This is a genomic window from Stenotrophomonas sp. SMYL11 (assembly GCF_036320005.1).
Lineage (GTDB): Bacteria > Pseudomonadota > Gammaproteobacteria > Xanthomonadales > Xanthomonadaceae > Stenotrophomonas > Stenotrophomonas maltophilia_A.
In genome coordinates, this window is the sequence record NZ_JAWIRS010000002.1 from 458,891 (window position 1) to 516,561 (window position 57,671).

The following is a 57,671-nucleotide window of genomic DNA, read 5'->3' on the forward strand; positions in this document are numbered from 1 at the left end:
TGGATCATGTGCCGGGTGCCGCCGAAGGCCTTCTTGATTCGCGCGGCCACATCCTTCTCGACGATGTTCAACGGGATCGGCGGCAGGAACTCGCCGTCCGGCAACACGTCCAGTCCTTCGCGCGTGCCGGCGATGCCGGCGAATCGTTCCACATGGTCATACCAGGGCGCGATGTCCGCGTAGCGGATCGGCCAGTCAGCGGCGATACCATCCTTGAGGTTCGCCTCGAAATCCAGGTCGGAGAAGCGATAGCTCTGCCGCCCCCACAGCAGCGAGCGGCCGCCGACGTGGTAGCCACGGAACCAGTCGAAGCGTTTGGTCTCGATGTAGGGTGAGTCCTGTTCGTTGGCCCACATTCCTTCCAGATTCTCCGCCAGCCCGTAGTCGCGCATCAGCACCGGGAAGTCGGACTTCATCGCCTGCGTTGGCCGGTTGCGGTGCGGGAAGTCCCACGCTTCCTTCATCGCATTGACGTAGTCCTTGACGTGTTCGATGTTGCGTCCGCGTTCCAGCATCAGGACCTTCAAGCCCTTTTCGGTCAGCTCCTTCGCCGCCCAACCGCCACTGATTCCCGAGCCAACAACAATGGCGTCGTAGTGATTATCTGCCATGGGTTTCTCACCTGGGTGGATATCGTTTCAGACGTCGCAGAGGCGGATCGCCTCGCGCAATGAGGCAACGGGATCAGGCGCTACAGGCGTGAACTCCTGCGCCAGGTATCCCTTGAAACCGGTGTCGCGGATCGCGCGACAGATGGCCGGATAGTGGAGCTCCTGCTGGTCTCCGATCTCGTTCCGGCCGGGCACGCCTGCGGTGTGGTAATGCTTGAAGCAGGCGTGATGCTTGCCGATGGTGGCGATGATGTCGCCCTCCATGATCTGCATGTGGTAGATGTCGTAGAGCAGGCCGAAGTTGTCCGAGCCGAGCCGCTGGCACAGCTCCACACCCCATGCGGAGTGGTCGCACAGATAGTCACGATGATCGACCTTGGAATTCAGCAGTTCCATCACCAGCACCACACCGCGCCTCTCGGCGTGCCCAAGGATGCGCTTGAGGCCGGCCTCGGCATTGGCCAGACCTTCCTTCGGGTCCATGCCGTTGCGATTGCCGGAGAAGCAGATCAGGTTGCGATAGCCGGCATCGGCCACCAGGTCGATGTGCCGCGTGTAGCGCTCCACCAGCTGGTCGTGGAATTCGCGGCCGGCAAAGCCCTTGGTCAGGCCCAGCTCTGCGCCGTTGCACATCGAGCTGTACACGCCATGGGCCTTCAGCGTCGGCCAGTCCTCCGGACCGACCAGATCGATGGCGGCAAAGCCGATGTCCTTCACCGTCGCGCAGAGCGCGGCGACCGACAGCTGCGGGAAGGTCCAGCGGGCCACGGAGTGCTTCAGGTTGCCCTTGAGCGCTGCGGTGGCGGCGAATGCAGGCAACGCTCCCGCAGTACCCAGAGCTACGCCTCCAGCAACCGCCATGCGCAACGCATCGCGCCGCGTGAGGCCCGCCGCCGGGGCCGGTCTGATCGAATGGATGGACATCCACCTGCCGGCCTCCCAACCGGTATCAAAAGCAACGATTCACAGCAATGCAATCGATTGCACCATAGGGGAGGAAATTGTCTGTTTGCAAGTCGCGGTGCACGAAAACCGATGCTGCGGGGCACAACTCCGAAGGGATTCCAGATAAAGAAAAGCCCCGCATGAGCGGGGCTTTCTTTTCTGCTGCGAACGAGCGTTCGATCAGAACGGAATATCGTCGTCAGCGAAGTCATCCATCGGCGGCGCCTGCTGCGGCTGCGGACGCTGGTTGCCACCCTGGTTGCCGTAACCGCCGCCCTGATTGCCGCCCTGGTTGCCATAGCCACCGCCCTGGCCACCACGCTGACCGCCGCCACCGCCGCCGCCGTACTCCTGGCGCGGAGCCTGCTGGCGCTGCGGACGGTCGCCGCCGTAGCTGCCACCGCCGCCGCCACCGCCGCCTTCACCACGGCCGCCCAGCATCTGCATTTCATCGGCAACGATGTCGGTGGAGTACTTCTCCACGCCGTCCTGGCCGGTGTACTTGTCGTAGCGCAGGCTGCCTTCGACGTAGACCGAGCTGCCCTTGCGCAGGTACTCGCCGGCGATCTCGCCGAGCTTGCCGAAGAACACCACGCGGTGCCATTCGGTACGTTCCTGCTGGTTGCCATCCTTGTCCTTGCGGACGCTGGTGGTGGCCAGGCTGATGCGGGTGATCGCCATGCCGCTCTGGGTGTACTTCACGTCCGGGTCGTTGCCGAGGTTGCCGACCAGGATGACTTTGTTGATGCCGCGCGCCATAGGTAAGTGATTCCATTGTCCGGGGGCTGGTGCCTGTCATAGCACACAGCCGGAGTTGCCGATACCCGGCCGCCCATGGGTGGGCACTGCCAGAAACCCGGCATTCTATCATCGAGCCCCGGCCCACCGGGCTTGCCTCTACTCCCCCGACCGCCAGCGTGGCGACCGGGGCGGACGTTCACCTCTCCCGGATCAGGCCGCCTGCGACGGCACGCCGCCCAGGGTCACCTTGTCACGCCGGCCGGTGGCCGGATCGGTCCGGTGCATGGACAAGCTGCGCCCCGCAAACGGCCCGGTCAGCAGATCGCCCAGCATGGCCTCGGCCAGGCCGTTGCCGGGCTGGGCGAAGGGGGTGATGAACTCGATCAGCCACAGGCGATCGCCGCTGTTCCAGTCGTCCAGTTCCAGCCGCTCGCCGGCTTCCAGCTTGCGCTCGGCCTCCTCTGACAAATTGGCCCAGATTGCAACTCCAAGCGGCAACTGTTCCAGCGCCTGCTGGGTCACCCCGGCGAAGGCCGCACCGGCCTCCTGCATGCCCGGCAACGGCGGCAGGGTGCCGAAACGGAACACCCGGAACTGCTCCTTCAGCAGCGGCGGCATGAATGACCATTCGAGGTCCTTCAACTGCATCTCACGGTGCAGCGGCGACTGTGAAAGCAGCCAGACGATCTGGCCGAGGGCCTCGGCAACGGTACGCGGCGCCCCGTCGGTGGTGGTGGTGGCGGTGGCGGTCGTGGACGTGATCATGAACGGGAAATCCTGTAGTCGGGAATGGCGGTCAACAGTTCCATGGTGGCCGGATCGCGCGCCGCTGTGCTGATGCCCTGGGCATAGGGCTGGGCGTCGAACGTGGACATCGCTTCGATCATCTGGAACCGCTTCTTCTGTGCCAGCGCCAGATTGTCATGCAAGGCTGAGCGCTGTGATGCCGGGCCGGAGGGAATGCTTTCGTCGATGGGAGCACGATGTTCCGAACGAGCCGATTGCTGCATCCGCTCGGCGGCTGTGGGCTCAACGCCACCGAAACGATCCCCCGGTTCCGTCACTGCTTGCGCCACCGGGGCCTGCGGCAGGTCAGCTGCAGGCGCGAAGCGTGGATCGCCGCCTCGACGGTTGACCCGGCCGGAGGCGGCATCACCGCTGCCCAGGTCGCGTCCGCCCTTGCCGGCGCCAGCATTCAGGTTCAGGCCGTCACCGTTGCCCTCCTCATCGCGCTCGCCGAAAGCAAAGAACATGTCCGACAGGGCCGCCTGTGTGCCATCGGTACGGGTGTACTGACCGTTGGCATAGGTGGCGTTGTCCACCGATGTACCCGGCATCTGCCCGGTACGGCGCGCATCGAGGTTGATCGACGCCACGCCGGCCTGCTGCAACGTCAACAGCTCACCCGCCTGGCTGATGCCATCGCGGTTGGCGTCACGCCAGACCTGGAACTCTCCGAAGCGGACGTCATTGGCATCCAGACGCCGATCACCATTGCTGTCATAGGCAGCCAGACCTTCGAGGTCGGAATGCGCCCCCTCCAGATCCATCGTGAACGAGATTTCGGCGCCGGAATCGATCGTGCCGTTGCGGTTGCGGTCGAGCACCAGTAGACCGTCGTGCGGCCCGACCCAACCGGTCAGATCACGCACGCCATCACCGTCCATGTCAAAGCGCGTGGCGCTCTGCGCCCAGCCCACGGTCTCCACGCCGTCGCCATCCAGGTCAAGTACGACCGGACCGAGGCGTGCGCCCCACTCGTTGACGACGAATTTCAGCGGATCACTCCACAGGCCAGTGCTATCCACCGACTGGACGACGATCTCATACCAGGTGTCGTAGTAGGTCTCCTGGAAGTATCCCGCCCCACTTCCACGTGGATCGCCCCAGTCACCGGAAGTTTCCGTTCTGCGCCCACCACGCGCAACAATGCGCGAGTCGAAGATGTTGCCCCCGTACTGAGTCAGGAACCCGCTCCCCGATATACCGCGCGTCGTGGTTCCGTTGTCATAGGTGTAGGTGTCACCCGAGTAGGTATCCCAGTACTGGCCGGTAACGCTAACAATCTCCACTGCACTGGTGACGTGAATGATGGCGTAGAAGTCCTCTTGGTCACTCGCTGAGAGCACCTGATAGAAATTCCCATCCTGCCACGTCACGAGCGTCGGCCGTTCGTTGACGTTCTGCACGTTGATCGTCACCCAGGTGCTGCTGGACAGGCCGCCACGATCGGTGACCGTCACCTGGATCTGGTGGCTCTGCGCGGTCTCATAATCCAGCTGCCCGTGCAGCGCAATCTGACCCGTGGTGGCATTGATGCCGAACAGGTTGCTGGCACCACCGGTGATGGCAAACCGGTGGTCGCGGTTGTACCACTGGCTGTCCGGGTCGGACCAATTGGTGAACTGGAATACGGTCTGACCCGCACCCGGCGCCGATTCGGCCAGCGTCAGGCTCTGGCCCCAGGTTGTCGGCGCTTCGTTGACGTCTTCGATGCGCACCGTGATTTCGCGATTGCCCGACACCAGCGCTCCATCCGTCGCACGAACGGTGACGTTGTAGTACGCCTCCAGCTGGCCATCTCCATCGCCGTCGATCAACTGCAGGTACGGTGCAACCGCTTCGAAATCGAAGCTGCTGACGTTGTACTTGAGCTGGTTGCCGGAAATGACGAACCAGGCAAACGGATCGTTGATGATCTGGTACGAGGGCGCGGTGCCGTCCGGATCGGACGAAGACAAGGTCGCCACCACCTGCCCCGACACGCCGGTGTTCTCGGCGGTGAGCGCCACGTGCTGCACGACATCGGGCGTGCGCGGTGCTTCGTTGACGTTGGACACCCCCACCTGGAACACCTGGTCGCGGGTCGCGCCGTGGCTGTCGGTCACCCGCACCGTGATTGCATGCGACGTGGTGGCCTCGTAGTCCAGCAGCCCGCCATTGGCGACGCTCAGCACACCGGCAGCGGTGATGGCAAAGCGGCCCCCGGCATTGTTGACCAGGGTGAAGGTCAGGCCGTCGGTCGCATCCTGGTCCTGGCCACTGAACTTGCCGACCTCGGTACCGTTGCCCGAGTTCTCGGCGATGCTGAGCGTGCGGTCGGCAGTGATGCCATGGGGCGCGTCGTTGACGTCCTCCAGGCGCACGGTGATGGTGCGCGCGCCGGCCGAGGTCAACCCACCTGATACGGCCTTCACCGACACCGAGTACACCACCTCCTGTCGGCCATCGCTGTCGGCATCGCTCAGGGTCATGCCGGCGGCCTTCAGCGCCTCGAAGTCCAGCACCAGGCCATCGCGGAATTTCAGCTGGTTGCCGACCAGGATGAACCAGCCGCGCGAGTCTCCCTCCAGCACATAGCTGTAGCTGCCATTGCCGCCGCTGGAGGACAGGTTGGCAATCACCACGCCGCCCAACGCGGCATTCTCGGCAGCGATGGCCACCGGCTGGCTGGACACGGTCGGTATCGCCGGAGCTTCATCGACGTTGGTCACCGCCACGGTGAAGGTCTTGTCGCGGGTGAGTCCACCGGCGTCGGTCACGCGTACCACGATCTGATGCGACGTGTTGGTCTCGTAGTCGAGCAGGCTGGCATTGGCCACCGTCAGCACGCCCGCCGCGGAAATCGCAAAGCGACCACCGGCATTGTCGGTCAGGCTGAAGGTGAAGCCATCGTTGTCCGCGTCGACGCGGGCGAAGTTGCCCAGCACCGTGCCATTGGCCAGCGGCGCATCCGCCGTGGATTCGACCGTGCTCAACGCGCGGTCGACCGTGATGTCGGTCGGACGCGCGTTGATGGTGACCGACAGGGTCTGCGTCTTGCTGCTGGTCAGGCCGGTGGCGGTCTCCTTGGCGATGGCGGTCACGGTCAGCGCCGCAGTGCCGGTCAGGTCGGCCGACCACGTGGCCGGGCCGACCAGCGCCAGGCCGGCCAGCTGCGCCGGCGTCAGCGACCACACGCCGTTGCCCAGGTTCGTTCCCTTGTTCAGGGTCAGCCCGGTCGGAAGGTTGGAGATGCGGATCTCCAGGGTCTCCGAACCATCGGTATCGGACAACGCAGCCTGCACATCCAGGGCCAGCGTGCCACCATCGAGGGTCGTACCGACCTGCACCGCGCGGCTGATCACCGGCGCATCGACCACCGGTTTCACGTCGAGGAAGAACACCCGCTCGGTCACCAGGCCACCCGCATCGGTGGCGACCAGCTTGATCGCCACCCGTCCGCTGGCATTGCCCTTCGGCACCAGGGTCACCGTCCGCTCGCCGTTGGCACCGGCGGTGATGGTCGGCGCGTTCATCCAGGCCACAGTGGAACTGAGGTCGGTAGCGTCCAGTACGAACGCCTGTACGGTCACACCGGATGCGGGGGTCAGGTCATCGCCCACGGTGAACTGCACGGCAACCTGTCCCTCTTCGTTGATCGACTGGTCCGCCACGACGCTGACCGAGGGCAGACCGTTGCCATCCCAGTGGTGCCGCCATTGGTTCTCGAAGGACGCGTCAGCATGCAGGGCCTGGTAAGCGGCTACGGTGGCGGGCTTGGTCCGGCCGGCCATCAGCGTGACCAGCGCCTCGGCATTGATGGTACTGCTGGCATGCTCGCCGGCCAGGATGAAATCGATCTTGTAGTTGGCGCGATCATTGGCGCTGGTCGTGGTGTACCAGCCCTTGATCGTGGTCACCACGCTGGTACCGATCACCGAGATCACCAGATCATCGCCGGTGCGGCTGAACCACAGATCATTCCGACTGATGTCGCGGTAGCCGATGACGTCGATGTCGTCGCCACTGGAATCGTAATTGCGGATCTCATCCGCACCCGAATCGCGATCGATCAGATAGACGTCACTGTCATCACCACCGATCAGGATGTCGCTGCCGGCGCCACCATACAGCGTATCGTTGCCGGCCTGCGCATCCAGCAGATCATCACCGTCACCACCATAGAGCGTGTCATTGCCGGCCCCACCGTAGAGCGTGTCATTGCCGGCACCGCCCTCGATGTAGTCATCACCCGCGCTACCGGTGATGGTGTCGTTGAATGCACTGCCGATGATCCGCTCGAACGCATCCTCAAGCACGTCACCGGCTGCTGCACCGCCATGGGTTCCCGTCGCCAGGTTCAGCACCACGCCGGCGGTTACCGATGCGTAGGTCAGTGTATCGACACCGCCACCACCGGACAGTGTGTCGGCACCGGCGCCACCATCAAGTACGTCATCGCCATCACCACCGCGCAGGATGTCGTTGCCGAGGCCGCCCTTCAGCGTGTCATTGCCGATGCCACCTTCCAGCAGATCGTTGCCGGCACCGCCATCGAGAATGTCGTTGCCGGCATCGCCATACAGACGGTCATCGCCGTCTTCGCCGAACAGGGTGTCATCGCCGTCACCGCCACGCAGTTCGTCGATGCCGGCGCCACCGTACAGGGTATCGCGACCGAGCTCGCCCCACAGTTTGTCGTCGCCGGCGTCACCGCGCAGGGTGTCATCGCCATCGCCACCGTACAGATCGTCATTGCCACCGCCACCGTTGATGGTGTCGTTGCCGCCCAACCCCTGGATCACGTCGCGGTTGGCCTGGCCGACCAGCGTTTCGCCGGCTGCGGTGCCATACAGATAGTCGTCACGGTTGACGACCGTGAACACCAGCTGCTTGCTGACACTCAGTCCAGCGCCGCCACGATCGGTTGCCGTGACGGTCACCGTCACCGTACTTCCCGCTTCATAGTCGACGATCGCGCCCGCCTTCAGGCGCAGCTGGTTGCCGTTGACGATCTCGAAACGGCTGTCCGAAACGCTGTAGGCCATGGTGGCAAAGTCGCTGCCCGCCACGGTGTCCGGATCGGTGGCCGACAGCGTGCCCAGCAGGATCGCGGGCAGCGCTGTGCCAGTGGCCACCCGATCGGTTTCGTTGAAGCTGGTGGTTGTGGCCGCGAATGCCACCGCGGTCGGTGCTTCGTTTTCGTCTTCGATGGCATAGGTGAAGCTGAGGGTCCCGGCCGAGGCCAGCTCGCCGTCGAATGCCCTGACACTGGCGGTCAGCAGCACTTCCTTGATGCCATCGCCATCCAGGTCGACCAGCGTCGCGCCCTGCGCTGTGGCCAACGCCTCGAAGTCGATCACAACGCCCGAACGCACGCGCACCTGGTTGCCCACCACCTCCAACAGGCCGCCCGGGTTGGTCACCAGCTGCAGGGTCGGCGTCGTGGTGTCGGGATCGCCGATCACGAAGGTGCCCACCACCGCGCCGGCCCCGGTCTTCTCGCCGGCCAGAACCGGTGCGGTGTTCGGCGGGCGAGTCGGCGTGAACGGTGCTTCGTTGATGTTGCGCACGTCGATCGTGAAGTCCTTTTCGAACCACGCGCCGGCGCCGTCGGTCACGCGTACGCGGATGGTGTGCGCGCTGCCGGTCTCATAGTCCAGCTTGGTGCCATCGCGGACGCTGAGCGTGCCATCGGCCGCCATCTTGAAACGGCCACCGCCGTCATTGATCAGGGTGAAGGTGGCGGTGTCCTCTGCGCCGTCCCGGTCGACATGGCCGAAACGGCCCAGCGACAGGTTGTTGGCGGCGTTCTCGTCCACCGCCAGCGGACCCGGGGCGAGGATGTCGCTGGGCACGTCATTGACCGAACGCACCACCAGGTCCACCACCTGGTCGGCGGTATTGCCGTCGGCATCGGTGACCCTGACCACGAAGCGGTCGGTGCCGTGGCGATCGGCTGCGGGGGTGTAGACCCAGGCACCGGTGGCCGCGTCGAGTGCAACGCTGCCCATCGTCGGCCCCTGCAGCACGGCGTAGCCGGAGATGTTGTCGTCATGGTCGACGGCATTGACGTTGCCCACCAGTACCACGTCTTCGTCAGTCGACAGCGACTGGTTGGCCAGCTGCGGGCCGGCCTTGCCGGTGGGATGCCAGTAGCGCGTCAGCTGCGCCGCGATGGCGGCCGGCAGGACGGCCGGCACCTCCGTGGAGAGCTGCGCCATGGCCTGGATCAGCGGTTCGGCATGGGCCAGGAACAGCGAGCCCGCCGTTGTTGCGATCTCCCGCAGGCGTCCTGCCCCGGTGTAGTAGCCGGCGATCGTAACGCTCGATCCACCGCCCAGCACGCTCACCACCAGGTCGTCGCCACTGCGCTGCAACCAGACCGATTCCGGACCGGCGTCCTGCAACACCAGCCGGTTGCGACCGAGCGAATCTTCGATCCGATCCGCTCCGTCATGACCGGCGACAACATAGGTGTCGTCGCCCGCACCACCGCGCATCAGGTCGTCACCACCGTCGCCGGACAACGTGTCGTTGCCGTCTCCGCCTTCCAGCAGGTCGTCGCCTGCGCCGCCGGACAGGGCATCATCGCCGGCCTCGCCGTACAACTGATCCGCGCCCTCCTGCCCGCCCAGCGTGTCGTCACCGTCTCCGCCCCAGGCCTTGTCGTCGCCCGCGTCACCGCTGATCTGATCGTTGCCCAGGCCGCCATACAGCTCATCGGCGCCGGTGCCGCCGGCCAGTATGTCCTTGCCGGCACCGCCATCCAGACGATCATCACCGTCATCGCCGGACAGCGCATCGTCGCCGTCGCCTCCCATCAGCGTATCGTTGCCGTCTCCGCCAACGAGCACGTCGTCGCCCGCCCGGCCGTCCAGCCAGTCGTTGCCGCCCAACCCGAGCAGCCGGTTGGCACGCGCGTCGCCACTGATCGTGTCACCAAAGTCAGCGGTTCCCACCACGTTCTCGACCGAGCTGACACCCCCATTCAGCACGATGCTGTCACCGGTGGCGTGCCCGCCGAACAACGAACCGGTGGCAAGATCGGCAACCAGCGCCGCGCTGGATGAGGCGTAGCGGATCGTGTCTCCGTAGGCCTGCCCAGGCTGGATCGCCTGCCCCAGGCTCACGCGGTCACTGCCGCCGTCCAGCACGTCCGCGCCAGCACCGCCCTCCAGCGTGTCATCGCCATCGCCACCGCTCAGCGTGTCGTTGCCGTCGCTTCCGGAAAGGACATCCTCACCCGCCCCTCCGTTGATGACGTCGGCCGCCGTACCGCCCAGGATCAGATCGTCATCGGCCGTGCCCCCCTGCGCGAGCTGGCGGAGATTGCGCAGTTCAACGGTGAGGCCATCGTTGAGCTGCATGCGCTCCACGCTGATCTGCGGGTTGCCGTCACTGCCGATCTTCACCGATCCATTCTGGGCCGCGACCACGTCCAACTGGTTCTCGCCGCCGACAATGCGCAGGCGCAGATTGGACAGGCTGATGCCCTTTCCGAACGACAACAGGTCGTCGCCCGACGCGTCCTGGCGCGGCGCCTCACGCAGCAGCTGCATGCCGTTGGCGGTGTTGCGCCAGGTCGTTCCCTGCAGGCGCCCCACCCCGTAGTTCCAGGCCGAAGCCGGCGGGATCGTGGCCTGCTGCTGCGAGAACAGGAAATCGACCTGATCGAAACTGCGGTAGGCCACCTCTCCGCTGATGCGGTTGGTCAGGGTCAGCCGGTACGCATGCCGCCCCGCGCTCTCGCCCAGGTAATCCCACGATGCCAGGTACGCGCCGGATACCTGGCCGTCCGCGCCGACCACTTCCTCCAGATCGAACGCCGCGTCCATGATCTGGTCGTCACCGTCGCCGACGTTGTACTCATACACGTCGTCGCCCGCTCCACCACGCAGCAGATCGTTGCCGCCGCCACCGCGCAGGATGTTGTCGGAGGCATCACCGCCCAGGCGGTCGGCACCGCTTCCGCCGGCAAGGCCCTCAATGCCCTCATACACGTCGCCCTTGGCATGGCTGGTATTGCCGACGGTGTTGCCAAGATAGGCAACAACCGCGCTGCTGCCGGCATAGGATGCGATGTCGGTGCCCAACCCGCCAAACAGCAGATCGGCGTCGCTGCCCCCTTCCAGCGTGTCGTCGCCGCTCCCGCCGTAGAGGATGTCCGCACCGGCACCGCCCTTGAGCAGGTCCGATCCTTCATTGCCGTTGAGCAGATCATCGCCAGCCCCGCCGTCGATGACATCGTCACCACCGTTGCCGGTCAGCCAGTCCTTGCCGGACGTTCCACTGATGGTGTCGTTGCCATCACTGCCGCCCAGCAGCGTCATCGCGGCAACGCCCAGGCGACCGGTGGCGGCGAACACCATGTTCTCGATGGAGCCGCCCAGCGCGTACCAGTCCTTGATCGTCAGCGTGTCTGTGGACTGCGACAGACGGCCCGCGTCGCCATCACGGCCCACGGTCAGGCGCAGATCGTTGTCGATCTGCTGCAGCAGGATGTCCTGGACGTCGATGCCCGCACCGAACTCCAGTGAATCAACGCCGGCGTTGCGCGCGATCACGCCATCCAGCGCGCCCATGTGGCGGCGCAGTACCTGTGCCTCGTCGTTCCAGTCGTTGTGGCTGATCCAGCTGGCGCCATTGAAGTACACCACGCCGTCCTTGCTGACCGTGCCATCGGCGTTGCGCACGTAGCCGTTGACGTAGCTGCCCTTCTCCCACACCAGATCCCAGTTGTCGACGTAGTCATCAAGAAGAATGTCTTCGCCATCGCCACGCTGATAACGGAACACATCATCGCCTTCGCCGCCCACGACCTCGTCGTTGCCGCGTCCACCGACGACCAGATCCGAGCCGGAACCACCATATACACGGTCGTTGCCACCGTCGCCGAACACGGTGTCGTTGCCGTCGCCACCGAGCACCTGGTCGTTGCCGGAGCCGCCCATCACCCAGTCCTGGTCGCCGTCGCCGGCAACGAAATCGTCGCCGGCCCCGCCAATGCCGAAGTCATTGCCGGCCAGCCCACGGATCTCGTCATTGCCGTCACCGCCATAGATGAAGTCGGCGCCATAGGTACCGAGGATGACGTCCGATCCGGCGCTGCCGATGATGTAGGACGTCATGTCACCAATGCGGACCTCCTCACCATTGGCAAACCGCAGCCACTCCACCCGGTGGGTCGTCTCGAACCAGTCGCTGATCACCAGCTCGTCGCTGGTGGTTTTGGCACGGCCGGCCGAATCGATGAACACCAGCGAGATCACCAGGTTGTTGCCGTCCCTGCGCATGCGCAGGTTCTCGAACGCAACACCGGCGCTGAACACGATCGCATCCTCGCCGCCACGGACCGTACCGTCGGCAAGGTAGTCGCCGCCGCCTGCCCAGCCACGTGCCAGCAGCCCCTGCTCCATCTGGCGGATGCGCCAGGCCAGCGAGTCACCGCCCTTGTTGGCCACCGACGCGCCGTCCGCCTCGTCGAAGATCACATCGCGGCCATCGCCGAATCCGAACAGGTACTGGTCCGAGCCACCGCCGCCGAACAGCGCGGCGCCATTTCCGAAGCGGTCGTCACCGGCACCACCGCTGATGATGTCGGCGCCGTCGCCGCCCAGGATCCGGTCGACGCCGGCACCGCCTTCAAGCCAGTCCGCGCCACGGCCACCATAGAGGCGATCGTTGCCTGCGCCGCCGCGCAGCAGATTGCCGTTGCCGCCGTTGACGGCGATCGCCGCGGCCTCCGCTGCGGCATCGCCGGCCGCAAAGGTGATGTTGGAAACCGCGCCGGCGAACAGGACATCGTCACCGTCCTGCCCGAGCAGCCAGTCATCCAGGCGTCCGCCGACCAGCGTGTCATTGCCGGACCCGCCGAGCAGATCATTGCCAAGATCGCCGCCGCGGACGATATCGTCGCCGTCGCCTGCATCGATGATCGCGGCCACGTCCACCTTGTGGCTGCCATTCATCGCCGCGCCGTTGACCTTGAGCGCTGCCGAAGCGGCCAGCACATTGCCTTCCAGCGAGATCTGGTCCGCCCCGCTGCTGCCGGCGATTTCATCCTTCATCGAGGTTTCGATGCTGTCGCGTATCGTTCCGGCGCGCTCATCACCGGCCATCACCGTGAACGTGCGCTCCTTGCCGTCGAGTGCCATGTAGAGATTGGCTGGCCCGATACCGATGCCGTCCACGGTGCCATCGAGGATCTCATCCATCAGCACCGAGAAACCGCCCGTCCAGTCGCTGGCGGCGCGCCGGTGCAGTCCCAGCTCGCGGGCACGTGCGAAGGTAATGGCCCAGCCTGCGGCGAACCCATCGGCCGATCCGGTCGACAGCAGGGCGTTGACCACGCTGGGATCGGCCATGTAGCGGCCATAGTCCAGGGCCACGGACAGATCGCCCACCAGCTGCGTTGAATCGAAGTCCTGTGGACGGGTGGTCGCCAGGCCGTTGGACAGGGTCCGTTTGATGTAGATGTCACCGCCTGCCATCTGTGGCACCAGCGAACGCAGTGCCGCCAGGGAGCCGTAGCCGATCACCTCGGCGGCATCGCGCGTCTTGAAGACCACCGTCCCGTTGCGCCGATAGACGAAATCCTTGCCGTGGGTTCCGTATCCACCGGCCACCACCGACGCGGGATCGATCAGGCGTGAACCTGCCAGCTCCAGTACGTTGTTCAGCGTTCCGCTGACTGTCTGCGCGAAACTGATGGCCGCCATCGGGGTGGCACCCGAGCGCTGCCAGACGCCGCTGATGGCGAACTTGCCCGAGGCCTGGTCCCAGGTCACCTCGGCGCCGGAACGCGGTTTGCCCCCGAACATCGATCCGATCACGCCGCCGAAAATGTAGCCGACGAACGCACCGATGACCGCGCCGACCGGCCCGGCCATGGACCCGAACCGCATCCCCATCGCCGCACTGGAGCCCGCGCTGGCGGCGCCAATCATGGCACCGATGGACGCCCCCAGCGACGCGCCGATCTGCCCTGCGATGGTATCGAACTCCACCAGCTTGGAGGCCAGCTTGGTGCCCAGCCAGGTGGCCACCACCGTGCTGATGTTGAAGCTGCCCAGGTTGATGTTGCTCAGCGCCGGTACGCCGTTGGAAATGTTCTGGATGATCATCCCCAGCGCCTGCGCCGCCGCAGACTGGCCCAGCTCTCCGACCACCGTACCCTCCAGGCCGAGGGCATGGATGAGCTCACCGGCCAGATAGGACGAAACCACGCCGGTGGCGTTGGCGCCCAGATCCAGTTCGATATCCTGGAACGCGGCATCGAATGCCTGGAACGCCGATTCGGTCACCCTCAGCTGCGCCAGCGCTTCGGCCAGATTCTCGCCCAGTGCGGAAAACACGATTGAACCGATGCTGCTGACCAGGGCGTCGTCGAACAGTACCGAACTGAGCGAGCTGCCGAAGCTTGAACCGATTGAACCGATGTTCACACCCAGATACAGCACATCGTCGGTGGTGGTCACCGTGCCATCCGCAGCGATGACGGTATTGACCTCGATGCGGATGTTGCCGCGGGTGGTGACGTTGTCGATCTGGTCGACTTTTCCATCTCCGTTGCTGTCGATCCTCACCTGCGCGGTCTGGACATAGTCGTCCTCGTCGCTGACATCGCCGCCGGAGATCAGGAAGCGATTGTTGCCGAAGTTGCGACTGCCGCTGGTCTTCTCCTGCAGCACCCGCTCGATGCGGTCGTAATCCCCGTCACCATCAAGATCGGTGCGGACGATCTCGATGACGTCGCCATTGATCGTCTCGCCGACGATCCTCACGCCGTCGCCCTGCGGTTCGGCGATGGTCAGGATGTAGCCGGTGGGCAGATAGCTCTGGCTCTGCCCGATGAAGTCAGCCGATGGCAGGATGAGCTCCTTGTCCGCCTTGGGCAGGAATGCGAGCGTGCCGTCGGTGCGGATGACCGCAATGTAGTCCTGTGCGGTGACCTGATGTTCCTTGTAGGCCTCGATTGACAGGGTATAGGCGGGGCCATTGTGGGCCCCCACGCCTGTCACCATCACATACTTCCCACTCTCGGTCAGCACGTACAGGTCCGGCAGCACCACCACATTGCCCAGCCGTCCACCGGCGGTCCACGCACCACCCGGCACGAAGTCCGATTGGCGCACGTAGTGCGTGTAGTGATCCTGGATGAATGCCTGCGCAGCCGCGGTATTCACTCCCTGGCCGTGCACCATCGCCATGATCATGCCAAGGCTGTCGGATGGATTGCCCACGCCAAAGCCGGCTGAACCTTTGCCAATGCCACTCATCCGGTTGATATCGAAGCCCACCGGCAGGTTGTCGCGGGTCAGGTACAGATCCATCATCTGCGTCTGCGCGAGTGCGGTTCCCAACGAGAAGCCCGGGAAGTACAGATCGCCGAAGTTCAGCCCGATCCCCTTGGCATCGGCCAGCGCCTGTCGACCGAATGTGATGGCGTCCAACTGCTGCTGCGTTGGAATCCGCAGCGTGGCCAGGGCATCGGTAATGATGTCGCGCCAATCCACCGGGTTGGCCTGTGTTGGCCGGTTGGCCACAATGAAGGAGTTGCTCGCGTCGTGATAGAGCGCCATCCCGAAGTAACCGCTCTTCTCTTCGGCGGAGGCTGAGATCACCGACCAGCCGGTGCCATCGAGCGCGACACGGATCGACATCTCGTCAAACTGCATGAGCTCGGCAATGGACGCCATCAGCGCTGCGTTGTCGCCAATCGAGGCGCTCGCGCTGGCGGTCTTCATCCTTCTGACGATCGTGGTGATGGACCGCTTCGGAACCTGGGTGATGGTGCGACCGCTCATGTCAGTTCTCCACTCCATTGGGTTGAACAACAATTTCGGCACGTTGCCGGTTGGCAGAAACGTGGTTGGACTCAGGGCTGAGGTCTACGCCGGCTCATCGCTCCCTCCCCGCCTCCTGCACGCGCCGCGACAGCGGCGACAGCAGGTACTCGATGATCCTGCGATCACCGGTCTTGATTTCCGCCGTTGCGGCCAGGCCCGGCGCCAGCGCGCGGCGCCGGCCATCCACTTCGATCCAGGGCCGCAGCAGGCGCACGCGCGCCGGATAGCGCAACCCTTCCTTCTCGGTCTGCACCGCATCACGGCCCACAGTCTCGACCACGCCATCCACCACACCGTAGCGGGTGAACGGATAGGCCTCCAGCTTCACCTCCACCGGCTGCCCGTCGCGGACGAAGCCGGCATCGCGGTTGGGCAGCATCGCATCGACCACCAGCTCGCCGTCATGCGGCACCAGCACCATCAGCGCATCGGCCGGCTTCACCACACCGCCGATGGTGTGCACCTGCAGCTGCTGCACCACGCCGGTCACCGGTGCGCGCAGCACCGTGTGGCCGGCCTTGTCGTGGGCCTTCTTCAATTCTTCGCCACGCAGCGCGCGCGCCGCTTCGGCCTCGGTCAGGGCATCCAATGCTTCGCGTGCGAACTCGCTGCGGCTCTTGCTCATCTGCTGGCTGGCCGCCAGTTGCGCTGCGGTCGCTTTGCGCTGCTCTTCGCGACGGATCGCCAGGTCCTGGCGCATGCCGACAACACGCTCCTTCACTTCGGCCACCTGCAGTCGCGGCACATAGTTGTCGCGGCTCAGCTCCTCCAGCTTGTTCAGCTGGTCGGTGGCCAGCGGCAGCTGCTCTTCCAGCTTGGCGATCTCGGCAAGGATCATGCCGTGCTCGCCATCGCGCTGGCTGCGCTCCTGCTGCAAGCCGCCCACGGTGGAATCGAACTCGCGCTGTTTGGCGGCCACCAGTGCCTGCTGGATGGCAACGATGCTGTCAGGTGCTCCCTCCGGTGCGATGAAGCGACCGGCCCGGCCGGCGACGTGGTCAACCACGGCCTGCGCCCGTGCCACATCGATCTGCGCGGTCAGCAACGCCTGGCGCGCCTGCTCGACTTCGGCATGGCTGACCGTCGGGTCCAGTTCGAGCAGCGGCGTGCCGGCCTTCACCGACTGCCCTTCAACCACGTGGATCGCACGGACCACACCCTGGTCCGCAGCCTGGATCACCTTCACGTTGCCGCGCGGAATCACCTTGCCTTCGGCCACCGCGACCATGTCCAGGCGGCCAAGGCACGACCAGACCAATGCGATGGCGAGAAAGGCGATCAGCAGCCAGAGAACGGTGCGGCCGATCGGGTTCGGGGGCTTTTCCAGGATCTCCAGCGCCGCCGGCAGGAAGTCCGGCGCCGCCGAGTCGCGTTGGTCCGGCTGCGCACGCTCCGCGCGCAGGCTCTCGCGCAGGATGCCCAGGTGATGCCTCAGTCCCTTCAACATGCGTGCTGTCCTTGGCTGGGCCCGCGGTGGTCAGTTCAGCGGGGCCGCCACGGCGGGCAGGCCCATCTGTTTGGTGTAGAGCAGTGAGTAACGGCCTCCCGCGCGGAGCAGATCCTCGTGCGTGCCGGTCTCGGTGATGCGGCCACGTTCGAGGGTCACGATGCGGTTGGCCTGGCGTACCGCCGACAGACGATGCGCGATGATGATCACGGTGCGGCCGGCTGACATCCGCTTGAGGTTGTCCTGGATGACTTCCTCGCTCTCCGCATCCAGCGCCGAGGTCGCTTCATCGAAGATGAGGATCTTCGGATCGATGGCCAGCGCGCGGGCAATCGCCAAGCGCTGCCGTTGGCCGCCGGAGAGGTTACCGCCGCGCTCGTCGATGCGTGTGTCGTAGGCCTCGGGCAGCTCCAGGATGAAATCGTGCGCGCCAGCCAGCTTGGCCACTTCCACCACCCGGCTCATCGGCATGGCCGGGTCAGCCATGGCGATGTTCTCGCGCACGCTGCGGTTGAACAGCAGGTTCTCCTGCAGCACCACACCGACCTGCCGGCGCAGCCACGCCGGATCCACCATGGACAGATCGACGCCATCCACCAGCACACGGCCGCGCTCCGGGGTGTGCAGGCGCTGGATCAGCTTGGTCAGGGTCGACTTGCCGGATCCCGAGGGCCCGACCACGCCGAGGATCTCACCCGGAGCAATCTCCAGACTGACCGACGACAACACTTCCTGCCCCTCAGGCCGATAGCGGAACGACACATGCTCCAGCGCGATGCGGCCATCCACTGCCGGCAAGCTGGCACGCGAGGGTGAGCTGGCCGGTTCGGTAGGGGAGTTGAGGATGTCGCCCAGCCGCTCCACGGCAATGCGCGCCTGCTGGAAGTCCTGCGCCAACTGCGCCAGGCGCAGCACCGGCCCCGCAACCTGCCCGGCAAGCATGTTGAACGCCACCAGTTCGCCGACGGTCAGCTTGCCGTCAATCACCAGCCGCGCACCGAAGAACAGCAGTGCCACGGTGGCCAGCTTGTGGATCAGCTGCACCGCCTGCGAACCCCAGTTGGCCAGCATGCTGGCGCGGAAGCTGGCCTGGATGTAGCCCGCCAGCTGCTTGTCCCAGCGGTTCTGCGCCTGCGGCTCGACCGCCAGCGCCTTGATGGTCTCCACACCGGTCACTGCTTCGACCAGGAACGACTGGTTTTCGGCACCGCGCACGAACTTTTCATCCAGGCGACGCCGCAGCATCGGCCCGACCACCATGACCACCACCGCGTACAGCGGCAGCGTGATCAGCACGATCAGCAGCAATGCAGGGCTGTACAGCCACATCACGGCCAGGAACACGATGGCAAAGAACAGATCCAGCACCACCGTCTGCGCCGAGGAGGTGAGGAACTCGCGGATGGTCTCCAGTTCGCGTACGCGCGCCACCGAATCGCCCACCCGGCGCGCCTGGAAATAGGCCAATGGCAGATGTGTGAGGTGGGAGAAAAGTTTCGAGCCAAGTTCGGCATCAACGCGGCTGGTGGTGTGCGAGAACAGGTAGGTGCGCAGTCCGCCCATCAGCACTTCGAACACCGAAACCACCAGCAGGCCAAGGGCAAGCACTTCCAGCGTGGTGATGCCTTTGTGCACCAGTACCTTGTCGATCACCACCTGGAAGAACAGCGGCGTGATCAGTGCCATCAACTGCAGGAAGAACGAGGCTACCAACACGTCACGCAGCAGGCGGCGATACTTCACCAAGGCAGGAATGAACCAACCGACATCGAAGCGCCTCACGCCGCCGGCCACGCTTTCACGCGTGGTCATCAGCAACAGGCGGCCATCGAACTCCTGCGAGAACTCGCCAAGGGACAGCGTGACCGGGCGTCCGTCGGCCGCCGCGTCGAAGCACAACACGTTCTCGGCGTCGGCCTTGAGCACGAGCGTATAGCGCCCGTCGGCCAGGCAGGCGATGGCGGGCAGCGGATGGTCGCGCAGCGCGGTAACCCGCGCCTGTACCACGCGTGCCTTGACGTCCATCCGCTTGGCCAGGCGCAACAGATCCTGTGTATCGATACGGCCTTCGGGGTGCCCCAGCTGGTGCCGGAGCTGGTCGGGGTCGGCAGGCCGATCCAGAAACCCCAACAGGGCGACGAAGCACGCCAGCGCGCCTCCATCGTCCACGCACAGCGACTCCTGCAGATCGATCCCTGATCCGTTACTGCCCACGTCAACTGCCTTGTTGTCCCCTGGTGCGCGGACTCTAGGGCCATGCCATGGCAGCTGTCCATCTGCTGAATGCACTTTTGTGCAAATCAGATAAAAATGACAAATTGGTCACATTTTTTAACGTCAATCCCGTTCATTCAGGCAGGAGCGCGCCTGCAAGCGGAGGGCCAGCCTCATGGCATCATGATCGCTGCACGTTCCCTATCCGTTCCCATGACGATCAAAGGCAAAGCCACCTCCCTGGACATCGCCCACCTGGCCGGGGTCTCCCAGCCGACCGTGTCGCGGGCGCTCCGTGGCAGCCCGATGGTCAATGCCGAGACCCGCGAGCGCATCCTGCGCATCGCCCGCGAACTGAACTACAAGGTCGACAAGAACGCCTCCAGCCTGCGCCTGCGCAACGCCGGCACCCTGGCCCTGCTGTTCTTCGAAGACCCGACCAACGACGACTCGCTGATCAACCCGTTCTTCCACTCGATGCTGGGCTCGATCACCCGCGCCTGCGCCCTGCACGGGCAGGACCTGCTGGTCTCGTTCCAGCAGTTGTCCACCGACTGGCAGGCCGATTACGAGGACAGCAACAAGGCCGACGGCATCATCCTGCTCGGCTACGGCGACTACCACGAATCGCGCGACCGCCTGCAGCGGCTGGTCGAACAGGGCACGCACTTCGTGCGCTGGGGCGCCGCCCTGCCCGGCCAGCCCGGCGTGTCGATCGGCAGCGACAACTTCCAGGGCGGGCATGACATCACCACCCACCTGTTGCAGCAGGGCTGCCGCCGCATCGCCTTCCTCGGCCATGCCTCCAGCCATTACCCCGAATTCCAGGAACGCTACCGCGGCCATGTCGCGGCCCTGCAGGACCACGGCCTGGCCGCCGAACCGGCGCTGCAGCACGATGCGATCACCACCGAGGCTTCCGGCCAGGAGGCCTGCCAGGTGCTGCTGGCGCGCGGTGAACCGATCGATGCGATCTGCGCCGCCAGCGACCTGATCGCCATCGGTGCGATGCGCGCGCTCCGCGAGGCTGGCCTGCGGGTGCCACAGGACGTGGCGGTGACCGGCTTCGACGACATCCCACTGGCGGCCTCGGTATCCCCGGCGCTGACCACCGTGCAGCAGGACACCAAGCAGGCCGGACAGCTGCTGGTGGAGCGCCTGCTGGCACTGATCGGCCGGCAACCGGTGGAGAGCCAGAGCATCCCGGTGAAGCTGGTGGTGCGGGAATCGTCGCTGCGCGGGTAAGCGCTGCCAGGCCACCGCCCCACGCCCCAACGTGCGACGGCGGAATTCTCCCCCCATGACCAACGGCGGATGCGCACGGAGGCTGATGCGCGGATAACGCGCAGACATCGCCCATTGAAAGGTGTACGTCGCATGCTGAAGATCGATTCGCTGTCCAAGACGTACGCCAACGGCGTGCATGCCCTCAACAACGTCAACCTGGACATCCCGCGCGGCATGTTCGGCCTGCTCGGCCCGAACGGCGCCGGCAAGTCGTCGCTGATGCGCACGCTGTCCACCCTGCAGGAAGCCGACAGCGGCACGGCGACGCTCAGCATTCCGGGCGAGGCGTCGATCGACGTGCTGCGCGACAAGGACGCGGTGCGCCGCCGGCTGGGCTACCTGCCGCAGGATTTCGGCGTGTACCCGAAAGTCAGCGCGCTGGACCTGCTGGAGCATTTCGCGGTGCTCAAGGGCCTGACCCAGCGCGCGCAGCGCCGCGAGGTGGTCGATGGACTGCTGCAGCAGGTGAACCTGTGGGACGCCCGCAAGCGCAAGCTGGGCACCTACTCCGGCGGCATGCGCCAGCGCTTCGGTATTGCCCAGGCGTTGCTGGGTGACCCGCGGCTGGTGATCGTCGATGAACCCACCGCCGGCCTCGACCCGGAAGAACGCAACCGCTTCCTCAACCTGCTGGCCGCCATCGGCGAGAACGTGGCGGTGATCCTGTCCACCCACATCGTCGAGGACGTAACCGATCTGTGCCCGACGATGGCGATCATGAACAAGGGCCAGGTGCTGCTGACCGGCCGTCCTGCCGAAGCCATCGACGCCCTGCAGCACCAGGTCTGGCGCAAGCAGGTCGATTCTTCTGAACTGGCCGACCACGAAGCGCGCTACGTGGTGCTGTCGACCCGCCTGGTCGGTGGTCGCCCGGTGATCCACGTGCACAGCGCCAACGACCCCGGCGACGGCTTTGCGGCCGTAGCTCCCGACCTCGAGGACGTGTACTTCCAGCGCCTGCGCCTGCAGGCCCGTGCCCGCGCGGCAGCCTGAGCGGAGCACGCCATGATCCTCAACTTCTTCCGCTTCGAGCTGCGCGAGCAGCTGCGTTCCCCGCTGCTGTGGCTGCTGGCCGGGCTGTTCGCCCTGCTCGCCTTCGCCGCCGCCTCCAGCGACGCCGTGCAGATCGGTGGCGGCACTGGCAACGTGCACAGCAACGCGCCCACCGTGATCGCGCAGATGCTGGGCATCTTCACCCTGCTTGGCATGCTGGTCACCGCACTGTTCGTCAGCAACGCGCTGTTGCGTGACTTCGAACTCGGCACCGCCGAACTGATCTTCGCCAGTCCGGTGAAGCGCCGCGATTACCTGGCCGGGCGCATCGCTGCCGCCCTGGCGGCCGGGCTGCTGGTCTACGTCCTGATCGCGTTCGGCCTGTGGCTGGCGCCGTTCATGCCGTGGGTCGATCCCGAGCGCATGGGCCCGATCAGCTGGCAGGGCTATGCGTGGACGTTCGCGGTCATCGTCATCCCGAACCTGTTGTTCACCACCGCGCTGCTGTCGCTGCTGGCGGCGCTGACGCGCTCGATCCTGTGGGTCTACATCGGCCTGGTGGCCTACCTGGTGCTGTACGGCGCCAGCGCGGCCCTGCTGCGCGACATCGACAACACGTGGATCGCGGTGCTGAGCGAACCGTTGGGCATGCGCGCACTGGGCCGCACGATCCGCTACTGGTCCACCGCCGAACGCAACAACGGGATTCCCGAGCTGGCCGGTTACCTGCTGGCCAATCGCGCCCTGTGGTTGGGCGTGGCTGCCGCGCTGTTCGCCGCCACCTTCGCGCTGTTCCGCACCGAACGCAGCGGCAGTGGCCGCCGGCGCTGGGGCCGCAGGCAGGCGCAACCGGTTGCCGATGCCGATGCCGGCGCCGTCCGCCCCACCCGCGCAACGCTGCCGCGCGTGGTACCGGCGTTCACTACCACCACGGCGTGGCAGCAGTTCCTGCGCCAGGTCCGCTTCGATACACGTGGCGTCCTGCGCAGCGTGCCGTTCATCGTGCTGCTGGTGCTGGGCCTGGCCAACTTCCTGCCCAGCGCGCTGTTCCGGCAGACCCTGTACGGCACCTCGATCTGGCCGGTCACCTCGCAGATGATCATGGGCCTGCAGGGCGCCTTCAGCTGGCTGCTGGTGATCATCGTGCTGTTCTTCGCCGGTGAGCTGGTCTGGAAGGAACGCAGCGCGCGCATCAATGAAGTGACCGATGCCATGCCGGTGCCGAACTGGGTGCCGCTGCTGGCCAAGTTCACTGCACTGCTGGCGGTGATCGTCTGCTTCCAGGCCGCCGGCGCGCTGGCGGCGATGGGTGTGCAGCTGGCCAAGGGCTACACGCATCTTGAGCCGCTGCTGTACCTGCGCAGCCTGGCCCTGGATTCGGTGGTCTACATCCTGATGGGCGGCCTGGCGCTGGTGCTGCAGGTGCTCACCAACAACAAGTTCGTCGGCTACGCGCTGCTGATCGTGGTGATGATCGGCCAGGGTGTGCTCGGCCTGCTCGACTACACGCAGAACCTGTACAACTTCGGCAGCTGGCCCAACGCGCCCTATTCGGACATGAACGGCTACGGCCACTTTTTGACCGGGCAGCTGGCGTTCCAGGGCTACTGGGCCCTGTTCCTGCTGACGTTGATGTGCCTGGCATCAGCATTCTGGGTGCGTGGCGTCAGCCAAGGGCTGCGCCAGCGACTGGCCCTGGCCGGCCGCCGCCTGCGCGGTCCGACCGGCGTCTTCGCTGGAGTAGCGGCCTTGGCCTTCATCGGCGTGGGCGGCTGGCTCTACTGGAGCACCAACATCCGCAACGAGTTCATCTCGCCCGACCAGCAGCTGGATCTGCAGGCCCGCTACGAGCGCGAGCTGTCGAAGTACCGCACTTTGCCGCAGCCTCGCATCGTGGCGGTGGACAACCGCGTGGACCTGTTCCCGGAATCGCAGTCGATGGTGATCGATGCGTACTGGACGGTGCGCAACACGCATGCCGTGCCGATCCAGGACGTGCATGTCTCGATGGGCGACGACAAGCAGCTGGTCGCGGCTGACCTGGGTGGGCAGACCTTGTCGATGCACGACGCCGACCTTGGCTACCGCATCTACCGCCTGGCCGCGCCACTGCAACCGGGTGAAAGCCGCAACGTCCACTTCCGGGTGGTGCAGAAACCCAATGGCATCACCGCCGGCCAGGCGCCGAGCAACATCGTCGAGAACGGCACGTTCTTCAACAGCCGCGTACTGCCGTCGTTCGGCTACAACGAAGGCGCCGAGATCAGCGACCGCAACGAGCGGCGCAAGCGCGGCCTGGGTGAGCCGCGGCGCATGCCCAAGCTGGAAGACGAAGCCGCGCGCGCCAACACCTACATTTCCAACGACGCCGACTGGCTCGATTTCCGCACCACGGTCTGCACCGCACCGGACCAGGTGGCGCTGGCGCCGGGCTACCTGCAGAAGGAGACCGAGGTGAATGGCCGCCGCTGCTTCAGCTACGCCATGGATCGGCCGATGCTGAACTTCTACGCCTATCTGTCGGCACGCTGGGAGGTGCGCAAGGCGAAGTACAAGGACATCCCGATCGAGGTCTACTTCGACCCGGCGAACGGCTACAACGTGGACCGGATGATCGAAGCGGTGCAGAAGTCGCTGGCCTACTACGAAGCGAACTTCACGCCCTACCAGCACCGCCAGGTACGCATCATCGAGTTCCCGGGCTATGCGCGCTTCGCGCAGTCGTTCGCCAATACCATCCCCTACTCCGAGGCCATCGGCTTCATCGCCGACCTGCGCGATCCGGACAAGGTGGACTACGTGTTCTACGTGACCGCGCACGAGATCGCGCACCAGTGGTGGGCGCACCAGGTGATCGGTGCCAACGTGCAGGGCGCGACGGTGCTCTCCGAATCGTTGTCGCAGTACTCTGCGCTGATGGTGATGGAGCAGGAGTACGGCCGCCAGCACATGCGCCAGTTCCTCAAGCGCGAGCTGGACGGCTACCTTTCCGGGCGCGGCGGCGAAGCCATCGAAGAACAGCCGCTGGAGCGCGTGGAGAACCAGCAGTACATCCACTACCAGAAGGGTTCGCTGGTGTTCTACCGGCTGCGCGAGGAAATCGGCGAGCAGGCGCTGAACCGTGCTCTGAAGCGCTTCCTGCAGGACAAGGGTTACCAGCAGCCGCCGTACACCACCTCACGCGAGCTGCTGGGCTACATCCGGGCGGAGACCCCGGCCGACCGCCAGCAGCTGGTCACCGACCTGTTCGAGAAGATCAGCTTCTACGACAACCGGGTGATGGCCGCCAGCGCCCGCAAGCGTGCTGACGGTCGCTACGATGTAACCCTGGACCTGCACGCCGCCAAGCAGTACGCCGATGGCAAGGGCAAGGAGAGCGACGGCACGATGGATGACTGGGTCGAGATCGGCGTGTTCGCCAACGGGCCCTCCGGCAAGGAACGCGACCAGAAGGTGCTGTATCTGCAGCGCCACCACATCACCAGTGCCGCGCCGAAGATCACGGTAACCGTGGACGAAAAGCCGGACGAGGCCGGGTTCGATCCGTACAACAAGCTGATCGACCGCGTCAGCAACGACAACCGGAAGAAGGTCTCGATGTGATGCAGGCGGTGGTGCCGGTCAGATGGCTGGCATCACTACTGCGGACTGGAATGACTTGCTAAGTCCAAATACGTCATTTGGCGACCTGATTGGCCAGGGATACTCAAGCATCATCAGGATTTCTGTAAAACCGAGCGATACTCTCCCCAAAATTTTCTTGGGAAGCCTCGATGACGTCCAGCCATATCTACTTCAACGCACAGGGGATTTCCGCATCACTGAACTGGGCGGCCGAGGTATTGGCCGACTGTGGTTTTGAGCTCGAGTTGGAGCTGGGCGAGGACAGTGTCCTCATTACGGGCGATGAAGACGTTCGTCTGGAGCTCCACCTCAGCGACGCCCCTCATGTCCTCCAGGAAGCCGTCGAGCTAGCGCATGGCACCGAATTTGCACATGCCATGAGCCAGTGCACGGCCAGATTCGAGATCTCAATCACTGACCTAGAGGCGGTGTTGGATGAGATCAACACACTGATCGAGGTCCAGCAGACATTGCTCACCGCCGTGAATGGTGTCCTGTGGAACGAGTGGAACGAAGCACTCAGCCGGTGATTTCCGGCTGAGCCCCGCGCTTCGGCCCCAGCAACGCCAACAGCACATAGACCACGATCGAGGCGACGGTACCGAGCGCGGCCGGTAATCCGTAGGCCCACTCGGAACGGCCCTGCTGGCGTGCCCACTGGGCCAGATGCCAGGCCGCGCCCAGATTGATCAGCCAGGCAATGACGAACACCGGCCACAGCACCATGCCCACCGCGCGCAGCAGGGGCATGGAGACCAGTGCGGCAACGATGGCCGCGATCAGGAAGATCAGTGCAGAGCGGGAATGACGGGCCGTTGGGGCGCTCATGCGGCCAGCCTGCGCACCATCACCAGCACGCGGTGGCTGCGGTTGTCAGCTTCCTGCAGCGGCTTCCAGCCCAGCCGCGCATACAGCCCGCCGTCCAGGGCCTCGGTCTGCAGGTAGAGATCGGAAACCCCCATCCGAACCGCCTGCGCCGCCGCCTGCTCGACCAGGCCACTAGCCAGCCCGCAACCGCGATGGCTGGTGGCCACGAACACGCTGCCGAGCCAGTGCTCGTACTGCGGGAAGGCCTGCATCTCCCGGCGCTTGAGCTGCACGGCACCGACCAACTGGCCGCCATCGAAGGCGGCGATCAGGTGCGGAAAGCCTTCGGCGTCCTGCGGCGGATTGAGCCGCTGCAGTTCCTGTTCCAGTGTCAGGCCGGCGTCCTGGCCCCATTGCGCGTGGTACCACTGCGCCAGTTGCATTCGTTCCGGCGCGTCAGCCGGAAGCATCCTGAATTCCATGGCAGAGCCTCGTTCCCGATGTTATCCAGAGGGAACCACGTCGGGCGGCCGAAGAGAAGCTTGCTGTTGACTGATCTGGCAGATTGCAGGCGCAGCCGAGCATGGCTCGACGCTACAAGTGACGAGGCGGCGGCTCAGCCCTGGGCGAAGTCCTTCAGGATCTCGCCCACGCCGCTCGGCGAAATCTCAAAGCCCAGCGAAGTGCCCGGATTGATCACCACGCCATAGCCACCCGGCACGCGGCGCAGCACGTCCAGCATCAGCCAGCGGATCTGGTGTTCGGCCTGCTGGCTGTAGATGCCCACCCGCGACGGGTCGGTGAACACGGCAACGTGCAGGGTGCCCTGCTTGTCGAACAGCAGCGGGTCGAAGCCGCTGCCGTCGGGGGTGACCAGGCTGCCGGTCAGCAGCACCACTTCGGAGGCGACGAAGGCCTCCATGAAGGCGCGGATCGGCACCGCCCCGTCCATCGCCGCCTTCAGCAGGGTTTCGATCGGGGTCTGGGGGGCGAGGTCGGTCATGGCGGTACGGTGGGGCGTGAGGGGTGCCTATTGTGCCGGATGCAGCCAAGCCCGGTAGTGGGGGGGGGGGGGGGGGCGCGGGGGGGGGGGGGGCGGGGGGGTGGGGGGGGGCGGGGGCGGGCGCCCCCGGGTGGGGCCGGCCGCTGGCCGCAACTTGCCTGTCCCATTGACGTGGCGCGGCCGCCCCGCGCCCGGCACTACCGATGAGGGTCAACGCCCCAGCCGCTGGTCCCGCGCCTTCTGGTCGGCCATCGCCTTGTCCAGCTCGGCCTGCAGCGCCGGCTGCTGCACGGCGGCGTCCAGCACGTAGACCTTGACCCCGTGCGCCGGCACTTCCGTCTTCAGCGCGCCGTCCACCTTCAGCGAACCGCCCTCCAGCGCGTCGCGCCAGCGGCCGGCCTGCAGGTAGCGCCCGACCTCGAACGACTTCGCACTATCGCCCTTGTTCAGCAGCACCAGCGCGGTCTGCGCCACGTCGCCATGCTGCAGCACGCGGAAGAACACCGCCTCATCACCCTGCAGGCGCTCGTTCACCTGCAGGCCACGCTGCAGCGCCGGCATGGCTTCGCGCAATCGCGCGATACGCTGCAGCGGCGCGAAGATCGGACTCTCCGGTGCGGCATCCACACGCGGCTGGCCGAAGTAGGCACGATTGCCCGCATGCTCGGCGCGGCCGCGCATGAAGCCGGTTTCCGAGCCGTAATAGACCACCGGAATGCCGCGTGCGGTGAACAGCCAGTTGTGCGCATCGATGAAGCCGTTGTCACTGGCCTGCAGGCGCGGCATGTCGTGGTTGTCGTAGAAGCTCATCAGCTCGTACGGATTGGCGTACGGGCCGCCGGTCAGGTGCAGCGGCTCGCCCAGGATTTCAAAGCCCTTGCCGGCGGTGCCGAAGGTCTGTTCCAGTGCGCCGCGCAACGGGAAATCGAGCACGCTGACGTTTGCGTTGGCCGGCCAGGTGTGCTCGGCAATGCGCGCGGCATCGTAATCGAACGCTTCGCCGAACATGAACATGCCCGGGTGCTCGGCGCGGATGCGCTTGACGAAGGCATGCCACCACGGGTGCGGCAGCCAGCCGATGGTGTCGATGCGCAGCGCGTCCACGCCCTGCGCGGTCCACTGCAGGTAAGCCCCGACCAGGTAGTCCATCACCGCCGGATTGTCCTGGTTGAAGTCGGACAGCTCGGCCAGGTTGCCGTCGAAGATCGAGCCGTCCTTGCCGTCAACCGGACCGATGTTGTTGTAGAACGCGTGCAGCGGGTTGTGCTTCGGATCCAGTTTCTGCGGCGGCAGGTTCTGGTGATCGGCGATCAGCTTTCCGTCCTTGTCGAAGATCTGGCCGAACTGCGGCTGCCGCGTCGGCATGGTCCAGGCCGGCGAGCCGTGGTTGCCGACGATGTCCAGCACCACCTTCAGGCCTGCGCCATGCAGGCCCTTGGTCAGCCCGGCGAAGTCCAGGTCGCGGCTGGGCAGGTGCTCATCGAGTTTGTAGAAATTGATGCCCCAGTAGCCGTGGTAACCGGTCTTGCCACGATCGGTCAGCGTGCTGGTACAGGTGATCGGCTTGCTGCCGGTGAACGCCTCGTCCGGGTTGTCGACGATGGGCGTGATCCATACCGCGCCGAAGCCGAGGTTGCGGATGTACTGCGCATTGTCGAGCACGCCGCGGAAGTCACCGCCGAGATAGCCGATGTTGCCGTCCACCTTGTCCGGGCACGGCACCGGGATATCGAAGGTGCGATGCGTGCCGCCCTGGTCGCGATGGTCGTTGGACGGGTCGCCGTTGACGAAGCGGTCGGTGACCACGAAGTACACCGCATCGCTGGCGAACGGCTCGGTGGTGCCCACATAGTCCGGGCGTGGCGCGGCCGTCGCATGGCCGGCCAGCAGTACCAGGGAAACAGCAACAGTCAGCGCACCACGCATCACACCACCTCCGGACGGGACGGAACCCGCAGCACGCACAGGCCGGCGACGAACAGGCTGCAGCCGCCCAGCACCAGCACATGCATCGGCTGGCCACCCAGCCAGGCGCGCAGGGCAAAGCCGAGTGCGCTGGCCGCGACCAGCTGCGGGATCACGATGAAGAAATTGAAGATGCCCATGTACACGCCCATCTTCGATGCCGGCACGCTGTCGGACAGCAGCGCATAGGGCAGCGAAAGGATGGACGCCCAGGCGAAGCCGACGCCGACCATCGACAGCAGCAGCCAGTGTGGGTCGCGGATGAACATCAGCGAGACCAGGCCGGCGCCGCCCAGCCACAGGTTGACCAGGTGGCTCCAGCGCAGGCCGATCGCACGCACCATCGGCGGGATCAGAACCGCGGCCAGCGCAGCGAAGCCGTTGTAGGCACCAAACAGTACGCCCACCCAGTTGGCGCCCTCGTTGTAGGCCGCTGACTGCGGATCGGTCGAGTCGAAGTGGATACCCGCCACCGCGGCGGTGGTGTAGATCCACATCGCGAACAGCGCGAACCACGAGAAGAACTGCACCCACGCCAAACGACGCATGGTCACCGGCATCGCGCGCAGGTCGCCGACGATGGCGGCCAGCATATGCGTGGCCGGCAACGCACGCGCGGCCGCCAGCAACAGACCGTAGCCAGCGCACAGTCCTGCCAGCACATACAGCATCCTGTCGCCCTGCCGCCAGGCGATCAACAGCGCCAGCAGCACGCCCAGCCCAAGCCATACGGCCACCTGTGCCCACGGTGCCGGGCCACTGATCGCAGTCCCTGCGTGGTGCGCCGGCGGCTCGGCATCGTCAAACCCGGCCAGCTCTGCCGGCGAGTACTCGCGGGTGCTGACCACCGTCCAGGTGATCGCCGCCAGCAGCACCACTGCGCCGAAGTAGAACGCATAGCGCACGGTATCGGGCACTTCGCCGGCAGCTGCGGTATTGGCAACACCGAAGTGGGCCAGAATGAACGGCAGAAAGCTGGCGACGATGGCGCCCACACCGATGAAGAAGCTCTGCATCGCATAACCGGCCGGCCGCTGGCGCGGTGCCAGCTGATCACCGACGAAGGCGCGGAACGGTTCCATCGACACATTGATGGAGGCGTCCAGCACCCACAAGGTACCGGCGGCGATCCACAGCGTCGGCGAATTCGGCATCACCAGCAGCGCCAGCGTAGTCAGTACCGCACCGATCATGAAGAACGGGCGGCGACGGCCCCAGCGCGTCCAGGTGCGATCGGACAGGTAACCGATCACCGGCTGCACCAGCAGGCCAGTCAGTGGCGCCGCGATCCACAGCCCGGGCACCGCGTCCATGTCCGCGCCCAGTGTCTCGAAGATGCGGCTGGCGTTGGCGTTCTGCAGGGCGAATCCGAACTGGATGCCGAGGAAGCCGAAACACATGTTCCAGATCTGCCAGAACGACAGCTGCGGTTTGGCGGGACGACTCATCGTGCGCCCTCTTCCATCGCCACCGGCGCCACCTTCAGCGCCTGCACCTGGGCCTGGTTGAGCACACCATCGCGTCCACCCTTGCCGCCGGTGTAGTGCGCGAAGTGCTGCAGCGCGCTCATGTTGAAGGCCTCTTCAAGCGCGACCGTGCATTGCCCCTTTGGCACCGTGAATGTCGCCGAGGTCGAGTCCTGCATCGCCACGCTGTGCGGCAGGGTGACCGTATGCCGCTGCAACGGCTGGCCCGGGCACTGCAGCACCAGCTGCTTGACCGCAGCGGTGACGCCGGTGTTGATCGGCCCGTTCGCGTTGCTGTATTGCAGGCGCAGGCGCACCTGCCCGGCCTGGCCCGCGGTGAACTGCCAGCGTTCCTCGCCCTTCAACACCTGCTGCGGACCGACGCAGACCGTCGGGCTGTGCAGCGATTCCAATGCGCCGTCGCGCCGGGTCAGGCTGAGGCAATGCTGCAGGCCGTCGTCGCTGATGTGCACCTGGCCATTGCTGGCGACGACGGCCCTGCCGTCCTTCCACAGAGCCTGCTCGGCTGGCACCGGAACGTTCCAGCCCGTGCCCTTGCGCAGGGCCTGCGGTGCGGCCGGTGTTGCGGGCGCACGTGCGTTGGCATCCGCAGTCGTGGCAGAAAAAACGGTTGCTGCCGGGGCGGCGACCAGCTGCACCGTGGTGGTCGTGCCACGCGTGGTGGTGCTGCCGGCCACCAGCAGGCCATCACCCACGTTCTGCGGGCGCTCCAGCACATAGCGCCTGCCGTTGGCTTCCAGCGTGATGCGGGGGTGCGTGCCGAACAGCTCCGGCACCAGCACGGCCGGCAGCTTGGGCTGCACGCGGCCATCGTCCCGCACACCGAACACACCTTCAAGCACCATCGACAGGTAGCCGGCCACCGACCACAACTGGCGTTCGGAGTTGACCACCGGGCCGCTCAGCGCACCTTCCTCGACATGCACGGCCTGGCTGACCAGTTCGTAGTTTTCCATGTTGGAACCGGCCAGCGCAGCGCCCTGCATCAGCGAACGGATCTCGGCGGCGATGCGCGGCGCATCGTCCAGCTGCCGCGCGGCACGCAGCGAGTAGGCACTGACGAACGGCCAGATCGCACGGTTGTGGTAGATCGGCTGCTGCGATTCCTGCGGCCACACCACCGGGCTGCCGGCCGGCCCCATCGGGTAGGCGGCCAGTGCGTGGCGCGCGCGCTCGGGTGGCAGCACGTCGGCCAGGATGCCCAGCGACAGGCCAAGCAGATCGACCTTGGCGTACGACACCGGGTGCGCGGCTTCACCGATGTAGCTCATGTACTGGCCGATATCCTCGCGCCAGAATCGTGTATCGATCTGCTGTGCCAGCGCATCGGCCCACGCCTTGTACTCGGCCGCGCGGGCATCGCCGTGCTGGCCGGCCAGCTGTTCGGCCAGGCGCAGCGCCTGATAGTGCAGCACATTGGTGGACAGTGCGTAGGAATCACCGATGAAGCGCACATCCTCGCGGGTCCAGTCCGGATAGGTCTGCTCGCGCCAGTCCAGGAACGAGGTCTCGCCCCGGTACAGGCCCATCTGCGCGTCGAACACCATCGCGCGGTCCTGCGCCAGCGTGCCCTGCAGCGCCTGCCAGACCTGGTCGGCAAACGCGCGATCGTCCAGCAGGTGACGGGCCGCCAGGAACCACACCACGCGGTCGCTGCTGATCGGCCAGCTGCCGCCGGAACCGGTGTCCTGCGCCACGAACAGGCCTGGCGTGTACCCGTCGCGTGCCGCCGAGAGCTTGAACTGCAGCGACTGCCGGGTGCGCTGCGGGTCCAGCCGCGCCAGCGCCAGATCGGCGGCGAAGCTGACATCGCGGGTCCACACGTAGGGCCAGCGCGCGCCGGTCTGGAAGCACTCGCATGGCACCGGCCGGCCTTCGTCGAACGCGGGATCGCGGATCGCATCCACGCGGTCCTGGTCCATCTCCTGCTGGGCCAGCGCGAACAGGGCATCGAACATCACGCTGCCGGTCTGGCTGCGCATCGGCATCGGCGCGATACGCACCTCACCGCGTCCCTCCGGTGTGCGCGCATGCAGCACGTAGCTGCCGTTGGCAGCGGCTTCGGCGCGCGCATGGCGGCCGTCGAATTGCAGGTCGGCCGCCTGCGCGGTCGATCCCAGCGCTGCCCCCAGGGCAGCGGTCAGGCAAATGATCTTCAGCATCGAAGCGGCGGACCGGCTTGCGCCCGTCGGCCTCCCTCCCTCTCTGCACGCGTTGTAGGTCCGCACCACCATTGCCGGTGGACGGGCGCGGCCCCTCCCTCAAGGTGCCTTGGCCCCATGGTAGACGCGGGGCTGTCGGCTGCGTCCATCTGCATACGTATTCATGGCGCCACGCGGTAGCGCGCCTGCCGCACTGGCTTATGGTCCGGGTCTGCCAACGGCGCCTTGGGAGGGGAACTGCCGATGTCACCCACTGCTGTACGCGCGGCAATCGCGCACCTGCTCGGCCTGGCCCTGCTGGTCTGGGCCACGCTGGCACAGGCCACGCCACAGGTGGCCAGCGTCGAGTCACCGGGCAAGGTACTCAAGGTCAGCCTGGTGCTGGACGGTGGCACCGCGCGCTATCGCGTAGAGCGTTTCGGCGAGACCGTGGTGGAAGATTCGAAGCTGGGCTTTGCCTTGCGCGATGGCCGCCTGGACCGCGATTTCGCCCTGCTCGGCCAGCAGCAACGCAGCGTCGATGACCGCTGGGAGCAGCCGTGGGGCGAGCGCCGGCTCACCCGCAACCACTTCAACGAGCTGACCGTGCAGCTGGCCGAAACCACCGGCAGCAAGCGCCGGCTGGATGTGGTGTTCCGTGTCTACGACGACGGACTCGGCTTCCGCTATGCGTTTCCCGAGCAGCCCAACCTGCGCGAAGCCATCATCGATGACGAGCTGACCGAGTTCGTCATCGCACAGGATTCCACCGCCTGGTGGATTCCCGCCGGCGAACCGATCCACTACGAATACCTGTACCAGCGCACGCCACTGCGCGAAGTGCCGCTGGTGCATACGCCGATGACCCTGCGCAGCCGCGATGGCCTGCACGTGGCGATCCACGAGGCCGCGCTGGTGGACTATGCCGGCATGTGGCTGCGCCGCACGGAAGGACAACGCCTGCGCGCACAGCTGTCACCCTCAGCCGAAGGTTGGAAGGTGCGCCGCACCCTGCCCTTCGCCACGCCGTGGCGCACGCTGCAGATCGCCGACCGAGCCGGTGGCCTGGTCGAATCGGACCTGATCCTCAACCTCAACGAACCCAATGCGCTGGGCGATGTGAGCTGGGTGAAGCCGGCCAAGTACCTGGGGGTTTGGTGGTCGATGCACCTGGACAACGAGAGCTGGGCGACCGGGCCGAAGCATGCGGCCACCACCGCAAAGACGAAGAAGGTCATCGACTTCGCCGCCGCGCACGGCTTCCGTGGCGTGCTGGTGGAAGGCTGGAACCCGGGCTGGGACGGCATGTGGGTGGGCAATGGCTACGACTTCGATTTCACCCGTGCCACGCCCGATTTCGACATTGAAGCGCTGTCGGCGTATGGCCTGAACAAGGGCGTGCACCTGATCGGCCACCATGAAACCGGCTGCGCCATCGAGCACTACGAGGAGCAGCTGGATGCTGCGCTGGACCTGTACGCGCGGCTGGGCGTGGACCAGTTCAAGACCGGCTACGTCTGCGACGACGGACAGGTCGACCGCCGCAATCCCTCGGGCGGCCCGCTGTGGCGTGAGTGGCATGACGGGCAGTTCATGGCCCGCCACCATCTGAAGGTGGTGCAGGAAGCAGCGCGCCGCCATCTGTCGGTGAACCCGCATGAGCCGATCAAGGACACCGGCCTGCGCCGCACCTATCCCAACTGGATCTCGCGCGAAGGCGCACGTGGCATGGAGTACAACGCCTGGGGCCAGCCACCGAATCCACCCGAGCACGAGGTCAATCTGGTGTTCACTCGCATGCTGGCCGGGCCGATGGATTACACCCCCGGCATCCTCAGCCTGAAGGGCCGCCACGGCCAGGCCATTCCCAGCACGCTGGCACGCCAGCTGGCGCTGTACGTGGTGCTGTACAGCCCGATCCAGATGGCCGCCGACCTGCCCGAGCACTACCTGCAGCATCGCGAGGCGTTCCGCTTCATCGAGGACGTGGCGGTGGACTGGGAGCAGAGCCGCGTGCTCGAGGGCGAAGTGGGGGACTACGTGACGATCGTGCGCCGCGACCGCCACAGCCGTGACTGGTTCCTGGGCAGTATCACGGATGAACACGGCCGCGTGCTGCCGGTGTCGCTGGGCTTCCTGGAGCCAGGCGTGCGCTATCGCGCCGAAATCTACCGCGATGGCGAAGGCGCCGATTTCCGCAGCAATCCCTTCGCATTCGCGCGCGAAACCCGTGAGGTGACCAGCGCCGATGCACTGACGCTGGTGCTGGCGCCGGGCGGTGGGCAGGCCATTCGCTTCACGCCGCTTTGAGTGCCCCGGTAGTGGGGGGGGGGGGGGGGGGGGCCCCGCCGCCGGGGGGGGGGGGGGGGGGGGCGCCGCCCCCCCCCCCCCCCCCCCCCCCCCCCCCCCCCCGCCCCCCCGCGGGCCCCCCCCCCCCCCCCCCACTACCGCAAACAGAACCTGAAAGCGATTACATCCCTGCAAACGCCATTGAATACGTATGCAGGGTGATTCCCGCGAAGAACGCGCTGCCTACCATAGCGGCGACGACAGCGGCCACCGCGTCGCACGTCCACGGTCACGCCGGGACGTTCACGAATCGATCTGCAACATTGCCTGGGAGGGGAAAATGTTGAACCACAAGCGCAGCGCGCTGAGCATCGCGCTGGCCGTTGTCCTGGCGCCGACGCTGGCGTCGGCACAGTCCACGCAGAGCACCACCACGCCGGCCGCCACCGCCGCCACCAACCTGGATACGGTGCAGGTCACCGGCATCCGCCGCGGCATCGAGAACGCGATCGCGATCAAGCAGGACGCCACCTCGGTGGTCGAGGCGATTTCCGCCGAAGACATCGGCAAGCTGCCCGACGTCAGCATCGCCGAATCCATCTCGCGCCTGCCCGGCCTGGCTGCCCAGCGCGTGGCCGGCCGTGCGCAGGTGATCAGCGTGCGTGGCCTGTCACCCGACTTCGCCACCACCCTGCTCAATGGTCGCGAAGTGGTCAGCACCGGCGACAACCGTGGTGTCGAGTTCGACCAGTACCCATCCGAGCTGGTCAACGGCGTGACCGTCTACAAGACCCCGGACGCGGCGCTGGTCGGCCAGGGCCTGTCGGGCACCATCGACATGCAGACCGCACGCCCGCTCAGCTTCGGCGAGCGCGTGATCGCGGTCAGCGGCCGCTACCAGAAGAGTTCGCTGGGCCGCGCCGCCAACACCGACCCGTACGGCAACCGCTTCAGCGCCAGCTACATCGACCAGTTCCTGGACAAGACCCTGGGCATCGCCATCGGCTACGCGCACAGCGACATGCCGATCCAGGAGAACCAGGTTGGCCTGTATGAGCCGTGGACCACCGAGCACACCGACAAGGGCAACCGCCCGGGCGTTGCTGCGCGCACCTATTTCTCCGACGGCATCAAGGCCCTGCGCCGCACCGGCAACAACAAGCGCGACGGCGTGATGGCCACCATCCAGTTCCGCCCGAACAACAGCTGGACCAGCACCTTCGATGCGTTCCACACCGAAGCCGAGCAGATCGACACCGCCAACCAGTTCGAACTGAATCTCAGCAACTACAACGGCAACTACACCCCGGGCCTGCTGGTCAGCAATCCGCAGGTCAACGCCAACGGCTCGTTCACTGGCGGCACCGCCAGCGGCGTGTATCCGCTGGTGCGCGGCATGTACAACAAGCGCAAGGACAAGATCGATGCGTTCGGCTGGAACAACGAGTTCAACTTCGGCGGCGTCAAGCTGGTCGCCGACCTGAACTACTCCAAGGCCACGCGCGATGAGTTGAACCTGGAGAACAACCTGCAGCTGACCCCGATGCCGCAGCTGGATACGATCGGCGTGACGATCCGCCAGGACGGCTTTTCGCAGATCAGCCCGGGCCTGAACTACTCCAACCCGGACGCGTTGTTCCTGACCAACACCATCTACGGTTCCGGCTACGGCAAGGTGCCAAAGGTGGAAGACCGGCTGAAGGGCGGCAAGCTGGCCGCCACCATCGCCCTGCCCGATGCGATTGCCTCGTGGGCGCCGGACATCGATATCGGTGTGAACTACGCCGACCGCCGCAAGGTCAAGACCCAGTCCGAAGGCAACATCCTGCTCGGCGCGCAGGGCGACGCCAACATCGCCTCGGACCTGCAGTACCGGCCGGTCAATCTGGGCTTCGCTGGGTTGGGCACCATCCCGGCCTGGAACGTGCCGGCTGCGGTCGGTCGCTACATGACCTTCAATCCGGTCGACAACCTGGACTACCTGATCCCCAAGTCGTGGACGGTGCAGGAGAAGATCACCACCGCGTGGGCGCGCCTGAACATCAACGCCGACATCGGTGAAGTGGGTGTGCGCGGCAACATCGGCGTGCAGATGCAGCACACCGACCAGAGCTCGGATTCGCGCTACTGGGACAGCTCGCAGTCGGCCGGCAACAACGTGCAGCCGTATTCGAACGGCCGCACCTACAACGACTGGCTGCCGAGCTTGAACCTGGCCTTCATGTTCCCGCACCAGCAGACGCTGCGCTTCGCCGCCGCCAAGCAGGTCGCGCGCCCGCGCGTGGACCAGATGCGCGCCGGCCTGGAGTTCGGCGTGGACACCGGTACCGGCCGGCCGGGCGGCAGTGGCGGCAACCCGCTGCTGGACCCGTGGCGTGCCACCGCGCTGGACCTGTCCTATGAGAAGTACTTCGGCGAGAAGGCCTACGTGGCTGCGGCCATCTTCTACAAGGACCTGAAGAGCTACGTCTACACCCAGTCGGTCGACAACTACGACTTCACTTCACTGCTGGGCAGTTATGTGCCGCCGCCGGGCATGACCGCTCCGGTGCTGACCACCGGCACCTTCTCCGCGCCGCAGAACGGCAAGGGCGGCACGTTGAAGGGGCTGGAGCTGACCGGGTCGTTCCCGCTGGAGATGCTGACCGACAGCCTGCGCGGCTTCGGCGTGCAGGCCAGCGCGACGTTCAACAAGAGCGACATCACCATCCTGGACCCGGAGAGTGCTTCCAGCGTGGGCAGTGACCCGATCAGCCTGCCGGGCCTGTCCAAGCGCGTGTACAACTTCACCGCCTACTACGAGCGCAGCGGCTTTGAAGCACGCGTCAGCCAGCGCCGCCGTTCGGACTTCATCGGTGAGATCGGCAACTTCAATGGCAACCGCAGCCTGCGTTACGTGGTCGGCGAGAACGTGACCGATGCACAGGTCAGCTACACCTTCAGCGACAGCAGCAGCCTGCGCGGGCTGACCCTGCTGCTGCAGGGCAGCAACCTGACCAACGAGCCGTACCGCACCTATGCCGGCAGCAAGGACCGCCCGCTGGAGTACATCGAGTGGGGCCGCACCTACATGCTGGGCGTGAACTACAAGTTCTGACCATGACCGGGTAGTGCCGGCCGCTGGCCGGCAACGACTCATCGGAAACCCCCGGGGCAGGCCGCGGGTTTTGTTTTGGGCGGGGTGCTTGCGCCGGAACCCCACCCACAAAAAAGGGACGGGGCGCTTCGGCCCCGTCCCCGCAAGTACCGCCACCGGAGAAAACGGTCAGCTGCGTCGGGCGCAATACACCGCGCGCGGTGGCAGCTGGAGTTCATTGCCCTGCACCGTGCCCGCATCCGGGCCCGGTACCGCCACCTGCTGCCAATTGCCCGGCGGCAGCGGATGGCTCACCGCCTCGGCCGACAGGTTGAAGGCCAGCAGGAGGGTTTCATCTGCAAGCATACGCTCGAACAGCAGCACTGGCTCGGCGCTTTCGATGAATCGGATGCTGCCATGCAGGAGCGCCGGCTGGCCATGCCGCCAGGCCAGGAACTCCCGGAACGCGGCCAGGACCGAGTCCGGGTCGCGCTCCTGCACCGCCACGGCCGCGGCGCGGTGCTCGGCCGGGATCGGCAGCCACGGTTGGCCCGTGGTGAAACCGGCCAGCGGCGCATCGGTCCACGGCAACGGGGTGCGGCAGCCATCACGGCCCTTGAAGTTCGGCCAGAAGGTGATGCCATACGGGTCCTGCAGGGCCTCGAACGGGACCTCGGCCTCGGCCAGGCCCAGTTCCTCGCCTTGGTACAGGCAGACCGAGCCGCGCAGCGAGCACAGCATCGCCACCAGCATCCGCGCCAGGCGCGGGTCAGCCGGGTGGCCGCCCCAGCGGCTGACCGCCCGCTCCACGTCGTGATTCGAAACCGCCCAGCACGGCCAGCCTTCGGTCATCGCCGCTTCCAGCCGCGAAACCGTGTCGCGGATGTAGGCCGCGCTGTAGTCGTCCACCAGCAGCTCGAAGCTGTAGCCCATGTGCAGGCGGCCATCGCGGGTGTACTCGGCCGTGGTGGCAAGCGAGTCTTCCGAGGAGATCTCGCCCAGGCTGACCGCCCCCGGATACTCATCCAGCAGCGCGCGCAGGCGCTCCAGGAACGGCAGATTCTCCGGCTGGGTGTTGTTGTAGTAGTGGTACTGGTAGGCGTACGGATTGTCCGTGCTGAAGCCGCGGCCGAGGCGCTTCTCCGCCGGCTTGGCCGGGTTGTCGCGCAGCTGCGCGTCATGGAAGCAGAAGTTGATCGCATCCAGGCGGAAGCCATCCACGCCGCGGTCCAGCCAGAAGCGCACGTTGTCCAGGGTGGCCTGCTGCACGTCCGGGTGATGGAAGTTCAGGTCCGGCTGGTCGACCAGGAAGTTGTGCAGGTAGTACTGCTCGCGGCGCGGCTCCCACTGCCAGGCGCAGCCGCCGAACAGCGACAGCCAGTTGTTGGGCGGGGTGCCGTCCTCGCGCGGGTCGGCCCACACGTACCAGTCGGCCTTCGGGTTGCGGCGGTCCTGGCGGCTCTCGCGGAACCAGGCGTGCTCGATCGAGGTATGGCTCAGCACTTGGTCGATCATTACCTTCAGGCCCAGATCGTGCGCCTTGGCCAGCAGGCGGTCGAAGTCGTCCAGGCTGCCGAACAGCGGGTCGACGTCGCGGTAGTCGGCGATGTCGTAGCCGAAGTCGGCCATCGGCGATTTGAAGAACGGCGAGATCCAGATCGCGTCCACGCCCAGCGCGGCGATGTGGTCCAGGCGCTGGATGATGCCCGGCAGGTCGCCTACCCCGTCGCCGCTGGCGTCAAGGAAACTGCGCGGGTAGATCTGGTAGATGACGGCTCCGCGCCACCATGGATAGTGCGACATCGACAGCCCCCCTCCGGGCGTGCGGGACCCGCCGGGAGCGGGCCGAAATCCTGATGCCGCAAGCTTAGCGGTGGCCTTACGGGCATGGCGCAACCTGCATACGTATTCACGCAGACGGCAGCGTTGGCCGGGCTGCGGACGTCCGCCCGCCCGGTTTGCGCCCGAATTCACAGGCAACGCCTATAATCAGCGATGAGCCTGAAAGCCTGATCGCATGACCATCACCGAAGACACCCGTCCCGCCCTGGGCCTGCCCCAGATCCAGTCGCTTGCCGCGGCCGACATGGCCGCCGTCGATGCCCTGATCCGGCGCCGGCTGTCCTCGGACGTCGTGCTGATCAACCAGATCGCCGACCACATCATTTCCGCTGGCGGCAAGCGCCTGCGCCCGATGCTGGTGATGCTGGCCGGCCATGCGGTCGGCCAGGCCGGCCCGGACCACCACCAGCTGGCGGCGATCATCGAGTTCATCCACACCTCCACCCTGCTGCACGACGACGTGGTGGACGAATCCAGCCTGCGCCGTGGCCGCAGCACCGCCAACGCGCTGTGGGGCAACGCGCCCAGCGTGCTGGTCGGCGACTTCCTGTACTCGCGCAGCTTCCAGCTGATGGTCGAGCTGGAACGCATGTCGGTGATGCAGATCCTGGCCGATGCCACCAACCGCATCGCCGAGGGTGAAGTGCTGCAGCTGCTGCACGTGCACAACCCGGATACCGACGAAGCGGCGTACCTGCGCGTGATCGAGCGCAAGACCGCAGTGCTGTTCGCCGCCGGCACCCGCCTGGGCGCGCTGGCCAGCGGCGTGGACGAAGCCACCCAGCAGGCCCTGTTCGACTACGGCATGCACCTGGGCTACGCGTTCCAGATCGCCGACGACGTGCTGGACTACTCGGCCAATGCCGAAGAGCTGGGCAAGAACCTGGGCGACGACCTCGCCGAGGGCAAGGCGACGCTGCCGCTGATCCACGCGATGGCCCACTCCGACGACGCCACCCGCGAGCGCCTGCGCACCATCGTGCAGGACGGCGACGCCTCGGCGATGCCGGAAGTGCTGGCTGCGATCCGCGCCACCGGCGGCCTGGAGTACAGCCGCGCGCGTGCCGAGGAATATGCCGAAGCTGCCGAGCGCGCGCTGGACGGCCTGGGCGACAACGATGCCGTGGCGGCACTGCGCGGCCTGGCCCGCTACGCGGTGCAGCGTTCGCATTGACCGATGAAGGCGTGCCGACCGTTGGTCGGCACACCGTCGTAGAGTCGAGCTTGCTCGACTGCTCACGGGTCCATCAGTCGAGCAAGCTCGACTCTACCGGAACCGTTCCTCGAAGAACTCATCCAGCGCCTTCCACGCGCGCTTGGCCGCACGTTCGTTGTACTGGCAGCCCGGCGGGCTGTTGGCATCGCGCTCGGCGAAGCAGTGCACCGCGCCGCTGTAGTTGGTGAATTCCCAGTCGACCTTGGCGGCGTCCATTTCCTTCTGGAAGCTGCCGATGTCCTCGGCGGTCACGCTCTTGTCGTCGGCGCCGTTGAGCACCAGCACCGATGGGTGGCTGCCACCGGCCTGGGCCGGCAGCGGCGAGCCCAGCCCGCCGTGCAGGCTGACCACACCGGCCAGCGGCGCACCGGCACGGGCCAGCTCCAGCACCGTGGTCCCGCCGAAACAGAAGCCCACTGCACCGATCCGGCTGGTATCGAGCGGCGCCTTGCCGGCCTGGGCCTTGAGCACGTTCACCGCCTCCAGCGCACGTGCGCGCAGCAGCGGTCGGTCGTTGCGCAGCTTGGTCGCCACCGGTCCGGCCTCGGCATCGGTCTTCGGCCGCACATCCTTGCCGTACACATCGGCCACCAGCACCACGTAGTCATCGCCGGTCAGCTGCTTGGCCTTCTCCACCGCCGATTCGTTCACGCCTTTCCAGTTCGGCACCATCACCAGGCCCGGGCGCTTATCGTGCTCGCCGTCGTCATAGACCAGCACGCCACTGAAGGTCGTGCCCTGGTGCTTCCACTCCACCGGCTGCGTCTTCATCGCCGCCCAGGCCGGCAGGGCCGCCAGCCCCAGGATCACCGCCACACCGCATCGCCAACGATTCATGCGCTTGCTCCGCAAGAAAAAGGGGACGGAGGGGATTAAGCCGTATTCGCCCCTCCCGCGTCGCATTCTGCATTGGCGACGTGACGCAGGTGTGGTTGGATACGACTTAATCCCCTCCGTCCCCTTTTTCGCATGAACCTTGTTGACCGCTTTCTATCTGGCCTGATCCCCCGTCTGCCCGCCGACGATGCCCCGCAATGGGCTCACGTCCAAGGCGCCAGCGCCGAAGACCTGCAGCGCCTGCGTGCGCAGTGGCCGCAGGTGCCGGACAGCCTGGTGGAACTGTTGTCCCGCGTGGATGGCACCCATTTCCGCGAGTACCCCGGCGGCGAGGTCTGCGTGCTGGTGCTCGGCTCGGACGTGGAGGACGGCGGCTACCCCTACTACCTGCGCTCGGTCGCGCAGATCTTCGAGGACCAGCAGCAGTGGGACGACAGCATCCGCTCGATCTACGAGGAGTGGCTGGATGACGAGCCGGAGATCCTGGGTGAGGGCATCGACGCCGATCTGCCGATGAACCGCCGCCTGTGCTTCTCGCACTGCACGAACAACGGCGGCACCTCGAAGTTGTACCTGGATTTCGACCCGGCGCCGGGCGGCACCGTTGGCCAGGTGGTGCGCTACCTGCACGATCCGGACAGCTATGCGGTGATCGCGCCCAGCTTCGATGCGTACCTGCAGCAGCTGATCGACGGCGGCTACGCGTTCATCGAAGACGAACAGTAGATCCACGCCATGCGTGGATGAACTTCTGCGGAGGTTGCCGGCCAGTAGCCGGCACTACCTTCAAGCGATGCCCAACCCCGGAATCGCACTGATGCTGTCCGGATCGAAACCGGCCAGCTCGGCGAAGTGGCGGCCACGCGCCACGTAGTCACGGTAGGCGCCGAAACTCGGTGCGCCAGGCGACAGCAATACCACTCCGCCCTCAGAACCCAGCGCAGAACGCGCCAAAGCGATCGCCTCCGGCAGATCACCGGCGGCATGCAGACCGAAGCGACCAGCATCGGCCAGCGGCTGCAGCATCGCGTGGATACGCGGGCCGTTGCTGCCCATGGTCACGATCTCCACCGGCGGCATGTCGTGCGCCATGTGCTGCATGAAATCGGTCCAGTCCAGGCCACGGTCATGCCCGCCCACCAGCAGCGCGATGCGCTGCCCGGCGAAGCACTCCAGCGCGGCCAGGCTGGCATGCGGCGTGGTGCTGATCGAATCGTTGACGTAGGTCAGGCCATCGGACACGCCGATGCGCTGCAGGCGGTTCGGCAGCGGACGGAAGTCCTGCACCGCCGGTGCCAGCGCCACCGCGTCCAGTCCCAGCGCTTCCAGCGCGGCCAGCACCGCGCACAGGTTTCCGCGATTGTGGCGACCCGGCAGCGGTGTATTGCGGGTATCGAACACAGCCTGCTCACCGCGATGCACGATGTCACCGCGCATGTGCCAACCCTGCGGCTGGTTGAACCAGACCACCTCGCTGTCGGGCAGCGACAGCGCAGCCAGATGCGGATCGGCGGCATTGAGCACGGCGATGCGCGGCGCGGCTTCAGTCACCAGCCGCAGCTTGTCCTCGATATAACGCTGCTCGCTGCCGTGCCAGTCCAAGTGCTCCGGGAACAGGTTCAGCACCACCCCCACCTGCGGATGGGCGCTACTGCGCGCCACTTCGCCAGTCTGGTAGCTGGACAGTTCCACCGCCCAGTACTCGGGCGCGGGCTGCGGATCCAGCACTTCCAGCAGCGGCAGGCCGATGTTGCCGACCAGGCCGGTGCGGTGGCCGGCCGCACGCAGCAGGTGCGCGACCAGCGCGGTGGTGGTGCTCTTGCCCTTGGTGCCGGTCACGCACACGGTGTCGTGCACGATGCCATCTTCAGCCGCGTGTTCGGCAAACCACAGCGCGGTGCCACCGATGAAGCGGGTGCCCTGCTTCGCCGCCGCCAGCGCGATCGGCTGGTAGGGGCTGATGCCCGGCGACTTGATCACCACCTCGAACGCCGCCAGCGCCTCGGCCGAGGGTTCGCCACGCACGTCCAGCGCGCCCTGTGTTTCCGCACGCGCGGCCTCCACTTCGGCCGCCGGGCAGAACAGGCTCAGCGGCAGCGTGGGCAGGCGTTCGCGCAGCACCGCAAACGCGGCGCGGCCCTCACGGCCCCAGCCCCACAGCGCGACGCGCTTTCCTTCAAGCTTCGAAATCTTCACGCACCCGTTCCCACAGCGCAGCCGGAACGCGGTGCTCGCCCTGCAGCTGCAGCAGCGGTGCCAGTTCCAGTTCGGCGGCATCCAGCTGCGGCTGGATCTCATTGCAGAAGCGCTTCACCAGCACGTCTTCCTTCCACTCCGGGCGCTGCGCCAGGGTCGCCATCGCTGCACGCGATTCGCGGCCTTCGCCCACGCACTCGAACGGCTTGTGGTCCTGGAATTCCAGCAGTGCATCGAAGCCACCGGCCTGCTCGGCATCGTCCAGCAGGTTGCGGCCGAAGATGCGCACCAGGCGCGTCTTGGGCATGAACGGGGCCAGCGCCAGGAACACGAAATGGCACTTCGGGCAGACACCGCACCAGCGGTTCACCGGGCGCTCGCCGAGGATGTGGAAGTTGCGGTTGCAGCTGGAGAAGTGCGCGTCGTAGAAATCGGTCTTGGCGAACTGGCGGGCCACCGCCAGCTCCGACATCGGGCGCAGCAGCGAGTAGTACTGCAGATCGGCGGCCACCTGCATCTGCACATGGCTGCCGAACGCCTGCTCGAACGCCCAGCCCTTGGACCACTGGTGGTTCACTTCGCCGGTGCCCGGAATCTGGCTGCCGTAGCTGGCCGAACGTTCGTTGGAGAACACCACCTGGTCCGCGCCCTGCAGCAGCGCCGCCAGCACCATGATCGCCGAGTTCACCGCGGTCACCGGGATATGGCCGTTCCACGCGCCCTGGCGGTTCAGCTCGAACAGCTCCGGCGCCAGCGCGCGGCCCAGGTTCAGCGTCGGCAGGCCGGTGCGTTCGGCGCAGGCACGGATCAGCTGCGAGCCACCGATCCAGGTCACGGTCTCGTCCACGCCGGCACGGCGCAGCGCTTCGATGCTGACCAGCGAATCCTTGCCGCCACCGATCGCCACCAGCGCGTGCGGTTGCAGGCCCAGCACCGGCGCCTGCACCGCTTCGCCCTGCACCGGCAGGCGGAAGCGGCCGCGCAGGTTCAGGCCGTTGCGGTAGGCAAATTCACCCAGGCCATTGAGGTAGACCGTCTCCACCAGCGCAGCGGTGTCGGCATCGATGGCATAGCTGTCGATGCTGACCGTCTCCGGCACGCCCGCCTTGTAATAGCTGACACCGGCGATCAGGTGCAGCAGCTGCAGCGCGCGCTGCACAGCGGCGGTACGCGCCTCGTCCAGCACGAACGGGGCGCCCGGCACGGTGATGGTTTCCACCATCTCCGGGCCATCATCAAAGGCGTAGACCAGCTTGGCCACGCCGGTGTCCGCGGCGAATTCGCAGCGGACGAAGCGGAAGCGGGAAACCTGGTGTTTGTCGAAAGCAGTCATGGCGTATCCGGTCAGGCACGGGCCCGCGCGCATGCGCGGGGCGTGTCGGTGGGCGGGTGCAGGGCGCGCGCGGCGATCATTCGATCACGTCTTCGCGCGGCAGCATCCGCTGGTTGTAGGTGTTGGCCATCGAATAGCCGTAGGCGCCGGCATCGGCGATCAGCATCACGTCGTCCGGTGCGGTCGACACCGGCAGCTTGCGGCGCTTGCCGAACACATCGCTGGATTCGCAGATCGGGCCGACCACGTCGAATGCCGCTTCGGCATAACCACCCTGGCGGCTGAGGTTCTCGATGTCGTGCCAGGCGTCGTACAGGGCCGGGCGCATCAGCGCATTCATGCCGGCATCCAGGCCGACGCGGCGCACGCCATCCTTCTCCACCACCTGAGTGACATGGGTCAGCAGCACGCCGGATTCGGCCACCAGGTAGCGGCCCGGCTCGATCGCCAGGCGGAATGCCGGATGCAGCGCCTTGACCTCAGCCAGGCCCTCGGCCCAGGCGTCCAGGTCGAACGGCTCGTCTTCGTCGCTGTACGGAATCGGCAGGCCACCGCCGATGTCGATGGTCTGCACGCTGCCGATGCGGCGGGCGAAACCGGCCAGCTCATCGCACATCAGGCGCCAGTGCTGCGCGGTTTCCACGCCACTGCCGAGGTGCGCGTGCAGGCCGACCACGCGGCTGCCCAGATCGGTGGCCGCGCGCACGAACTCATCGACGCGGGCGATCGGCAGGCCGAACTTGGAGTCCTTGCCGCCGGTACGGACCTTGGCATGGTGGCCTTCGCCACGGCCCAGATCCACGCGCAGCCACAGCTCGCGGTTGCGGAACAGGTCCGGCCAGCGCTGCAGCGCTTCGACGTTGTCGACGGTGACGGTCACGCCCAGCGCGAACGCGGCTTCGTACTCGCTGCGCGGGCAGAAGCTGGGGGTGAACAGCACACGCTTGGGCGACAGTTCCGGCAGGTGCTGGAACACGTGCTTCAGTTCGCCGTGCGATACACACTCAAGGCCGAAGCCCTCGGCTTCCAGCAGCTGCAGGATGGCCGGGTGGCTGTTGGCCTTGATCGCGTAGTAGCGCTGGTCGATCGGCTTGATCGCGGCCAGCGCGCGGGCACGGGCGCGCACGGTCGGCAGGTGGTAGACATAGCGCGGCGTACCGGCGTCGGCCAGCTGCAGCAGGTGCGCCCGCTGGCCCCGCCACCACGGCGTGCCACGCGGGCGCACGGTGCCGGCGATCTCGCGCCAGCGTGGGCCGAACACTTCGGTCTCTTCCACCGGCATCGCACCGCTGTCGATCAGCTCGGCGTGCAGGATCGGCAGCAGGCCATCGGCATCGGCTTCGTCGATGACGAAGGTCAGGTTCAGGTCGTTGGACGACTGCGAGATCATGTGCACGCGCTCGCGGCCGAACGTGGCCCACACATCCGACAGCTTGTGCAGCAGCGAACGCATGCCGCGGCCAACCAGGGTGATCGCTGCGCACGGCACGATCACCTTCACCTTGCAGATCTGCGACAGGTCGGCCGACAGCGCGGCCAGCACATCGGTGTTGACCAGGTTCTCGGACGGATCCAGCGACACGGTGACGTTGGTTTCGGCCGAACCGATCAGGTCCACCGACAGGCCATGCTTCTTGAACAGGTTGAACACATCGGCCAGGAAGCCGACCTGCTGCCACATGCCGATGCCTTCCATCGACACCAGCACGATGCCGTTGCGGCGGCTGATCGCCTTCACGCCCGGCACCGGTGCAGCGCTGCCATCGATGCTGGTGCCCGGCAGTTCCGGGCGTTCGGTATCGAGGATGGCCATCGGCACGCCGGCATCGCGGCACGGCTTGATCGAGCGCGGGTGCAGCACCTTGGCGCCGGTGGTGGCGATTTCCTGCGCTTCGTAATAGTCCAGGCGGGTCAGCAGGCGTGCGTCCGGCACGTCCTTCGGGTTGGCACTGAACATGCCCGGCACATCGGTCCAGATCTCCACGCGGCTGGCACCGAGCAGCGCACCGAAGTACGCCGCCGAGGTATCCGAGCCACCACGGCCGAGGATGGCGGTACCACCATCGGCATGCCGCGAAATGAAGCCCTGGGTGATCAGCAGGCGGGTCGGCTGCGCGCGGAAGCGCTGCATCCACTCCGCATCGGCGCGCCACTGGCAGTTCACCGACAGCCGCTGCGACCAGTCGCTCTGGTTCGGCTGCGGCGGCATCGCGTCCAGCCACTGGCGGGCATCCATCCAGCCCATGTCCAGGCCCGAGGCGTGCAGGTAGGCCGCGCCCAGGGTGGAGGACAGCAGTTCGCCCTGGCCCAGCACTTCGGCCTGCCACTGCAGCGGCCGGGTGGCCGCGCGCGCGTCGTCGAGCAGCCCCTGCAGCGCCGCCAGGCGCTCGGCCAGCACCTCGCGGCCCAGGCCGAGTTCAACCAGGAAGGCCTCGTGGCGTTCGACCAGCGCCGCCACGCGATCACGGCTGTCCGGCGCGCCATCGGCGATCGCGGTCAGTTCGTTGGTGACCCCGGACAGCGCCGAAACCACTACCAGCACGCGCGAGCCGGTCTCTTCCGCACGTTTTTTCGCCAGCTTCCCGATCGTGTCCCAGCGATGACGACGCGACACCGAGGTGCCGCCAAACTTCAGTACGATCCAACGATCGACAAGGGGGGAAGCTGACATGGATTGGCTATGTAGAATGTGGGGAAGCCGCCCTCGGGGGGCGGAACCTTTGATTCTAAGCGCAATATCCCCGTAGATGGCCGTCCTCCGTTACCTGCAGCTCGATGTCTTCGCCCCCCGTCCCGGCACCGGCAACCCACTGGGCGCCGTCCTGGACGCCGACGGGCTCTCCAGCGGCCAGATGCAGGCCCTGGCCGCCTGGCTGAACCTGTCCGAGACGGTATTCTTCCTGCGCCCCAGCGCGCCCGGCGCCGATTACCACATCCGCATTTTCACCCCGACCCGCGAGCTGGCCTTTGCCGGCCACCCCAGCGTCGGCGCCGCCTGGGCGGCGGTGACCTGCGGCCTGGCGCAACCACGCGACGGTGCCCTGCTGCAGCAATGCGCGGCGGGGTTGCTGCCGGTACGGGTGAGCGGCCCGGCCGAGGCACTGCAGATCCAGCTGGCCAGCCCACCGGCGCAGCAACTGGACACAGCGGCGGACGGAGCGCCGGAAACGGTGCTGGCGCTGGCTGCCAGCGGGCACGTACCCGAGCTATGGGACAACGGCCCGCGCTGGTGGCTGCTGCCGCTGCGCGACGCCTCCGCCGTACGCAATCTGGTGCCGGACATGACCGCGCTGGCCGACTGGAGCCTCGCCACTGATGCCACCGGCCTGGCCGTGTTCGCCGACGAAACCTGCACCGACCATACCCGGGTGGTGCGCGCCTTCTGCCCAGCTGATGCGGCCGCCGTACCCGAGGACCCGGTGACCGGCAGCGCCAATGCCCTGATCGGCGCCTGGCTGCGGCAGCGCAACGCCCTGCCCGGCCGCGAGGGCCGCTACGTAGCCAGCCAGGGCCGCGAAGTCGGTCGCGATGGACGCGTGCAGGTCGAGGTCGATGCGCAGGGCACGGTCTGGATCGGCGGCCAGGTGCAGCCGGTCATCGACGGCCACATCCTCTGGTAGCCCATGGAAAAAGGGGACGGAGGGAATTAAGTCGCTTATGGCACATGGGGCACAAGCGACTTAATTCCCTCCGTCCCCTTTTTGGTGCCCCGCGCTACGCTATGCGGCCTGTTTACCGGAGTGCCGCCTGATGTCCACCCGCCGTTTCCTGCAGCTGGATGTGTTCTCCCCGCGCGCCGGCGCCGGCAATCCGCTGGCCGTGGTGCTCGATGCCGAGGGCCTGGACGACGCCAGCATGCAGGCCATCGCGCGCTGGACGCGCCTGCCCGAAACCACCTTCGTGTTCCCGCCGCAGGTCGCCGGTGCCAGTTACCGGCTGCGCATGTTCAGCCCGCAGAAGGAAGTTCCGTTTGCCGGCCACCCCAGCGTCGGCACCGCGCATGCGGTGCTGCAGACGGGGCTGGCCACAGCGACCGACGGTGTGCTGGTGCAGGACGGCATTGCCGGTGCCCTGCCGCTGCGCGTCAGTGGTGAGGGTGCGCAGCAGCGCATCGCCATCCGCACCCCGCGCGCGCAGCTGGCCGAGACTGCCGAGGCGACCGATCCACGCCTGCAGGCCGCACTGAAGGACTGGCCGCTGGGCACGCTGCCGCCGGCGCGCATGCAGGGCGGACGCAGCTGGTGGGTGGTGCACGTGGCCGATGAGGCCGCATTGCGCGCGCTGCAGCCGGACTGGGATGCGGTGGCCGCACTGGCCGAGTCCACCGACAGCATGGGCGTGTTCGCCTACGCCTTCAGCGATGGCGGTGAGGGCTTCGATCTGGCGGTACGTGCCTTCGTCGGCAATGGACGCCGCTTCGAGGACGCCGCCTCCGGTGCCGCCAATGCGGTGCTGGCCGCATGGTTGGACCTGCGCGATGCGCTGCCCCGTGGCCGCGCACCGTTCGAAGTCAGCCAGGGCCGCGAAGTCGGCCACGACGCGCGCTTGACCCTTTTCGTCGATGAAGACGGGGAAGTCTGGTCCGGTGGCCAGGTGCAGACTGTGATTGCCGGCACCATTGATTGGTGATCCGCAAGCTGTAGAGCCGAGCCCACGCTCGGCTGCTTTTCGGCCAGATCATGGAAGTTGCGTGAGCCGAGCGTGGGCTCGGCTCTACAGGTAGCGGCCGCTCAGCCCAGCTCGGCTTCCAGGCTGATCGGCACCGCGCTCAGTGCCTTGGACACCGGGCAGTTCTGCTTGGCGTCATCGGCAATCGCACGGAACTGCGTCGCGTCGATGCCCGGCACCACCGCCTTCACCTTCAGCCGGATCTGCGACAGCTGCGGGCCGCCTTCCAGCGACAGATCGACCTTGGCTTCGGTATCCAGCGAGGTCGGGGTGAAGCCGGCCTCGCCGAGCTTGGCCGACAGCGCCATGGTGAAACAGCCGGCGTGCGCGGCAGCGATCAGCTCTTCCGGATTGGTGCCCTTTTCGTCGCCGAAACGGCTGTTGAAGCCGTAGCGGGTCTTGTCCAGCAGCCCACTCTGCGGCGTGCTCAACTGCCCCTTGCCCGACTTCAGATCGCCTTCCCAGTGCGCGGTGGCGTGTCGCGAGATTCCCATGTGCTGCTCCTGCGTGACGGTGATGAACGGTCACCCTCGCACGGAAGGCGTTAGCCCTGCGTCGCTCCGCCGCACGCTGCAGGTCCACCGGAAACCGGACAACTGGTCACTTCCTCGCCAACCGGATACGCATTTTCCTCTTGTTTTCAGTGGTTTCGCGCATTCCACCGATGGGCCGGCGCCGGCCATCGCGTGCGCTGCCACCCCCCCTTTCCCCACTACCGGCCATGTACTGAATCGGCCTGGATATGAAAAAACATGCACTTTCAGCGCTTCGGGCTATTGGCGGCGCCCGAGAGTTGCCCTACATTGCGCTTGCCGACGGGGTTCGGCGCCGACCAAACAACCAACCGTTCACGGAACAGGAAACCATGGCAAAGACCGCTAAGAAGGCTGCCCCGAAGAAGGCAGTGAAGAAAGTCGCGACGAAGGCAGCCGCCAAGCCGGCCGCTCCGAAGCCGATCAAGGAAGTGCTGACCAAGTCCGGCCTGGTTGCACACATCGCTGAAGCCTCCGGCGTCATCGCCAAGGACGTCCGCGCTGTGCTGGCCTCGCTTGAAAGCGCCGTCGCCTCCTCGGTGCACAAGAAGGGCGCTGGCTCCTTCACCCTGCCGGGCCTGCTGAAGATCACCACCGTCAATGTGCCGGCCAAGCCGAAGCGCAAGGGCATCAACCCGTTCACCAAGGAAGAGCAGTGGTTCGCCGCCAAGCCGGCCACCACCAAGCTGAAGGTGCGTCCGCTGAAGAAGCTGAAGGACGCCGCGCTGTAAGCGCGCGCCCCAACGCGGATTCCGACGGGACGGCTCTGGCCGTCCCGTTTTTTTGTCCCAACCACAGCCCGCAACACAGCGTTGCCGCATCCCCGGGAATGCGCGTACAGGCCCGTCGCCATTGGCTGGGCGTGGTCCGTTGCGGCCCCGGAACGTACCGGGTGGAACACTGCGTGCAGCCCCGGCCATCGCCGCCGGGCACCGCCTTGCCTAAGGTGGGCACATCCTCCACAGCTACGGCGAGCACACCCTCATGGCCAGCCCCTCCACCCGCTACCGGATCTCGGTGACCCCCATCGAAAAGGACGGGCTGCAGTGCACCGGGCGCTGCACCATCGAACTGGAACATCGCGCCAGCCGCGACCTGATGCGCCTGCTGGAAGCGGCGCCGCGCACCGCTGGCATCAGCGGCGACGAGCGCGCGACCCTGGTGATCGCCACCCAGCTGCTGCGCGACATCGTGCAGCGCCACGCCGAAACCGAAGGCCATGCCCTGGCCGGCATCGCCACGCAGGTGCTGCCGGCGCTGGATGCACTGGAACAGCTGCCCTCCTCCCGCTGATCGCGGCACAGCCGATACACTGCCTCCTTCCGTTCGACTCGGGGAGGAGGCAGACATGCGCAGGTTCCTGATACTGATCGCACCGCTGGTGCTGCTGGCCTGTTCCCGGCCGCCATCGCAACCTCATCCAGCGGATGCCACACCGTCGGCCACGGCCGAGTCGGCTGCCCGCACGAAGTCACAGACGGCCGCAGAAGGCGATGCACCGGCCGTGCAGGCCATCGATGTCGATCCCCTGTTTGCCGCCGTCGCGGCCGAGGCCGAGCTGCCGGCGGGAATGCTCAATGCCTATGTCATGGCCCTGCTCAATCGCGATCGCAAGGCCGTCGACGCCGCGTGGACCTTCCCGCCCAGCGATGCACGACGCGCCGACGATGCCGCATTGCGCCAGCTCACGGACGTGCGCAGCCTGCGCCTGACCAGCGAACTACCGATCGCGCGCGACGGTCACCAGCCGCCGCAGCTGCTGGAGGTTCCGGTGCAGATCCGCGCAGTGACCGCTGAGGGCACCTTCCGCTTCGGCGGCTGGTACCGGGTGCAACCCCGTGCCGATGGCCGCGCCTGGCAGATCCAGTCGGCGCAACTGCGGCCAACGCTGGACTGAACCGTTGCAGCGGCATGCACGCACGATTCAGCCGGCAAGGCTACTCTTTGGTCCATCCATTCCGCATTCACCGGTCACCGCCATGCGCCTGCGTTCCCTGATGACCCGCCTCGCGGCCTCCACCGTGCTGATCGCCGCTGCGATCGGCGCCCAGGCCGCCCCCTCCATTTCCGGCCGCGAACTGTCGGTCGGCGCCAGCGACGTGCAGCAGTACCTCGATGGCAGCTTCCCGCGCACCCAGGACGCCCTGGGCGGCCTGATCGCCCTCACCATGAGTCACCCGCAACTGAGTCTTCCGGCCGGCGAACGGTTGAACCTGGGCATGGATGTGGCACTGGCCACCGCCGGTGGCAACCCGGCCAAGCTGGGCACGGTGAAGCTCAGCAGTGGGCTGCGCTACGACGCGCAGACCCAGGGCTTCCACCTGCAGCAGCCGAGCGTGGATGACTTCACGCCGGCCAACCAGGGCGGTCGCCTCGATTCGCGCACCCGCGGCCTGCTCAATGCCTGGCTGAGCGACTACGCCCAGCGCGAGCCGATCTACAAGCTGGACCCGGCCGTGGCCGGCCTGCTCGGCGCCCTGCAGGTGCAGTCGGCGCAGGTGAAGAACGGCAAGCTGGTGGTCACCTTCAACCAGAACCTGGGCAACCTGGTGCCGGCAGGCGTGCTGGGTAAATAAGGTAGTGCCGGCCGCTGGCCGGCATTACCGGCGGAAGATCACGCCGCCAGCGCTTTCACCACGGCCTCACTGAAGGCTGGGATGTCGTCCGGCTTGCGGCTGGTGATCAGGTTGCCATCGACCACGACCTCGGTGTCGCGCCATTTCCCGCCTGCGTTGGACAGATCCTGCTGCAGGGAAGGCCAGGACGTGACCTCGCGCCCCTCAGCCAGGCCGCTGTTGATCAGCAGCCACGGCCCATGACAAATCGCCGCCACGGGTTTGCCGGCTTCGTCTACTGCCCGGATGAAGCCGAGTACCGCCTCGTCGGTACGCAGCGTGTCCGGATTGATGACGCCTCCGGGCAGAACCACGGCATCGAAGCGTGCAGGATCGGCCTCATCCAGCGGAATATCCACCGCGACGGCGTCGCCCCAGTTCTTCTCCTTCCAGCCCTTGATCGTCGCTTCCCTTGCGGGCGAGACAACGCTGACGCGCGCGCCCTCCGCTTCCAGCAAACGCTTGGGTTCGGTCAGTTCGGACTGTTCGAAGCCGTGGGTGGCCAGGATGGCAATCTGCTTGCCTTTCAATCGCTCTGCCATGGGTGCACTCCGGTTGAGGGAGCCAACAGAATGGAAGAACGGCCCTTGCAGGGCGGTGACCCTGTCGTGCACGGCAGGTGGAGAGCCTCAAGGTAGTACCGGCCAGCGGCCGGCACTACCCGGTACCGGTCAGCGCTTGGGCTGCAGCATGGTGCCGGTGCACTTGGGCGAGCCGCAGCGGCACTCCCAGATCTTCTTCAGCTTGGCGGTGTGGCGCTCGGCCAGGGTGATGCCGTAGTTGTAGGTCAGCTCTTCGCCGGCCTTGATGTCACGCAGTGCCTCGATGAACACCTTGTCGCCACGGCTGTCGCCGTCCTCATCTTCCTCGATCACTGCCTCGCAGTTCGGGTCGCAGCTGTGGTTGATCCAGCGCGCGTCATTGCCCTTGTAGTTGGCATCGATCACCCAGTCGTCGTTGAGGGTGAACAGGAAGGTATGGCCACTTTCGACGTCGCCGCTGTCATCGGCATCAACGTCGCCGTGGCTGCGCAGCAGGCCCTTGTACTGGATCACGCGCTCGCCCTGCTTGATCGGGGCCACGGCGAACACGCCGTTGCCATGGATGGCGGACTTGCGGGCTTGGATCTTCTTCGGCATCGGCACGGGCTGTTTGCAGCGAATGGAACAGGGATTCTCGCCCATTCCGGGTGATTGCGAAAATCACCCCGTTGGCGCAGCATTGCGTCCTGGCAACGGCTCCGGTGTGTCCTCCCGGCCCGGCCCCAGCGCCGGCTGAATGCCCGGGTTGGATGGCGGCGAATAAAAGCGTACAATTTCAGTCCGCTTTAAGAACCACTCGCATCCCCATGTTGCGCGTCACCAAACTCACCGATTACGCCACCGTCGTGCTGACCGTGCTCGCCGCCCGTCCGGGCGAGGTACTCAGTGCCACCGAGCTGGCCGAATTCACCGGTCTGGAGCCGCCCACCGTCAGCAAGGTGCTCAAGCCGCTGGCCCAGGCCGGCCTGGTTGAAGGCCTGCGCGGCGTCCGTGGCGGCTACCGCCTGACCCGCCCGGCCATCGAGATCTCGCTGTTCGAAGTGGTCGAAGCGATGGAAGGGCCACTGGCCCTGACTGAATGCAGCCACGACCACCACCAGTGCGGCATGGCGCCCAAGTGTGGCGCGCGCAGCAGCTGGCGGCTGATCAACGACGTGGTTTCCGAGGCCCTGCGCGATGTCACCCTTGCGCAGATCCTGCCCCCTCTCCCCCTTGCCGATGACGAACAGCGCCGCACCATCGCTGTCGACGTCGTCTCCTGATCCGTAGGCAGCCCCCCATGGCCACCGAAACCATCGAAAACGTCGCCCACGACGACACCCCCAACCGCGAGATCCACGAGCAGCTCGGCCGCAAGTATTCGGCCGGCTTCATCACCGAGATCGAATCGGACTCCCTGCCGCCGGGCCTGGACGAGGACACCATCCGTGCCCTGTCGGCCAAGAAGGAAGAGCCGGAGTGGATGACGCAGTGGCGCCTGGACGCCTACCGTCACTTCCTGACCATGCCGATGCCGGACTGGGCCAAGCTGGAGATCGCGCCGATCGATCTGCAGGCGCTCAGCTACTACTCTGCGCCGAAGGGCCCGAAGTACGCCTCGCTGGATGACGTGCCCAAGGAGCTGCTGGACACCTACGACAAGCTGGGCGTGCCGCTGCACGAGCGCGCCAAGCTGGCCGGCGTGGCGGTGGATGCGGTGTTCGACTCGGTGTCCGTCGGTACCACTTTCCGCAAGGAACTGGCCGAGAAGGGCATCATTTTCTGCTCGATGTCCGAGGCCATCAAGGAACACCCGGAACTGGTCCGCCAGTACCTGGGCACCGTGGTGCCGGTGGGTGACAACTACTTCGCCGCGCTCAATTCGGCGGTGTTTTCCGATGGCAGCTTCGTGTTCATTCCCAAGGGCGTGCGCTGCCCGATGGAACTGAGCACCTACTTCCGCATCAACGCCGGCCACACCGGCCAGTTCGAGCGCACCCTGATCGTGTGCGAGGACAAGGCCTATGTGTCCTACCTGGAAGGCTGCACCGCGCCGATGCGCGATGAGAACCAGCTGCACGCCGCAGTGGTCGAGCTGGTCGCGCTGGAAGATGCGGAGATCAAGTACTCCACCGTGCAGAACTGGTACCCGGGCGACGAGAACGGCGTCGGCGGCATCTACAACTTCGTCACCAAGCGTGCCGAATGCCGTGGCGCGCGCAGCAAGGTCACCTGGACCCAGGTCGAGACCGGTTCGGCGATCACCTGGAAGTACCCGTCCTGCGTGCTGCTGGGCGACGACTCGGTCGGTGAGTTCCACTCCGTGGCGCTGACCCATCACCGCCAGCAGGCCGACACCGGCACCAAGATGATCCACGTCGGCAAGCGCACCAAGAGCAAGATCGTCAGCAAGGGCATCAGCGCCGGCCGCGGCCAGAACACCTACCGCGGCCTGGTGCGCGTGGACCGCAACGCCGATGGCGCGCGCAACTACACCCAGTGCGATTCCCTGCTGATCGGCAAGCAGTGCGGCGCGCACACCTTCCCCTACATCGAGGTGAAGAACCCGGGCGCCACCGTCGAGCACGAGGCCACCACCTCGAAAATTTCCGACGACCAGCTGTTCTACTGCCGCGCCCGTGGCATCAGCCAGGAAGACGCGGTGTCGATGATCGTCGACGGCTTCTGCAAGCAGGTGTTCCGCGAACTGCCGATGGAGTTCGCGGTGGAAGCCAAGAAGCTGCTGGAAGTCTCGCTGGAAGGTTCGGTGGGCTGACCGCCCGCGCCTGCCCCTCGCAAACGCATTCTCTTTACCGGCGGGCCGCGGCCCGCCCCACGGAAACCCCCACCATGCTGAAGATCGAAAACCTCCACGCCCGCATCGGCGACAAGGAAATCCTCAAGGGCCTGTCGCTGGACGTCCAGCCGGGCCAGGTGCACGCCATCATGGGCCCGAACGGCGCCGGCAAGTCCACCCTGGGCAATGTCCTGGCCGGCCGCGACGGCTACGAAGTGACCGAAGGCAGCGTGCAGTTCGACGGCGTCGACCTGCTGGGGCAGGACCCGGAAGCGCGTGCCGCCGCCGGCCTGTTCCTGGCGTTCCAGTACCCGGTGGAGATCCCGGGCGTGAACAACACCTACTTCCTGCGCGCGGCACTGAACGCCCAGCGCAAGGCGCGCGGTGAGGAAGAACTCGATTCCATGCAGTTCCTCAAGCTGGTGCGCCAGAAGCTGGCCGTGCTGCACCTGAAGGACGAACTGCTGCACCGTGGCGTCAACGAAGGCTTCTCCGGTGGCGAGAAGAAGCGCAACGAGATCTTCCAGCTGGCCGTGCTGGAACCGAAGCTGGCGATCCTGGACGAAACCGACTCGGGCCTGGACATCGATGCGCTGAAGAGCGTGGCCGATGGTGTCAACGCACTGCGCGCCGCCGACCGTTCGTTCCTGGTCATCACCCACTACCAGCGCCTGCTGGACTACATCAAGCCGGACGTGGTGCACGTGCTGGCCGATGGCCGCATCGTCAAGAGTGGCGGCCCGGAGCTGGCGCTGGAACTGGAAGCGCACGGCTATGACTTCCTGAAGGACCGGGTCGTGCCCGAGGCGGCGGTCTGATGAGCGCCCTGCTTGATTCGATGGCCCAGGCCTTCTGCGGCAGCGATGCGCG

39 protein-coding genes (2 of these 39 running past the window's edge) are annotated in these 57,671 nt (G+C 66.2%); 18 read left to right on the plus strand and 21 right to left on the minus strand.

Annotated elements, in window-relative coordinates:
• From V3B46_RS06050 to V3B46_RS06080, 7 genes are all read right to left on the minus strand, one after another.
• Positions 1-611: the 5' portion of a GMC family oxidoreductase gene (locus V3B46_RS06050; RefSeq protein WP_329891391.1), read on the minus strand. Its footprint begins 1,075 nt before the window's first position; 611 of the gene's 1,686 nt are visible here — the first part of the coding sequence; its start codon is at positions 609-611; its stop codon lies off the left edge, out of view.
• A 27-nt stretch (positions 612-638) separates the two neighbouring features.
• Positions 639-1,535, minus strand: a complete 897-nt coding sequence (locus V3B46_RS06055; protein ID WP_329891392.1) for a hydroxypyruvate isomerase family protein — start codon at positions 1,533-1,535, stop codon at positions 639-641.
• Positions 1,536-1,736: 201 nt separating this feature from the next.
• Positions 1,737-2,315, minus strand: coding sequence for a single-stranded DNA-binding protein (locus V3B46_RS06060; protein ID WP_329891393.1), 579 nt, complete (start codon positions 2,313-2,315; stop codon positions 1,737-1,739).
• A 192-nt stretch (positions 2,316-2,507) separates the two neighbouring features.
• Positions 2,508-3,062, minus strand: a complete 555-nt coding sequence (locus tag V3B46_RS06065; protein WP_132809494.1) for a toxin-activating lysine-acyltransferase — start codon at positions 3,060-3,062, stop codon at positions 2,508-2,510.
• The gene (locus V3B46_RS06070; protein WP_329891394.1) at positions 3,059-15,868 is read right to left on the minus strand and encodes an SPM autocatalytic domain-containing protein; all 12,810 of its coding nucleotides are present in this window, start codon (positions 15,866-15,868) and stop codon (positions 3,059-3,061) included. Before V3B46_RS06070 ends, V3B46_RS06065 begins: the two co-directional genes overlap by 4 nt.
• A gap of 94 nt (positions 15,869-15,962) precedes the next feature.
• Positions 15,963-17,357, minus strand: a complete 1,395-nt coding sequence (locus V3B46_RS06075; protein ID WP_262228990.1) for an HlyD family type I secretion periplasmic adaptor subunit — start codon at positions 17,355-17,357, stop codon at positions 15,963-15,965.
• 30 nt (positions 17,358-17,387) lie between these two features.
• Positions 17,388-19,571 (minus strand): type I secretion system permease/ATPase, encoded by a 2,184-nt coding sequence (locus tag V3B46_RS06080; RefSeq protein ID WP_329891395.1) that lies wholly within the window; start codon positions 19,569-19,571, stop codon positions 17,388-17,390.
• 213 nt (positions 19,572-19,784) lie between these two features.
• Between V3B46_RS06080 and V3B46_RS06085 the strand changes: the two genes are divergently transcribed.
• The 4 genes from V3B46_RS06085 to V3B46_RS06100 all read left to right on the plus strand — a co-directional run bounded on the left by V3B46_RS06085 (position 19,785) and on the right by V3B46_RS06100 (position 26,005).
• Positions 19,785-20,816: a LacI family DNA-binding transcriptional regulator gene (locus V3B46_RS06085; RefSeq protein ID WP_032129583.1), complete on the plus strand. Its 1,032-nt coding sequence runs from the start codon at positions 19,785-19,787 to the stop codon at positions 20,814-20,816.
• A gap of 132 nt (positions 20,817-20,948) precedes the next feature.
• Positions 20,949-21,851: an ABC transporter ATP-binding protein gene (locus V3B46_RS06090; RefSeq protein WP_329891396.1), complete on the plus strand. Its 903-nt coding sequence runs from the start codon at positions 20,949-20,951 to the stop codon at positions 21,849-21,851.
• Between the two features lie 12 nt (positions 21,852-21,863).
• Positions 21,864-25,454 (plus strand): ABC transporter permease/M1 family aminopeptidase, encoded by a 3,591-nt coding sequence (locus V3B46_RS06095; RefSeq protein WP_329891397.1) that lies wholly within the window; start codon positions 21,864-21,866, stop codon positions 25,452-25,454.
• A 170-nt stretch (positions 25,455-25,624) separates the two neighbouring features.
• Complete coding sequence (locus tag V3B46_RS06100; RefSeq protein ID WP_329891398.1) at positions 25,625-26,005, plus strand: hypothetical protein; 381 nt, start codon at positions 25,625-25,627, stop codon at positions 26,003-26,005.
• Here V3B46_RS06100 and V3B46_RS06105 read toward each other — a convergent pair.
• From V3B46_RS06105 to V3B46_RS06130, 6 genes are all read right to left on the minus strand, one after another.
• Complete coding sequence (locus tag V3B46_RS06105) at positions 25,995-26,303, minus strand: hypothetical protein (protein ID WP_329891399.1); 309 nt, start codon at positions 26,301-26,303, stop codon at positions 25,995-25,997. The genes V3B46_RS06100 and V3B46_RS06105 overlap by 11 nt on opposite strands.
• Positions 26,300-26,764 carry a GNAT family N-acetyltransferase gene (locus V3B46_RS06110; RefSeq protein WP_329891400.1) on the minus strand — a complete coding sequence of 155 codons (465 nt, stop codon included), beginning with the start codon at positions 26,762-26,764 and terminating at the stop codon, positions 26,300-26,302. The genes V3B46_RS06105 and V3B46_RS06110 overlap by 4 nt, the downstream gene beginning before the upstream one ends.
• 134 nt (positions 26,765-26,898) lie before the next feature.
• A complete protein-coding gene (locus V3B46_RS06115) occupies positions 26,899-27,285 on the minus strand; it encodes an SseB family protein (protein WP_049462191.1) in 387 nt (128 codons plus the stop codon).
• 210 nt (positions 27,286-27,495) lie between these two features.
• Positions 27,496-29,211 (minus strand): alpha-amylase family glycosyl hydrolase, encoded by a 1,716-nt coding sequence (locus V3B46_RS06120; protein ID WP_329891401.1) that lies wholly within the window; start codon positions 29,209-29,211, stop codon positions 27,496-27,498.
• Entirely contained in the window at positions 29,211-30,698 is a 1,488-nt protein-coding gene (locus tag V3B46_RS06125) for an MFS transporter (protein ID WP_329891402.1), read from the minus strand. The genes V3B46_RS06120 and V3B46_RS06125 overlap by 1 nt, the downstream gene beginning before the upstream one ends.
• Positions 30,695-32,899, minus strand: coding sequence for an MGH1-like glycoside hydrolase domain-containing protein (locus V3B46_RS06130; protein WP_329891404.1), 2,205 nt, complete (start codon positions 32,897-32,899; stop codon positions 30,695-30,697). The genes V3B46_RS06125 and V3B46_RS06130 overlap by 4 nt, the downstream gene beginning before the upstream one ends.
• A 237-nt stretch (positions 32,900-33,136) precedes the next feature.
• On the opposite strand from V3B46_RS06130, the gene V3B46_RS06135 reads away from it, so the two are divergent.
• The gene (locus V3B46_RS06135; protein WP_329891487.1) at positions 33,137-35,188 is read left to right on the plus strand and encodes a glycoside hydrolase family 97 protein; all 2,052 of its coding nucleotides are present in this window, start codon (positions 33,137-33,139) and stop codon (positions 35,186-35,188) included.
• Between the two features lie 319 nt (positions 35,189-35,507).
• Positions 35,508-38,264, plus strand: coding sequence for a TonB-dependent receptor (locus V3B46_RS06140; protein WP_329891405.1), 2,757 nt, complete (start codon positions 35,508-35,510; stop codon positions 38,262-38,264).
• Between the two features lie 168 nt (positions 38,265-38,432).
• Here the strand turns inward: V3B46_RS06140 and V3B46_RS06145 are convergent, their stop codons facing one another.
• Entirely contained in the window at positions 38,433-40,046 is a 1,614-nt protein-coding gene (locus tag V3B46_RS06145; RefSeq protein ID WP_329891406.1) for an alpha-glucosidase family protein, read from the minus strand.
• Positions 40,047-40,260: 214 nt separating this feature from the next.
• Here V3B46_RS06145 and V3B46_RS06150 point away from each other — a divergent pair, with 214 nt between their 5' ends.
• Positions 40,261-41,259 (plus strand): polyprenyl synthetase family protein, encoded by a 999-nt coding sequence (locus V3B46_RS06150; RefSeq protein ID WP_004147673.1) that lies wholly within the window; start codon positions 40,261-40,263, stop codon positions 41,257-41,259.
• Between the two features lie 93 nt (positions 41,260-41,352).
• On the opposite strand, the gene V3B46_RS06155 is transcribed toward V3B46_RS06150, so the two are convergent.
• Positions 41,353-42,138 carry a dienelactone hydrolase family protein gene (locus V3B46_RS06155; protein ID WP_329891407.1) on the minus strand — a complete coding sequence of 262 codons (786 nt, stop codon included), beginning with the start codon at positions 42,136-42,138 and terminating at the stop codon, positions 41,353-41,355.
• 132 nt (positions 42,139-42,270) lie between these two features.
• Here V3B46_RS06155 and V3B46_RS06160 point away from each other — a divergent pair, with 132 nt between their 5' ends.
• Positions 42,271-42,864: an SMI1/KNR4 family protein gene (locus V3B46_RS06160; protein ID WP_329891408.1), complete on the plus strand. Its 594-nt coding sequence runs from the start codon at positions 42,271-42,273 to the stop codon at positions 42,862-42,864.
• Between the two features lie 60 nt (positions 42,865-42,924).
• On the opposite strand, the gene murD is transcribed toward V3B46_RS06160, so the two are convergent.
• The 3 genes from murD to V3B46_RS06175 all read right to left on the minus strand — a co-directional run bounded on the left by murD (position 42,925) and on the right by V3B46_RS06175 (position 48,338).
• The gene (gene murD, locus V3B46_RS06165; RefSeq protein WP_329891409.1) at positions 42,925-44,334 is read right to left on the minus strand and encodes a UDP-N-acetylmuramoyl-L-alanine--D-glutamate ligase; all 1,410 of its coding nucleotides are present in this window, start codon (positions 44,332-44,334) and stop codon (positions 42,925-42,927) included.
• Complete coding sequence (murL, locus tag V3B46_RS06170) at positions 44,315-45,667, minus strand: UDP-N-acetyl-alpha-D-muramoyl-L-alanyl-L-glutamate epimerase (protein WP_329891410.1); 1,353 nt, start codon at positions 45,665-45,667, stop codon at positions 44,315-44,317. The genes murD and murL overlap by 20 nt, the downstream gene beginning before the upstream one ends.
• Before the next feature lie 76 nt (positions 45,668-45,743).
• Positions 45,744-48,338 carry a bifunctional aspartate kinase/diaminopimelate decarboxylase gene (locus tag V3B46_RS06175; protein ID WP_329891411.1) on the minus strand — a complete coding sequence of 865 codons (2,595 nt, stop codon included), beginning with the start codon at positions 48,336-48,338 and terminating at the stop codon, positions 45,744-45,746.
• Between the two features lie 76 nt (positions 48,339-48,414).
• On the opposite strand from V3B46_RS06175, the gene V3B46_RS06180 reads away from it, so the two are divergent.
• Positions 48,415-49,287 carry a PhzF family phenazine biosynthesis protein gene (locus V3B46_RS06180; RefSeq protein ID WP_329891412.1) on the plus strand — a complete coding sequence of 291 codons (873 nt, stop codon included), beginning with the start codon at positions 48,415-48,417 and terminating at the stop codon, positions 49,285-49,287.
• Between the two features lie 130 nt (positions 49,288-49,417).
• Positions 49,418-50,296: a PhzF family phenazine biosynthesis protein gene (locus V3B46_RS06185; RefSeq protein ID WP_329891413.1), complete on the plus strand. Its 879-nt coding sequence runs from the start codon at positions 49,418-49,420 to the stop codon at positions 50,294-50,296.
• A 101-nt stretch (positions 50,297-50,397) separates the two neighbouring features.
• Here the strand turns inward: V3B46_RS06185 and V3B46_RS06190 are convergent, their stop codons facing one another.
• Entirely contained in the window at positions 50,398-50,829 is a 432-nt protein-coding gene (locus V3B46_RS06190; RefSeq protein ID WP_005408443.1) for an OsmC family protein, read from the minus strand.
• 371 nt (positions 50,830-51,200) lie between these two features.
• On the opposite strand from V3B46_RS06190, the gene V3B46_RS06195 reads away from it, so the two are divergent.
• From V3B46_RS06195 to V3B46_RS06210, 4 genes are all read left to right on the plus strand, one after another.
• On the plus strand, positions 51,201-51,599 hold the full coding sequence (locus tag V3B46_RS06195) for an HU family DNA-binding protein (RefSeq protein ID WP_010483539.1): 399 nt from the start codon (positions 51,201-51,203) through the stop codon (positions 51,597-51,599).
• Between the two features lie 253 nt (positions 51,600-51,852).
• Positions 51,853-52,161: a DUF3861 family protein gene (locus V3B46_RS06200; RefSeq protein WP_154262635.1), complete on the plus strand. Its 309-nt coding sequence runs from the start codon at positions 51,853-51,855 to the stop codon at positions 52,159-52,161.
• A 55-nt stretch (positions 52,162-52,216) separates the two neighbouring features.
• Positions 52,217-52,765 (plus strand): hypothetical protein, encoded by a 549-nt coding sequence (locus V3B46_RS06205; RefSeq protein WP_154262633.1) that lies wholly within the window; start codon positions 52,217-52,219, stop codon positions 52,763-52,765.
• A gap of 82 nt (positions 52,766-52,847) precedes the next feature.
• The gene (locus V3B46_RS06210; protein ID WP_012510326.1) at positions 52,848-53,444 is read left to right on the plus strand and encodes a YceB family lipoprotein; all 597 of its coding nucleotides are present in this window, start codon (positions 52,848-52,850) and stop codon (positions 53,442-53,444) included.
• Positions 53,445-53,482: 38 nt separating this feature from the next.
• Here the strand turns inward: V3B46_RS06210 and V3B46_RS06215 are convergent, their stop codons facing one another.
• Both V3B46_RS06215 and V3B46_RS06220 read right to left on the minus strand, forming a co-directional pair.
• Positions 53,483-54,025: a type 1 glutamine amidotransferase domain-containing protein gene (locus tag V3B46_RS06215; protein WP_154262632.1), complete on the minus strand. Its 543-nt coding sequence runs from the start codon at positions 54,023-54,025 to the stop codon at positions 53,483-53,485.
• A 129-nt stretch (positions 54,026-54,154) separates the two neighbouring features.
• Positions 54,155-54,622: an SET domain-containing protein gene (locus tag V3B46_RS06220; RefSeq protein ID WP_012479369.1), complete on the minus strand. Its 468-nt coding sequence runs from the start codon at positions 54,620-54,622 to the stop codon at positions 54,155-54,157.
• A gap of 209 nt (positions 54,623-54,831) precedes the next feature.
• Here V3B46_RS06220 and V3B46_RS06225 point away from each other — a divergent pair, with 209 nt between their 5' ends.
• From V3B46_RS06225 to sufD, 4 genes are all read left to right on the plus strand, one after another.
• Positions 54,832-55,287, plus strand: a complete 456-nt coding sequence (locus V3B46_RS06225) for an SUF system Fe-S cluster assembly regulator (RefSeq protein ID WP_005408436.1) — start codon at positions 54,832-54,834, stop codon at positions 55,285-55,287.
• Positions 55,288-55,304: 17 nt separating this feature from the next.
• A complete protein-coding gene (gene sufB, locus V3B46_RS06230; protein ID WP_043396952.1) occupies positions 55,305-56,780 on the plus strand; it encodes a Fe-S cluster assembly protein SufB in 1,476 nt (491 codons plus the stop codon).
• A gap of 74 nt (positions 56,781-56,854) precedes the next feature.
• The gene (gene sufC / locus V3B46_RS06235) at positions 56,855-57,619 is read left to right on the plus strand and encodes a Fe-S cluster assembly ATPase SufC (protein ID WP_125894200.1); all 765 of its coding nucleotides are present in this window, start codon (positions 56,855-56,857) and stop codon (positions 57,617-57,619) included.
• Positions 57,619-57,671, plus strand: partial view of a Fe-S cluster assembly protein SufD gene (gene sufD, locus V3B46_RS06240; protein WP_329891414.1) — the beginning only. 1,210 nt of this gene lie beyond the right edge of the window; only the first 53 of its 1,263 coding nucleotides appear in the window; its start codon is at positions 57,619-57,621; the stop codon falls past the right edge of the window. The genes sufC and sufD overlap by 1 nt, the downstream gene beginning before the upstream one ends.

Coding starts and splice junctions, on each gene's coding strand:
- V3B46_RS06110 (WP_329891400.1), bottom strand. CDS start 26,764: ATGGAATTCAGGATGCTTCCGGCTGACGCGCCGGAACGAATGCAACTG.
- V3B46_RS06220 (WP_012479369.1), bottom strand. CDS start 54,622: ATGCCGAAGAAGATCCAAGCCCGCAAGTCCGCCATCCATGGCAACGGC.
- V3B46_RS06100 (WP_329891398.1), top strand. CDS start 25,625: ATGACGTCCAGCCATATCTACTTCAACGCACAGGGGATTTCCGCATCA.
- V3B46_RS06145 (WP_329891406.1), bottom strand. CDS start 40,046: ATGTCGCACTATCCATGGTGGCGCGGAGCCGTCATCTACCAGATCTAC.
- V3B46_RS06125 (WP_329891402.1), bottom strand. CDS start 30,698: ATGAGTCGTCCCGCCAAACCGCAGCTGTCGTTCTGGCAGATCTGGAAC.
- V3B46_RS06160 (WP_329891408.1), top strand. CDS start 42,271: ATGAACCTTGTTGACCGCTTTCTATCTGGCCTGATCCCCCGTCTGCCC.
- murL (WP_329891410.1), bottom strand. CDS start 45,667: ATGACTGCTTTCGACAAACACCAGGTTTCCCGCTTCCGCTTCGTCCGC.
- V3B46_RS06195 (WP_010483539.1), top strand. CDS start 51,201: ATGGCAAAGACCGCTAAGAAGGCTGCCCCGAAGAAGGCAGTGAAGAAA.
- V3B46_RS06085 (WP_032129583.1), top strand. CDS start 19,785: ATGACGATCAAAGGCAAAGCCACCTCCCTGGACATCGCCCACCTGGCC.
- V3B46_RS06180 (WP_329891412.1), top strand. CDS start 48,415: ATGGCCGTCCTCCGTTACCTGCAGCTCGATGTCTTCGCCCCCCGTCCC.
- V3B46_RS06090 (WP_329891396.1), top strand. CDS start 20,949: ATGCTGAAGATCGATTCGCTGTCCAAGACGTACGCCAACGGCGTGCAT.
- V3B46_RS06140 (WP_329891405.1), top strand. CDS start 35,508: ATGTTGAACCACAAGCGCAGCGCGCTGAGCATCGCGCTGGCCGTTGTC.
- V3B46_RS06075 (WP_262228990.1), bottom strand. CDS start 17,357: ATGTTGAAGGGACTGAGGCATCACCTGGGCATCCTGCGCGAGAGCCTG.
- sufB (WP_043396952.1), top strand. CDS start 55,305: ATGGCCACCGAAACCATCGAAAACGTCGCCCACGACGACACCCCCAAC.
- V3B46_RS06055 (WP_329891392.1), bottom strand. CDS start 1,535: ATGTCCATCCATTCGATCAGACCGGCCCCGGCGGCGGGCCTCACGCGG.
- V3B46_RS06150 (WP_004147673.1), top strand. CDS start 40,261: ATGACCATCACCGAAGACACCCGTCCCGCCCTGGGCCTGCCCCAGATC.
- V3B46_RS06215 (WP_154262632.1), bottom strand. CDS start 54,025: ATGGCAGAGCGATTGAAAGGCAAGCAGATTGCCATCCTGGCCACCCAC.
- V3B46_RS06190 (WP_005408443.1), bottom strand. CDS start 50,829: ATGGGAATCTCGCGACACGCCACCGCGCACTGGGAAGGCGATCTGAAG.
- V3B46_RS06205 (WP_154262633.1), top strand. CDS start 52,217: ATGCGCAGGTTCCTGATACTGATCGCACCGCTGGTGCTGCTGGCCTGT.
- sufC (WP_125894200.1), top strand. CDS start 56,855: ATGCTGAAGATCGAAAACCTCCACGCCCGCATCGGCGACAAGGAAATC.
- V3B46_RS06155 (WP_329891407.1), bottom strand. CDS start 42,138: ATGAATCGTTGGCGATGCGGTGTGGCGGTGATCCTGGGGCTGGCGGCC.
- V3B46_RS06225 (WP_005408436.1), top strand. CDS start 54,832: ATGTTGCGCGTCACCAAACTCACCGATTACGCCACCGTCGTGCTGACC.
- V3B46_RS06095 (WP_329891397.1), top strand. CDS start 21,864: ATGATCCTCAACTTCTTCCGCTTCGAGCTGCGCGAGCAGCTGCGTTCC.
- V3B46_RS06175 (WP_329891411.1), bottom strand. CDS start 48,338: ATGTCAGCTTCCCCCCTTGTCGATCGTTGGATCGTACTGAAGTTTGGC.
- V3B46_RS06200 (WP_154262635.1), top strand. CDS start 51,853: ATGGCCAGCCCCTCCACCCGCTACCGGATCTCGGTGACCCCCATCGAA.
- V3B46_RS06105 (WP_329891399.1), bottom strand. CDS start 26,303: ATGAGCGCCCCAACGGCCCGTCATTCCCGCTCTGCACTGATCTTCCTG.
- V3B46_RS06060 (WP_329891393.1), bottom strand. CDS start 2,315: ATGGCGCGCGGCATCAACAAAGTCATCCTGGTCGGCAACCTCGGCAAC.
- V3B46_RS06130 (WP_329891404.1), bottom strand. CDS start 32,899: ATGCTGAAGATCATTTGCCTGACCGCTGCCCTGGGGGCAGCGCTGGGA.
- V3B46_RS06115 (WP_049462191.1), bottom strand. CDS start 27,285: ATGACCGACCTCGCCCCCCAGACCCCGATCGAAACCCTGCTGAAGGCG.
- V3B46_RS06120 (WP_329891401.1), bottom strand. CDS start 29,211: ATGCGTGGTGCGCTGACTGTTGCTGTTTCCCTGGTACTGCTGGCCGGC.
- V3B46_RS06210 (WP_012510326.1), top strand. CDS start 52,848: ATGCGCCTGCGTTCCCTGATGACCCGCCTCGCGGCCTCCACCGTGCTG.
- V3B46_RS06070 (WP_329891394.1), bottom strand. CDS start 15,868: ATGAGCGGTCGCACCATCACCCAGGTTCCGAAGCGGTCCATCACCACG.
- V3B46_RS06185 (WP_329891413.1), top strand. CDS start 49,418: ATGTCCACCCGCCGTTTCCTGCAGCTGGATGTGTTCTCCCCGCGCGCC.
- V3B46_RS06065 (WP_132809494.1), bottom strand. CDS start 3,062: ATGATCACGTCCACGACCGCCACCGCCACCACCACCACCGACGGGGCG.